This window comes from Vibrio sp. J502 (genome assembly GCF_025397955.1).
Taxonomy (GTDB): domain Bacteria; phylum Pseudomonadota; class Gammaproteobacteria; order Enterobacterales; family Vibrionaceae; genus Vibrio; species Vibrio anguillarum.
In genome coordinates, this window is record NZ_CP104555.1 from 1,095,761 (window position 1) to 1,153,431 (window position 57,671).

46 protein-coding genes and 1 pseudogene (2 of these 47 running past the window's edge) are annotated in these 57,671 nt (G+C 44.8%); 22 read left to right on the forward strand and 25 right to left on the reverse strand.

All coding sequences use genetic code 11. The annotated features are described in order from the left end of the window. From N5E84_RS20845 to N5E84_RS20875, 7 genes are all read right to left on the reverse strand, one after another. A protein-coding gene (locus N5E84_RS20845; protein ID WP_017042182.1) for a sensor histidine kinase crosses the window boundary here: on the reverse strand, positions 1 to 366 show its 5' portion. 687 nt of this gene lie to the left of the window's left edge; only the first 366 of its 1,053 coding nucleotides appear in the window; the start codon lies at positions 364 to 366; the stop codon falls past the left edge of the window. Beyond that, positions 366 to 1,667, reverse strand: a complete 1,302-nt coding sequence (locus N5E84_RS20850) for a hypothetical protein (protein WP_019282638.1) — start codon at positions 1,665 to 1,667, stop codon at positions 366 to 368. Before N5E84_RS20850 ends, N5E84_RS20845 begins: the two co-directional genes overlap by 1 nt. A gap of 1 nt (position 1,668) precedes the next feature. Further along, positions 1,669 to 2,430 carry an outer membrane lipoprotein-sorting protein gene (locus tag N5E84_RS20855; protein WP_019282639.1) on the reverse strand — a complete coding sequence of 254 codons (762 nt, stop codon included), beginning with the start codon at positions 2,428 to 2,430 and terminating at the stop codon, positions 1,669 to 1,671. After that, positions 2,423 to 3,682: an ABC transporter permease gene (locus tag N5E84_RS20860; protein WP_019282640.1), complete on the reverse strand. Its 1,260-nt coding sequence runs from the start codon at positions 3,680 to 3,682 to the stop codon at positions 2,423 to 2,425. Before N5E84_RS20860 ends, N5E84_RS20855 begins: the two co-directional genes overlap by 8 nt. Beyond that, entirely contained in the window at positions 3,670 to 4,353 is a 684-nt protein-coding gene (locus tag N5E84_RS20865; protein WP_020477135.1) for an ABC transporter ATP-binding protein, read from the reverse strand. The genes N5E84_RS20860 and N5E84_RS20865 overlap by 13 nt, the downstream gene beginning before the upstream one ends. A gap of 14 nt (positions 4,354 to 4,367) precedes the next feature. Beyond that, on the reverse strand, positions 4,368 to 5,186 hold the full coding sequence (locus N5E84_RS20870) for a hypothetical protein (RefSeq protein ID WP_019282641.1): 819 nt from the start codon (positions 5,184 to 5,186) through the stop codon (positions 4,368 to 4,370). 220 nt (positions 5,187 to 5,406) lie between these two features. Next, entirely contained in the window at positions 5,407 to 6,315 is a 909-nt protein-coding gene (locus N5E84_RS20875) for an aldo/keto reductase family oxidoreductase (protein WP_013868390.1), read from the reverse strand. A gap of 321 nt (positions 6,316 to 6,636) precedes the next feature. On the opposite strand from N5E84_RS20875, the gene N5E84_RS20880 reads away from it, so the two are divergent. The 3 genes from N5E84_RS20880 (at position 6,637) to N5E84_RS20890 (ending at position 12,617) form a co-directional block, all read left to right on the forward strand. Next, on the forward strand, positions 6,637 to 8,685 hold the full coding sequence (locus N5E84_RS20880) for an alpha-amylase (protein ID WP_019282642.1): 2,049 nt from the start codon (positions 6,637 to 6,639) through the stop codon (positions 8,683 to 8,685). Between the two features lie 344 nt (positions 8,686 to 9,029). Next, positions 9,030 to 10,265 carry an outer membrane protein transport protein gene (locus tag N5E84_RS20885; RefSeq protein ID WP_019282643.1) on the forward strand — a complete coding sequence of 412 codons (1,236 nt, stop codon included), beginning with the start codon at positions 9,030 to 9,032 and terminating at the stop codon, positions 10,263 to 10,265. A gap of 15 nt (positions 10,266 to 10,280) precedes the next feature. Continuing rightward, a complete protein-coding gene (locus tag N5E84_RS20890) occupies positions 10,281 to 12,617 on the forward strand; it encodes a VolA/Pla-1 family phospholipase (RefSeq protein ID WP_081245183.1) in 2,337 nt (778 codons plus the stop codon). A 191-nt stretch (positions 12,618 to 12,808) separates the two neighbouring features. Here N5E84_RS20890 and N5E84_RS20895 read toward each other — a convergent pair whose 3' ends face one another. The 7 genes from N5E84_RS20895 to N5E84_RS20925 form a co-directional block, all read right to left on the reverse strand. After that, entirely contained in the window at positions 12,809 to 13,366 is a 558-nt protein-coding gene (locus N5E84_RS20895) for a DUF1566 domain-containing protein (protein ID WP_019282645.1), read from the reverse strand. After that, entirely contained in the window at positions 13,366 to 14,823 is a 1,458-nt protein-coding gene (locus N5E84_RS20900) for a DUF1566 domain-containing protein (RefSeq protein WP_019282646.1), read from the reverse strand. Before N5E84_RS20900 ends, N5E84_RS20895 begins: the two co-directional genes overlap by 1 nt. Positions 14,824 to 14,825: 2 nt before the next feature. Continuing rightward, positions 14,826 to 16,811 (reverse strand): proprotein convertase P-domain-containing protein, encoded by a 1,986-nt coding sequence (locus N5E84_RS20905; protein ID WP_232513698.1) that lies wholly within the window; start codon positions 16,809 to 16,811, stop codon positions 14,826 to 14,828. Beyond that, the gene (locus tag N5E84_RS20910) at positions 16,772 to 17,101 is read right to left on the reverse strand and encodes a hypothetical protein (RefSeq protein WP_231494669.1); all 330 of its coding nucleotides are present in this window, start codon (positions 17,099 to 17,101) and stop codon (positions 16,772 to 16,774) included. The genes N5E84_RS20905 and N5E84_RS20910 overlap by 40 nt, the downstream gene beginning before the upstream one ends. Before the next feature lie 9 nt (positions 17,102 to 17,110). Then, positions 17,111 to 19,129 (reverse strand): TonB-dependent hemoglobin/transferrin/lactoferrin family receptor, encoded by a 2,019-nt coding sequence (locus tag N5E84_RS20915; RefSeq protein ID WP_231494679.1) that lies wholly within the window; start codon positions 19,127 to 19,129, stop codon positions 17,111 to 17,113. A gap of 123 nt (positions 19,130 to 19,252) precedes the next feature. Then, positions 19,253 to 21,265: a prolyl oligopeptidase family serine peptidase gene (locus tag N5E84_RS20920; protein ID WP_019282647.1), complete on the reverse strand. Its 2,013-nt coding sequence runs from the start codon at positions 21,263 to 21,265 to the stop codon at positions 19,253 to 19,255. A gap of 256 nt (positions 21,266 to 21,521) precedes the next feature. Continuing rightward, positions 21,522 to 22,868, reverse strand: a complete 1,347-nt coding sequence (locus tag N5E84_RS20925) for a DEAD/DEAH box helicase (RefSeq protein WP_026027154.1) — start codon at positions 22,866 to 22,868, stop codon at positions 21,522 to 21,524. A 395-nt stretch (positions 22,869 to 23,263) separates the two neighbouring features. Between N5E84_RS20925 and N5E84_RS20930 the strand changes: the two genes are divergently transcribed. Then, positions 23,264 to 23,533, forward strand: coding sequence for an Lpp/OprI family alanine-zipper lipoprotein (locus tag N5E84_RS20930; protein WP_026027153.1), 270 nt, complete (start codon positions 23,264 to 23,266; stop codon positions 23,531 to 23,533). 108 nt (positions 23,534 to 23,641) lie between these two features. Here the strand turns inward: N5E84_RS20930 and N5E84_RS20935 are convergent, their stop codons facing one another. From N5E84_RS20935 to N5E84_RS20950, 4 genes are read right to left on the reverse strand one after another with little or no spacing between them, the layout of a single operon-like run. Beyond that, positions 23,642 to 24,565: a L,D-transpeptidase family protein gene (locus N5E84_RS20935; protein ID WP_013868372.1), complete on the reverse strand. Its 924-nt coding sequence runs from the start codon at positions 24,563 to 24,565 to the stop codon at positions 23,642 to 23,644. A gap of 5 nt (positions 24,566 to 24,570) precedes the next feature. Continuing rightward, positions 24,571 to 25,983 (reverse strand): deoxyribodipyrimidine photo-lyase, encoded by a 1,413-nt coding sequence (gene phrB / locus N5E84_RS20940; protein ID WP_069212010.1) that lies wholly within the window; start codon positions 25,981 to 25,983, stop codon positions 24,571 to 24,573. Between the two features lie 16 nt (positions 25,984 to 25,999). After that, positions 26,000 to 26,833 (reverse strand): MerR family transcriptional regulator, encoded by an 834-nt coding sequence (locus N5E84_RS20945; RefSeq protein WP_019282545.1) that lies wholly within the window; start codon positions 26,831 to 26,833, stop codon positions 26,000 to 26,002. Then, positions 26,823 to 27,776 carry a YbgA family protein gene (locus tag N5E84_RS20950; RefSeq protein WP_026027151.1) on the reverse strand — a complete coding sequence of 318 codons (954 nt, stop codon included), beginning with the start codon at positions 27,774 to 27,776 and terminating at the stop codon, positions 26,823 to 26,825. The genes N5E84_RS20945 and N5E84_RS20950 overlap by 11 nt, the downstream gene beginning before the upstream one ends. A gap of 311 nt (positions 27,777 to 28,087) precedes the next feature. Between N5E84_RS20950 and deoD the strand changes: the two genes are divergently transcribed. The 6 genes and pseudogenes from deoD (at position 28,088) to N5E84_RS20980 (ending at position 35,129) form a co-directional block, all read left to right on the forward strand. Beyond that, the gene (deoD, locus tag N5E84_RS20955; protein WP_013868368.1) at positions 28,088 to 28,798 is read left to right on the forward strand and encodes a purine-nucleoside phosphorylase; all 711 of its coding nucleotides are present in this window, start codon (positions 28,088 to 28,090) and stop codon (positions 28,796 to 28,798) included. A gap of 60 nt (positions 28,799 to 28,858) precedes the next feature. Then, positions 28,859 to 30,328: a hypothetical protein gene (locus N5E84_RS20960; RefSeq protein WP_010317563.1), complete on the forward strand. Its 1,470-nt coding sequence runs from the start codon at positions 28,859 to 28,861 to the stop codon at positions 30,326 to 30,328. 163 nt (positions 30,329 to 30,491) lie between these two features. Next, positions 30,492 to 31,979 (forward strand): annotated as a pseudogene (locus tag N5E84_RS20965) (hypothetical protein); the annotation flags it as partial. Further along, positions 31,958 to 33,550, forward strand: a complete 1,593-nt coding sequence (locus tag N5E84_RS20970; RefSeq protein ID WP_116285040.1) for a GGDEF domain-containing protein — start codon at positions 31,958 to 31,960, stop codon at positions 33,548 to 33,550. The pseudogene N5E84_RS20965 and the gene N5E84_RS20970, both read left to right, overlap by 22 nt. A 62-nt stretch (positions 33,551 to 33,612) precedes the next feature. Further along, positions 33,613 to 33,999 carry a DUF3302 domain-containing protein gene (locus N5E84_RS20975; RefSeq protein ID WP_013868364.1) on the forward strand — a complete coding sequence of 129 codons (387 nt, stop codon included), beginning with the start codon at positions 33,613 to 33,615 and terminating at the stop codon, positions 33,997 to 33,999. Continuing rightward, positions 33,999 to 35,129, forward strand: a complete 1,131-nt coding sequence (locus N5E84_RS20980) for an HlyD family secretion protein (RefSeq protein WP_019282978.1) — start codon at positions 33,999 to 34,001, stop codon at positions 35,127 to 35,129. Before N5E84_RS20975 ends, N5E84_RS20980 begins: the two co-directional genes overlap by 1 nt. 101 nt (positions 35,130 to 35,230) lie before the next feature. On the opposite strand, the gene N5E84_RS20985 is transcribed toward N5E84_RS20980, so the two are convergent. Further along, entirely contained in the window at positions 35,231 to 36,421 is a 1,191-nt protein-coding gene (locus N5E84_RS20985) for an MFS transporter (RefSeq protein ID WP_019282979.1), read from the reverse strand. Between N5E84_RS20985 and N5E84_RS20990 the strand changes: the two genes are divergently transcribed. After that, a complete protein-coding gene (locus N5E84_RS20990) occupies positions 36,420 to 37,547 on the forward strand; it encodes an endonuclease/exonuclease/phosphatase family protein (protein ID WP_069212012.1) in 1,128 nt (375 codons plus the stop codon). The two genes, N5E84_RS20985 and N5E84_RS20990, sit on opposite strands and share 2 nt — an antisense overlap. 136 nt (positions 37,548 to 37,683) lie before the next feature. Continuing rightward, positions 37,684 to 38,834 (forward strand): IS3 family transposase gene (locus N5E84_RS20995; RefSeq protein WP_095661212.1). Its coding sequence is split into 2 segments (ribosomal slippage): positions 37,684 to 37,927 and positions 37,927 to 38,834, totalling 1,152 coding nucleotides; the frame shifts between segments, so codons are not numbered across the junction. On the opposite strand, the gene N5E84_RS21000 is transcribed toward N5E84_RS20995, so the two are convergent. Continuing rightward, on the reverse strand, positions 38,806 to 39,093 hold the full coding sequence (locus N5E84_RS21000) for a GNAT family N-acetyltransferase (RefSeq protein WP_095661354.1): 288 nt from the start codon (positions 39,091 to 39,093) through the stop codon (positions 38,806 to 38,808). The genes N5E84_RS20995 and N5E84_RS21000 overlap by 29 nt on opposite strands. A 136-nt stretch (positions 39,094 to 39,229) precedes the next feature. On the opposite strand from N5E84_RS21000, the gene N5E84_RS21005 reads away from it, so the two are divergent. After that, a complete protein-coding gene (locus N5E84_RS21005; RefSeq protein ID WP_017042158.1) occupies positions 39,230 to 39,973 on the forward strand; it encodes a flagellar brake protein in 744 nt (247 codons plus the stop codon). 44 nt (positions 39,974 to 40,017) lie between these two features. Here the strand turns inward: N5E84_RS21005 and gltS are convergent, their stop codons facing one another. Then, positions 40,018 to 41,244, reverse strand: coding sequence for a sodium/glutamate symporter (gene gltS / locus N5E84_RS21010; RefSeq protein ID WP_029388284.1), 1,227 nt, complete (start codon positions 41,242 to 41,244; stop codon positions 40,018 to 40,020). 653 nt (positions 41,245 to 41,897) lie between these two features. On the opposite strand from gltS, the gene N5E84_RS21015 reads away from it, so the two are divergent. From N5E84_RS21015 to sstT, 5 genes are all read left to right on the forward strand, one after another. Further along, positions 41,898 to 42,818, forward strand: coding sequence for a DUF368 domain-containing protein (locus N5E84_RS21015; RefSeq protein ID WP_017042156.1), 921 nt, complete (start codon positions 41,898 to 41,900; stop codon positions 42,816 to 42,818). A gap of 143 nt (positions 42,819 to 42,961) precedes the next feature. Next, positions 42,962 to 43,390 carry a hypothetical protein gene (locus N5E84_RS21020; RefSeq protein WP_019282478.1) on the forward strand — a complete coding sequence of 143 codons (429 nt, stop codon included), beginning with the start codon at positions 42,962 to 42,964 and terminating at the stop codon, positions 43,388 to 43,390. Next, the gene (locus tag N5E84_RS21025) at positions 43,387 to 43,995 is read left to right on the forward strand and encodes an SCO family protein (RefSeq protein ID WP_019282477.1); all 609 of its coding nucleotides are present in this window, start codon (positions 43,387 to 43,389) and stop codon (positions 43,993 to 43,995) included. Before N5E84_RS21020 ends, N5E84_RS21025 begins: the two co-directional genes overlap by 4 nt. A gap of 1 nt (position 43,996) precedes the next feature. Then, positions 43,997 to 44,440: a copper chaperone PCu(A)C gene (locus N5E84_RS21030; RefSeq protein ID WP_019282476.1), complete on the forward strand. Its 444-nt coding sequence runs from the start codon at positions 43,997 to 43,999 to the stop codon at positions 44,438 to 44,440. Positions 44,441 to 44,794: 354 nt separating this feature from the next. After that, entirely contained in the window at positions 44,795 to 46,012 is a 1,218-nt protein-coding gene (gene sstT / locus N5E84_RS21035) for a serine/threonine transporter SstT (protein WP_026028166.1), read from the forward strand. Between the two features lie 111 nt (positions 46,013 to 46,123). Here sstT and N5E84_RS21040 read toward each other — a convergent pair whose 3' ends face one another. After that, positions 46,124 to 47,269, reverse strand: coding sequence for a tetratricopeptide repeat protein (locus tag N5E84_RS21040; protein WP_019282475.1), 1,146 nt, complete (start codon positions 47,267 to 47,269; stop codon positions 46,124 to 46,126). A gap of 329 nt (positions 47,270 to 47,598) precedes the next feature. Next, positions 47,599 to 49,236, reverse strand: a complete 1,638-nt coding sequence (locus N5E84_RS21045) for a glycoside hydrolase family 13 protein (RefSeq protein WP_019282474.1) — start codon at positions 49,234 to 49,236, stop codon at positions 47,599 to 47,601. 218 nt (positions 49,237 to 49,454) lie between these two features. Between N5E84_RS21045 and N5E84_RS21050 the strand changes: the two genes are divergently transcribed. The 4 genes from N5E84_RS21050 (at position 49,455) to N5E84_RS21065 (ending at position 55,515) form a co-directional block, all read left to right on the forward strand. Continuing rightward, positions 49,455 to 50,372 carry a LysR family transcriptional regulator gene (locus tag N5E84_RS21050; protein ID WP_069212215.1) on the forward strand — a complete coding sequence of 306 codons (918 nt, stop codon included), beginning with the start codon at positions 49,455 to 49,457 and terminating at the stop codon, positions 50,370 to 50,372. A gap of 323 nt (positions 50,373 to 50,695) precedes the next feature. Further along, a complete protein-coding gene (malE, locus tag N5E84_RS21055) occupies positions 50,696 to 51,874 on the forward strand; it encodes a maltose/maltodextrin ABC transporter substrate-binding protein MalE (protein WP_026028892.1) in 1,179 nt (392 codons plus the stop codon). Between the two features lie 124 nt (positions 51,875 to 51,998). After that, positions 51,999 to 53,030 (forward strand): IS630-like element ISVa15 family transposase, encoded by a 1,032-nt coding sequence (locus tag N5E84_RS21060; protein WP_026027704.1) that lies wholly within the window; start codon positions 51,999 to 52,001, stop codon positions 53,028 to 53,030. A 19-nt stretch (positions 53,031 to 53,049) separates the two neighbouring features. Then, positions 53,050 to 55,515 carry an amylo-alpha-1,6-glucosidase gene (locus N5E84_RS21065; protein WP_013868348.1) on the forward strand — a complete coding sequence of 822 codons (2,466 nt, stop codon included), beginning with the start codon at positions 53,050 to 53,052 and terminating at the stop codon, positions 55,513 to 55,515. 148 nt (positions 55,516 to 55,663) lie between these two features. Here N5E84_RS21065 and N5E84_RS21070 read toward each other — a convergent pair whose 3' ends face one another. Then, entirely contained in the window at positions 55,664 to 56,515 is an 852-nt protein-coding gene (locus N5E84_RS21070; protein ID WP_019282355.1) for a MalM family protein, read from the reverse strand. A gap of 65 nt (positions 56,516 to 56,580) precedes the next feature. Then, on the reverse strand, positions 56,581 to 57,671 hold the 3' portion of the coding sequence (locus N5E84_RS21075) for a carbohydrate porin (protein ID WP_026028891.1). 184 nt of this gene lie beyond the right edge of the window; 1,091 of the gene's 1,275 nt are visible here — the last part of the coding sequence; the start codon falls outside the window, past its right edge; its stop codon occupies positions 56,581 to 56,583.

A 57,671-nucleotide genomic window follows, 5' to 3' on the forward strand; every position in this document is an offset into this window, starting at 1 on the left:
ATGCGCGTAGAAGTAGAAAAAGCAAACGCCAGTAAAAACGAAACCGAGAAAAATCACCGGTTTCATTGCTGAAAAATGACTAAAGTGCGCGTATTTACTAAGCCATAAATAAGCGTGTAACGTACCGAAAATCATCGACCCCGTGAGCGAAAAAACGTTCACTAAGCGTGCGGACAACTGCGGTGCGAAGCGACTCAGTAAGTGAGCAATGGCCACTGCGCTGTAACCGTAGCCAAAGCTTATTGCTAAGTGCAACGTGATATCACTGGGCCAAATAGCCTGAGTGGTAAAGGCGATCACCACACAAAACAGCGAAGTAAATAGCAAGCTTTTGGCAAGATTTCGAATCTCAACTTTCTCGCACATTAGAATTTCCCTTTCATATTTAATAGAATCATATGCTTATCTGGTAAGTTTGCATATGTAGAGTCAGCAGGCCCAGTCATAAAACGTGCGGCCAGTTCGATTTCGATAGAGGCTGTACCCGAATCGTACACTGAGTAATTGAGCCATTGGGTAGCGATCACGCCGCCATCTTGCGGTGCAATCAGCACATCAAGTGTCGGCACTAAGCCTTGCAACCATTCAATACTCTGGCTCCACTGCCAATGACGCCAAGCTTGGCTATCTAACGAAGCATGCAACATCACATTATGCTGCACGAGATTCACGTGGTTATAGCCTTGTGCGTAAGACCAACCTAACGCTTGATTATGCTGATAACGAACCGAATCCGCGTTGGTCTGCGCTTGTTGCCACTGCTCTTTTCCCCAACTGCGACTGTCGAACCAATATTCTGCAATGACGCTTTGCCCATCACTTCCCGACCAGTTTAACCCCACCAGCGCCTGATAGCCTTGCGTTCGCGATTCAAGAGCCATTCGCGATTCAATCTCTTGTTGTTGAGAGTAAACTGCTTGAGCCAATGCGCTAGGCCGTTGGTACGCCAAATAATGACGCTGATAGAGCGCTGATGCATGCACTTCCCATGCGTCAGTGAGCACAGTAACAAACGAGCTACCCAGCACGCCGCGTCGAACGTCATCATAATAAGCAATCGCCTGCCATTCGGCATTGCCCATCAACTGATAACGCCTTACGCCCGCCCCTTGTTGTTCGGTCATTTGTTGTAACTCGCGGCCTTGCTGCTCTGTCCAAGAGGAATCTGTATAAAAAAGCGTCCATTCACCTTGCAGATCATAATAAGAAGCAGAGAGCGTTCCTGCCCCCTCTTCTACCTGAATCCCGACCGGATTGCGGCGATAAGGCTGAAAGAGATCAAGCGGACGATAACCGTAGCCCACTCCCCAATCCAAGCGCACTTTTCCTAGTGTCAGCTCAAACGGCACATCAGCCAGCACTAGGCTGCCTTGCCAAAACAGTTCTTGTAGAATGAACTCGCTGTCGGCGTGCTGCTGTGCATCGCTACTCCACAAGGCGTTTTGTTTGATAGCCACTAGACCCAACCAGCCATGCCACCTCATTTCTACATCCAATAACGCCTCAATCTGCTGCGTATCGCGCGCTTGATTACTAGGAAAAAAAAGGCTGTCGCGATGCGCCGTGGTGGATACGCTCATTACCCAATCCCAATCAAAACTGGGGGCTTCTGCCCGCGCAGCTAAGCTCAATACACTGGTTAAAAAAGCGAACGCAACACGCTTCATCTCATAACTCCGATAGACTGTTACGAGTCAGATAGGCGGGGTTGTAATATTTTTCATCTAGCTCCATGGGCTCGATGTGTTGATACTCAACCACCGTTTTTTTGGTCGGTTGAATTTGATCAAGCAGCGTCATACTGGTTACGCGCATTCGTCCCTCTTTTTCACCAGCGCGAAACCAAGCCTGCTTGGCCAGTTTTCCAGAGCGTAAATACAAAGAAGCTTTGATTGGGAAATCGTTCTCTTTATCCAACCATAAGATAATTTGCTGGTAGTTCGCCCCTTCTGTGACAGCCAGTAATGACAACTTATGCGTCAGGTAAGGTTGACCACTGGGTGTTTCTATCTGCTCTTCACCCATCAATTGACTTTGGTAATCCTCGCTCCACGTCAGTGTTGAAATATCGCCCACCGAAGCCTCACCAAGCAGTTTTTGCATTGGCGTAATACGAATAGGGCGGCGGCTTTTTGGCATCAACAACCAGTAGTTTTCATCGAGCATCAGCATTTTTTGCCCCGCTTCAACGGAGGATTTGAACACCACTAACGAGTCGCGATTGGCTTTGGTATACACGTGATATTGACGCGTTTTATCGAGCTCACCACGTTCATAAAGCGACACCAAAGAGACGACTTTAGCCGCGCTGTAACCAAGGCGATATTGGTCGGCGTTTTTGGTCATTTGCCCTGCATCCAGCGCCGCCCAGCCAGCGGCCGAGTAGCCACCGCTAAGCGTGATCAGTAATAACATCATCCATTTATACATAAGCCAGTGCCTCCGTGATTGGCTTGTTGACTCCTTTGCGTGCCGACAACCAAGCCGCTGCAATACAAATGCTCAGTACGCCAAACGCACTCAGCAGAACCAATTCCCATGAAAAATAAATATGCAAAGGATACCCTTCCGTGCGTCCCGGTGGCGGTGGCATTTGCACATCGACTACCATCAATAACACGCTTGTTAGTGCATTGAGCGCCGCACCCACCAGCGTACCTAAAATGGCTAGCAGTACGGCTTCACGTATGAAGCTGGCGACGATTTCATTTGGGTAAGTGCCAAGCGCCGACAGCGTTCCGATTTCCCGGGTTCTCTCCGTGACCGACATGGTTAAGGTGTTAAATAGCGCGACGAAAACCACCAACCCCATCACCAAGCCCATGATGCCGAAGATGCGATCGTAAAGATCTTTTACTTTTTGATAAAAAAACGCGCGCTGCTGCCAAGGCGTCACTTGAATCGCTTGGCGAAGGCTCATTAATGACAGTTTGTTTTCAACCCAATGCCGCATGCTTTCTGTCTGTTCGGTGCTAAACAAAAACAGCGATAAGGTGCTCACTTTATTCGAAGCTAACAGCTCAGAGGCCGATTGAATGTGCAGATACAATTGGCGTTTATCCAATTCAGGCACTCCCGTGGAATAGATGCCGTGCACTTTGAAATCAACCGCGTTGAGCGCGCCATCAGCGGTACTGGTCAGTAAAGTAACCCAGTCACCAATCGACACGTTTAAGTTTTTGGCGAGATCCACCGACAGCATCACTTCCGGCTCACTCGCATCAAATCGAGGGGAGTCAATATTGGACAAGGTTTTGCCTTGGCGAACGTCCAAAAATGGCCCTTTCATATCAAACTCTTTATGGTTAACGCCGGAACCGACAAAAATGGTCGATTTGCTACCGTTAGAGACCAACCCGCTAAACTCAATGCGTGGCTGAATGCCTCGTATCCGCTTATCGTCGATTAATCGCTCAACAATCAACGCACTGTCGGCAATCCCATTAGCCAGTGGCGACTCTTCATCTTGCTCAAAAAAGCCCGGTTGGCTGAGCGTTAAATGCCCAGTGTCGCGCGCAGTGGATTCGCGCAGTGCTTGGTAAGTGTAAAGGCCAAATCCTCCGGCGCTAGTCAATGCGAAAACCGCAATGGCAATGATCAATACCGAAAGTAGGCTGCGGCGGCGATTGCGCAGTAAATTCAGCGCCGCCATACGCCATTCCATAGAAATCAGCTTGCCCATTTCATCGCCTCCTGAATCACTTTGCCATCTACAAGCTGCAAGGTTCGGTCGCAGCGGTTGGCCATGCGCGCGTCGTGCGTAGCCACAATAAAAGTGGTGCCCATTTCGTGTCCAAGGCTTTTCATGATGTCGATCACCACATTGGCGGTATGGCTGTCTAAACTGGCGGTAGGTTCGTCGGCAATCACCATTTCTGGGTTATGGATCAGTGCGCGCGCAATGGCTACGCGCTGTTGCTGACCGCCTGAAAGGTGATCCGGCCGGTGGTGAGCCAGCGTTTCTAACCCCACTTTGGCCAGCATAGTGCGCGTTAAAGTACGCTGATCGCGCAGGCTGTAGCCGTTTAGCATCAATGGGTAAGCAATATTTTCCGCCGCTGTCATCACCGGAACTAAGTTGAATTTTTGGAAAACGAAGCCTAATTTTTTGCGGCGCAGCGCCGCCGCCTCTCTTGGATCGGTTGGGTAAGGGTAACCCGCCAGTTCAATGTCACCTTGGTAATCTTGATCAAGCAGCCCTAAGATATTGAGCAAAGTGCTTTTTCCCGAACCTGACGGGCCGCACAGCGCTAGCATTTCACCTTGTTTGACTTCGCCATTCACCGCGCTCAACGCCAGCAGCGGCTGCATACCTAATTGGTAGGTTTTACTGATCTGTTCAAATCGTAGCATTTTGTTGCCCTCCCTCATTCGCTTTTCAATTCATGCGTTTTTTCAGTCAATCCGTTTTCAATCAACGCATTTGTAATCAAAGCCTTGGCTTGGATGATTTGCGGATGCTCTGCTGGCTGGTTGTCAACTTGCTTGCCTTGCTTCTGGTGGTTTTGCATCTGGGCAAGCCATTGCTCTGCTTGAGGAGTGTCGTTGGCACGAAGGGCGGCTTGAATGGCGTATCGATAAACCCAAGCAGTGGCGGCAAAAGGTTGTGCAGTCAATTCGGGTTCAACAAGAAGGTCGAGATACAAATCATAACCACGCTCAAAATGGTTGAACATATCGGGCAGTGAGGTGTAAGTCGCGGCCGAAACCGCGCGCGTTAAATAGCTATCCGGCAGCCCCATGACGCGCTCTTGTTCAGCAAGCGGCTGCGGGTGATTGCTGAGTAAAGTCAGGCCTTTGTCTATGGTGGCCAAGCCTTCTTCGACGTATCTCATCTTATTCCAAGGCATGAATGCATCACGCTCTTGCAGGGTTTGTGCACTGCCCAGATAAGCTAAGCTGAGCGGTTTGGCCCCTTGCTGTTTAATCAACTGCTCTAGTTGGTGAAGCACAAGCTCCACTTTGTCACTGTCGCCTTCGGCCGCTTGGTTGTACTGCATAATTAAAGCGTCGCTTGGATTAGCTTGAACAGCCGTGATGCTTAGCAGCAACCCGACACTGAGTAGCAGGTTGCGAAGTGAGCGTGAATAAGAAAATGTCGTCATCATGATGGTCCCTTTCATTCGTTGGTGATGAAATTTGCTTGATGACGACAGATTACGCAGCAAATAGGCCAGATGCGCCACTTTGCGATAAAGGGGGATTATGCAGCGTTAATGGCTGGCTGGATGACGTGAATGGGAAGTAGACAAAAAAACCAGCCACTGAGGGCTGGTTGGGAGAGTGAGATTAAAACCTAATCGTAATACTGAAATAATAGCAATACGAAAAGCGTATCGCGGGGCAAAAACATCTGTTTTCAAAAGCATCTGTTCTAAAAAGCACCTGTTCCAAAAAACATCCGCTCTATGGCACGCCATGCCCTTTGGCGGCGACCCAAACCCGATACCACTGCTCGCGGGTCAGTTCTAAATCAAGCGCAGCAATTGCCGCTTTGACGCGGTTAATCTTACCAGAGCCAATAATCGGCAGCGGCTTAGAAGGCAGACGCAGTACCCAAGCGTAAATAACCTGATCAATACTGTCTGCGCCGATCTCTTGGGCGATCGCTTCTAGCTCACTGCGCACACGTTGGGCTTGTTCAGTCTGACCGTTAAAAATCTCGCCGCCAGCTAAACAAGACCAAGCCATTGGGCGAATGCGCTGCGTTTGCAAATGATCCAAAGTGCCATCGTGCACCACATCGAAATTGAGCGGGTTCATCTCCACTTGGTTGGTCACTAACGGTTTACCTAGGCGAGATTGCAGCAGTTCAAACTGGCGCGGGCTAAAGTTCGACACACCAAAGTGCTTCACTTTGCCCACTTTGCGCAGTTCAGAAAACGCTTCGGCGACTTCATCGGCATCCATCAAGGCATCTGGGCGGTGGATCAACAGCAGATCGATTTCGCTCACACCAAGTCGTTCCAGCGAATTATTGACCGACTGATAGATATGCGCAGAACTGGTATCGTAGTGGTTTATCTTACGCTGCGGCGTTTTTGCGCCACACAAATTGATATCACACTTAGTGACGATTTGGATCTGCTCGCGCAGCGCGGGCTCCAGCGCTAAGGCTTCACCAAACAGTTTCTCGCACTGGTAGTTACCATAAATATCCGCATGGTCAACCGTGCTAATGCCCAATTCAATGTGCTGTTTTAAAAACGTTAAACGCTGTTGTGGCGTCATGCCCCAATCTGCCAAACGCCAATAACCTTGTACTAGCTCTGAAAAATCTGGCCCTTGCGGCGCGATTGTTACTTTAGCAACCATTGGTTGTCTCCTTTGACTTAATTGCCGTCATCCTAAGCAGGTTTCGATGACGGCTCAATGAATCTACCGAATAAGTTAAGATTACGCGCCGAAGTTGTGAGATTCACTACACGTTGACAATTTATATCGCTGGAAAATTCATCGCTTCTACGCCCCCAAGCCATGCTTTGTGATCAACGCCAAATTCTTAAGGCTTAGGCACAAGAATGATGTCAACTTCTCTCTCTGCTTTTATTGTTAGCGATGAAGCACCTCGCCCTACAGCGACTGACGATAATGCAAAAACGAATCACCCTAACCCATGAAGGCCAAGGATAGAGCATGAAATTCTCCACGTTAACACTCGCACTTTGCGCTGCCGCGCCTGTTGTGTTTGCCGCGCCCAATCTGACCATTTCGACCACCACGACTAGCCGCGACTTTCCGCTGGATGCGAAAACGCCTTTAGTCATTCCCTTGACCAAAGAAAGCTACACAATAAAAGTGTCAGGGATTGAGGGCCAGTGCAGTGCGCCAGCTCAGCAGAGCATCAAATTCAACGCGCCCATCGCCCTCAATTGTGGACAAGAAACCGAACTGCCGCTGACGATACGTTTCACTGGCGATTACGCCTTCGCTTATGACGGCGAGCAGCAGACCTTAACCTTTGTCCGCCAAGCCAAAAAATCCACTACTAGCAAATTTAAACGGCCGATACCGAGTGTTTCGTGCGAGCAGTACCAAGGCGGTGAAGTGACCTTACAACTGGGCAATACGTTCCCCGATGGCACACGACTAAAAGAGACATTTACCGGCCAAATCCTCAGCGTGAAAAATAGCCAAGTCACCTTAATGCCGTCACCAACCAGTGGTGGATTGGTGCTGCTTGCCCCCGCAACGGATGCCGCCAGCGAACCCTTTGCCTACCGCAATGCCACGATTTACTTTGTGATGGTGGACAGATTCAACAATGGTGACCCAAGTAACGACAATAGCTATGGCCGTAAAAAAGATGGCAAAGAAGAAGTGGGCACTTTCCACGGTGGCGACCTAAAAGGTGTGATTGCCAAACTCGATTACATCAAAAGCTTAGGCACCGACGCGATTTGGCTTTCGCCGATTGTGGAGCAGGTGCACGGTTTTGTCGGCGGTGGTGACAGTGGCTCGTTCCCTTTTTATGCCTATCACGGTTACTGGACGCGTGATTTTACCAAGATCGATCAAAATTTTGGTGATGAGGAGGATCTCAAAACGCTGGTCACTGAAGCGCATAAACGAGGCATAAAAATCTTGCTCGATGCGGTGCTCAACCATTCCGGCTACGCCACCTTGGCTGACCTGCAATTTGATCAGATTGAGGTGGTTAATCCCCAAAATTTACCGCAAAAATGGGTTGATTGGATGCCGAAAGCTGAAGAAAACTGGCACAGCTACAATCAATCCATTGATTATCAAAGCGCCAACTGGTCGCAGTGGTGGGGCAAGGATTGGGTTCGCGCTGGGTTGCCCGGCTACCAGAAACCCGGATCTAGCGATATCACGATGACGCTGGCCGGCTTACCGGATTTTCGCACTGAATCAACACAAGCGGTGACGCCGCCGCAGTGGCTACTTAATAACCCCGGCACTCGCGTGGTAGCGCGCGAACAGTATAGCGTTGCCGATTACTTAATTGAGTGGCAAACCGATTGGGTAAAACGCTTTGGTATTGATGGTTACCGCGTCGACACCGTAAAACATGTGGAAGGCGAGGTATGGCGACGCTTAAAAAGCGAGGCATCACGCAGTTTAGATGCTTGGCGTGAGCAAAACGGGCAGCAAGGGCAACCCTTTTGGATGATGGGCGAAGTATGGGGCCATTCAGCTTACCGCAGCCCCTATTTTGATGATGGCTTTGATGCACTGATCAACTTTGATATGCAAAAAAGAGTCGATAAAGGCGCAGCCTGCTTAAGCCAAATGGCGATGGTGTACCGCGACTACGCGCAAACGCTAGCAAAATACCCAGATTTTACCCCCGTGAGCTACCTCTCTTCTCACGATACCGAGCTGTTTTTTAGCCGTTTTAACTCCTTTGAAATGCAGCGTAATGCCGCCAATGCATTGCTTCTCGCACCGGGTGCGGTGCAAATTTACTACGGTGATGAAGTCGCACGTCAAGTTGGCCCTTACGCCGATGATTTTCACCAAGGCACGCGTTCTGACATGGTGTGGTCACTGGATGAAGAGCGACAAGCGCTGCTGAAGCATTGGCAAACGCTAGGCCAATTTCGTCAATCGCACCCTGCCATTGGCGCAGGTATTCATCATGAGATTGAACAGCAAAATGCCTATCTGTTCTCTAGAACGTTAAATAATGACCGTGTCGTTATTGCTTTTGTTGGCCGTTAAACCCACCACAGAGGTAGTTGCAAACACCATAGTGACTGCCTCTGTTTCTTCACCATTTTTTGGTCAAATAATTTAAACTCACCCACCAAAACATCAATATTATGAACGTGTTGAAGCATAAAAATTAACTTTAGCACAAGCTAAACCAATTACCCTGCCAAATAAGCACAACTCTACTAGTCATACCAAAACTGTCAACTTTTCATTTGATTTACAAATACTTACACACTATCATTCGCCGCTAATTGAAATAAAGACATCATTTTCTTTGACACATCAACAACACAAAATTAACATCTCGCATTGCAATGCCATTACCATAACAAGGCCTTAGGAGGTCGAGAATGATCATCAAACCCCGCACGCTACTCGCGCTATCAATATTGACAGCGTTTAATGTTCACTCTGCAGGCTTCCAAGTGGCAGAGCATTCAGCCTCAGGGCTAGGACGTGCTTTCTCTGGTGAAGGAGCGGTGGCCGATAACGCGAGTGTGATTGCACACAACCCCGCAGCCATGACACGGTTTGATACGACGCAGTTTTCTGGTGCACTGTCCATCGTTGACCCAGAGGTTGATGTATATGATGTGAAAAACCAACAGAAAATGAACGATGTTGCGCCACTGCAAGTAGTTCCCGCGGCTTACTACGTCAGTCCAATCAATGAAAAATGGGCTTGGGGGATGGGAATATTCACTACTTACGGCGTAGCTACAGACTACCCTAATGATATTTATGCAGGCGATCTTGCAGGCGATACTTCTCTTCTTTCTGTCAATTTAAACCCGAATATTGCCTACCGTGTTAACGAACAGCTTAGTCTCGCTGCGGGTATTAACCTCGTCTATGCCGAAGCAAAACTGACACGACATAAAGGTGCTTTAGCCGTATTTACTGGCGGCTCTGCCTCTGACAACCTAGTCGGAATGACTGGCGAAACCATAGCTTTGGGCTGGAACATAGGTAGCTTATATGAGTTCAACCAAAACCACCGTGTCGGTTTTGCTTACCGCTCTGCTGTTGATCTGGATTTTGATGATGGTGAGTTTTCAAGCTATAGCTCAGGTGTTGCAACAAACGCTGTTGTTGAAGGACGTTTAAAAATCACGCTACCTGCGATGTGGGAAGTTTCCGCATTTCACCAACTCACTGATAGCGTGGCGTTGCATTACGGGTACCAACGTACCGACTGGAGTTCATTCAAAGAGTTAAAGGCAACATCATCACAATGTACCAACGGAGAGTGTTTTTATAAGTCTGAAAAGTATGAAGACAGTGGCCGTTGGTCATTGGGTTCAACTTATCAATTAAACTCGACTTGGACATTACGCGCCGGTTTTGCTTTTGATGAACAAGCTGGCGAAGCCACATTGAGTATTCCAGATAGCGACCGTTATTGGTATTCAGCGGGCGTGAGCTACGTGATCAGCGACTCGCTATCCATTGATGCGGGTTTTGCACTGGTGAAAAGTAAAAGCGGCACGTTTACCGAAACCAACAAACTCAATGAAACATTGACGTTTGAATCACAAGGGACTGCTTACCTTAGCGCTATTCAACTTAACTACACATTCAACTAAACTCAGGGATAAGTCATGCTTAAAACAACATTCAAAATATCGCTGCTCTGCTCTGCGTTATGGTTAGTCGGTTGTGGTGATGAAACGAACAGTTCGGGAGCAAGCACAACACCCACTTACGAAGCCTACATTCAAGACGCGTTAAAACGCGACACCAGCATAAAATTCACGCTCAGCGGCGCAAACGCAAACGTACCACTACCCTCTTTTGCACTCATGAATGCCAAAGACGGCACGTTAGAAATTCCAACCAAGGGTGATGACGCCTTAACCAATCCAGTCGCCGCTATGGGTACCATGGATGGTTGGTCAACATCAATGCCACTGTTTCTAGACTTTGAAGGCGTAGGATTGGCTGACGGTCTTATCTCTAACGGTATTTATTTAATTGAGCTGACCGACAGTATGATTGGCAGCCCAACGGTTAAAAATGTGCTGACATTGAACACCGACTTTACTGCCATCGCCAGTGCCAGCAGCGATAAAATTGCAATCGTACCAAACAAAGCGCTCAACCCTGCCAGTGAATATATTTTAGCCGTGACAGATGAGATTACCGATGTAAATGGCAATATTGCAGGCACATCCAGCAGCTACGCCGCGTTGAAGTCCAAAGTGAAAATCTATACCGATGATAAGCTAGGGGCATTACAAAAAGTGACCCAAGGCGTGGAAAGCATTTTCGCTTTGGCAGGGGTGGATCAAACCAAGATTATTTATTCAACGTGGTTTAGTACTCAATCTGTTGGTCAGACACTTTACAGTGTGAAAGGCGCCACCGCCGCAGGCCTTGCAACGACAGATATTGGCAACATTTGGAAGCAAGGTGCGAACCCAAACAACCTTAATTTGAGCGCCGCTTACACCATGAGCTTTGGTGCTACAACCGATTTTGTAACCGCACTTAATAACGATGCAAATTTTCAAACTTACATTGGCGCAGAAAAAACAACCGCTAAAGCGTTTATTGAAAATGAATACACAACCAGCAGTTATCACGTTAATGTCACGACTGGAACGGTTAAGCTCCCTTATTATTTAGAGAAAGGAAGCAACTGGAACTCACAGCCGTTTGAATCAGCAATGCCAAGTTTGGCCTTGATTAAAAATGCTTTGGCAGATGACAATGAAAAAGCCACCATCGCCAATCAGCTCATTGCTAACAATATCGACGTGACTCAACTAGCAACCAGCCCAAGTGAACAGCTTAAACTGGTGGGTTTGACCCTCACAAAGTCTGATGGCAGCGCACTCGATCCTCAGCGCATCATTACACGCTATAGCCCTGTACCTAAGGTGAAATCGTTAGAAGACGTTGATTTTTTACTGTTTACTCCTAACGCGGGAGCAAACTGGCCGATCGTGATTTACCAACACGGTATAACTTCTGTTAAAGAAGATGCGTACTTCACAGCAGCACATTTAGCCAATGCTGGTATCGCCGTGATTGCCATTGATCAACCACTGCATGGTGCTCGCAGTTTAGATGCGCAGCGCTCAGCTAATGCCGATATTCTAGCGTACCTCAATTTGAACAACTTGGCCGTCGCTCGTGACAACACGCGTCAGAGTATCTTAGATATCATGGGGCTGCGTGCGGCCATTACTTACTCACAAAGTGCAGGGTTGTTTGTTGGTTCTCAATTAGCAAACGCAGACAATACCGCGACGACACCACCAAAATTCCTTGGCCACTCATTGGGAGGAATCGTCGGCTTAAGCGCTGTCGCGAACGCGAACCGCACTATCGGTGATGCTAGTGGTGATACGCTGTATAAATTCTCTGGAATGGCCATTGCAAACTCAGGTGGTCAAATCGGTAACTTGTTAATGGGTTCAGCAAACTATGGCCCACTCATTAAACATAATCTCGCCTTAAGTGCGAGCCCCAAATACAAAGCATTCGCCGACCAATACTGTCCAGGGTTAACAGAGAAAGTTTGCTACACCACGTTTGAAAACACAGCCTCTGCCTCAGACAAAGCGGCACTGCAAAGTCAGTTGGATCAATTTACCTACGCGACTCAAACCTTGCTCGATACTATGGATCCATACACAAACGCAAGTTACCTAATCAGTGGTGGAACCACGACAATCCCTACTTATTTATTGCAAGTGGCGGGAGACGAGAGTGTGCCTAACAATGTCACAAATACACGTGCAGGCACCGAACCCCTAGCAACACTATTGGGATTAGCCAACGCAGCACCCTCTGATGTAATCACTAATACGTCTAAAGTCTTCGTAAAAATGGACAGTGGTACACACACAACCTTTCTCGCACCACAAGATACGGCCGATGGTGTGCTTCGCGCTGGAGCGCTATCACAACTGGCTATTTTCTTGAACTAACCGAGTAAACAGCCTGTTTACTTATTCAAACAGCTTCCTTGTTTTGAAGCTGTTTGAATTCTCCATCTGCCATATCTCAACAACTATCAAATCTTAGGTGCTGCTGAAGTGAAACAAAACACCGATCGTCATGTCAACATGACATGACTGATCGTTTCCCTGACAGCGTAAGTGGCGTCATTTCATAACACTTATTCTTCAGCCACCAGCAAAACTCCAAATTCAAAATTCGGTGCGTAGTGGTAAATTTCGCCATTGACGGAATCAAAAGACCACACCTGACCACTCGCTAGATGGGGTGATTGGCTCCATAAATACGACAAGATATTGCCTGCCTCATACTTAAAGCCTTGGGCAAATGCTCTGCTATTCATCGCTGGGCCAAAACACGCCATTTCAGTCAATGACACTAACTCTTTAATATTCGGCAATCGCCATTCGGCTTGGCTGGCAAATTGGTGCAATGCGTGTCGGCTTTGAGGATGGTTGATAGCCGCCACTTCTTGCAAAGCACTTTGCCAACGAAACCCGGTCGCTTCGCCATCACACTGCTCCGTAGCGGCGTTCCATGTTTTACCAACTTGGCAACGCATCCACGTTAAGCCAGTGAGCTTATCTTTGATCGTCCCCTGCTCACTGTAGAGATAGCGCGTGTTGGGTGCGCTTTTCGTCATATCAGGAGAACACTCTTGGGCGACGCCGACAGCAGAAAAGATCAAGCAAGAAGCCGCGATTAAATGAGATTTCATTAGTTGTTCTCCTTGGTTGCAACAACTCGAATCGGCAAGACATAAGACGGGTCATTGTCCGCCGCTGTGCTGCTGGAGTAGAGCTCAATTGGGCTACGCTCCCCTTTGGTTGCACCAGACAGCGCCGTGTAAAGATATTGCATCGAACCATCGCTTTGAAATTGAGAGGTATTGAGATAAGCAATGCCAGAAGTCCACGTATGCCCATCAAAAAATTCGGTGTTCTGCGGCTGATGCGGGAAATAGTCTTTGTTGAAACCAACTGCATCGTCACCCAATTCACCGAAATCAAGCATCATGTATTGCTCGCTGTTGGTCGGTAAACGCCACGTTTGTAACCCACACAATTTATCTTGATTGATACGATTGACGTAATCTTGCGTAGTGCAAATAGTATCACCTGCCGCCTGACAGGAAGCGGCCGTCACATCTTTTGCAAAAGGGATAAACTTGTCGGCAATTTCTAATGCAAACAACCGTTCTTTATAGTTCAAAGACGCGGCATCTTCTGACTTCACTTCCCAAATAAGTCCACTGTAAACATCTTTAACGCATGACCAATCGCTCGCTTCTGCCTCAAGTTCATTGCCAGCCGCATCTAATTTGATGAACGCAAAGCTCTTACCCGTCACGCCATTTTTGGCGGTAATATCTAGGCCATATTCAGCATCTTGACCGGGATAATCAGCATCAGCCCGCGCTTGTGCACCTTGATCGGAATAGAACTGAATAATGCCCGTGTCTTGCAGAGGTCGCTCTTCCGATACTTGCGCCATCAATGTATTAGCATATTCGGTCATCTTTTCGCCAGAAACGATCTCAGAGGCAATCAGTGGTGTATTTTTTGCCATGGTTTGCCCAAGCGTTGCCAGCAAATCAATTCGTTCACTTGCTTTCGCTTTTTGGAGCAACACGACAGCATTGGCATCCAATATTGCCAATGCTGTGTGGCTAAAGTTTTGTGAAATGTCACCATTCACTTCAACGCCTAATTGCAAAAGCTGCTCGGCAAGCAAGCGATTCGCTTCTTTCTCCGTATTTCCATCCAGCATAATGCCGGCAAAAATAGAACTCACACCGTTGAGGATATTGCCACTGCTTTTGCCCAGCGCCGGCGCAATCAGGATCGATGATTGGCTGGTTTGGCTACTTCTCGTCATAACGCTAATGCCAGTAGAAACGTTAGCCACTATAGGAAAACGGTAGATTTGAGTACTGTCACTCGTGAGAGTGTAGCGCCCTTGGCTATCGGCTTGTGTGCTGATTTCGCCCACATCACAGGCAAAGTTTTGGTTAGAATCAATGCAGACAGTGGCATCAAGTGCGACGTTTTGCGCTTGAATTTGGCCGCTGATTTTATGGCTAGGTAAAGATGCATTGGCTACATCTCCACTTCCACCGCCACCACAACCAGCCAGTAAAAGTGCCAGCGAAAGTGTTGAAAGTCTTAAGTGCATAGTTATGTGTTCTTCAGTTTAAGTGAAAAAATAGCCAACAAATTACGTCGTCTTATGGCGAATGCCGCGAGAGGAAGTAATAAGAGCAGTGAAGTCGAACCGCCACCTGTTTCAGGTGAAAGTGCGTTGGTCACAGGTTGAGGGCATTGATAGCCCGCTAGGCGGCCTACCCCCCATTCAATCAAGGTGCCGAAATTTCCCGGGTTGTAGTCAACCACTTCCAAACGCCAGTAGCCGCTTAGGGCTTCGCCTTGTAAAGAGCCCAATATGGCATCATGTGCCAGCACCCAATAGTCATCAAAACCATTGATGGCCGATGGTGCTTGGTTGAGTAATTCGACGCGTGTCCCTGCGGGTGAAATTAAGGTAACGCGCAGCTCTTGTAGCTCTGGGTGCGATAACTGCAAGCGAACCACAAAATCTTCATCAATCAATGCGTTGCCAACATCGATCGTCAAGCCATAGCTCTTCAATCCGGACGTAACCGTGTCTGCACCGTCAATACTGGCGTCTTTCAATACTGAATTTATGGCCACTGGCGGCGTTGCAAGCTGTGGCTTACCCACGATAAACGATAAAGTTTGCTTGTCAGATTGCATCGCAAGGTACGGTTGATATTGATAACTCGATTCAAGTTGTAGAGTCTGCTTGACGCCGCAGGTGTAGGTGGTTGGCAGCGCGATGCTCCATTGCTGCTGCTGGAATTTTTCGCTAGCGAAAGTAACGGTTTCACCTTGCAAAGTGGCTATCGTTTGTAAACTTGCTTGGCGATCCGTGGCCTGAATGTGCACGTTCAGCGGATCCGTTGGCATCACAAATCGACGTTCCAACAGGAATTTGAAGGGTTCTTGGACTAAGTTATGTTGCTTAAATTGCTGTAATAGCATCGCATCATAAGCGCGATGCGGGTACAGCTGTTTGGCGGTATACGGCATGCTTTCACTCAAATCATGCATTTTTAGACCACGACCTAAGCCGTACATTGATTCAAGAACAATACGGTCAAATTCAGAAAACGCTTCTTGACCGTACTCATTCACGGCCTGTTTCAACGCTTGAAATAAAGGGGTAGACCACAATTCGTCACCCAACTCACCTGCTACACTTTCATGCGCTCGATACTCTGCGGATGCAAAATATTTTGCCCGCTGATTCCACAAACTGCGTGTCGAAATACGAGAACCAAAATAGCCATCCCAATTAAACACGGTGTCAATTTCGAACGCTTTTCCTTGTGCATACTGGCGGCGAAAACTGTGCGAACCCGCCCAATAGTCACCAAAGCCTTCCCCAATCGCGCCCGAATGTCCATAAGCCCAATCGGGAACGATTTGATAATGAATTCCATGCCCAAGCTCATGGGTAACCACGTCGGCATCTAATGCATCGGGCGAGCCCCCAACACCAAACAACACCGCTTTCGGGCCAACATAATAAGAAGAGTTGTTGCTAGATAAACCTCTCGCATCAAACCTCACGGGCTCACTAAACAGGGAAAAACCGAGCTGTTTGGTATAATCAATCGATTGATCAAGATGGTAAAAAGCCATCAGCTGTACAAAGCGATCATCAAGCATCTCCATGGAGAGAATTTCAGTATCTGAGTTCCATTGCGCCACGTCTTCAGCGCTAAGTAAGCCAACACCGCTATCAACCCACTGCTTGGCATCATCTTGTTGCTGTATGGCGGTAGCATCAACTTGTCGTACTCGTTCATTGGCTAAGTAATATTTACCTGCACTTTGCAACATCTCGACATTCGCACTTTGGTAGTGCGGCTGGTTTGGGTAATCAGCAAGGTCATTCCACGCCGAATCTGGCGCAGGCAGTTGATCCATGGTTCTTAAATCGGGATCAAAAAGTTGCACATTGATGCTCTGCACATCTCCCGATGAGAGCGCAGGCGGTTCATTCGCCACCAATCGGCGGGGCGATTCGAGCTCTGCCGCTACCAATGCAACGCCATCTCGCTCGACTGTGTTGTGCAAACTTTGAACACGCGCGTCACTACGTCGGACTGATCGGTCGAGAGCACTAACGCTTTTTGCGGTTGGTATTGGCCGTTCTGCCATACATCAAAGTTGTAATGATTTCCCAGTAAACTCTCGGTTTGATAACGAAACTTCAGTGTCCCAACATCAGGATAAAGCGAGCTCAAATACAGCTCAGCCGACTCTTTCGTTGCAATGGTCGTTTTCGCCAGTGGATAGTCCCACTCCCCCGCAAAGGCGGAATGGCTCAAGCATAGCAAGGTGCTCAGAACGATAATTTTTTTCATCTCTAGCTCCTAAAACACGTATTTAGCCGTAGCGGTAAAGTAACGCCCGGGCTCAGTGGAATAGAGAGTTTGACTTTGACTTACACCCGCGACGTCTTGATAACGAACGTATTCACGGTCGAATAGGTTCATGATGTTGAGACTCACATCAAGGTCACGCATCACTTGATAACTCACGCCAAGATCGACCGTAGACCATGCCGACGTTTGCGCGCATTGCGCTTTACGGCCTATATCATCAGAGCATGCTGGTGCTCGGTCCATCGAACTCGCCCAGTTCCAACGTGCGTAGGCATCCCAATCTTGCTGCTGGTAATTTAGTTGTCCATTTCCTTCCCACGGCGTGATGGTACGAACGTATTCATCTTGATCATCTTTGCCATCCACATAACCCGCTTTGAACGTGGTTGACCAATGTTGATTCAGTTGATGGGCGAAGGTGAACTCCACACCATACGTTTCGACGCCATTAATATTTTGGTACTGCTTGATCCAAGCGCCTCTATCGCTATCAAATCCCACGTCTTTAGTGTCCATGAAATTGTCAAAGAGAGAGTAAAAAACCGCGACATAAGCTTGAGATTGGCCATTATCGTATTTTGAACCCAACTCAAAACTATCACTGGTTTCAGCCTGTAAATTCATGTTCGGCGCGATAAAAAACGGCGTCAGTGGAACAAAGCTGTGGTCTGCCGCACCGTAGGCTTTGTCATAGGTCGGAGCGCGGTAGCCGTGGTTGTAACTGAGGTAACTGTTGAATGATGGCGTCCACTGGTAAGCTACGGATGCGCTCGGTGACCATTCACTGGTTTGAATTTCACTAACAGCAAAACCAGCAATAGGTTGCTCTGACTGAGGAGTAAGGTTATTCAAATCAAAACGTAAACCAGCGCTAAATGTCCACTGGTTGAGGCTGAATCTATCTTGCAAATAGACGCCAAAACCATAGGCCTTCGCCGGTGCAAACGGAATAATATTTTCGTAGGTTTCCCCATTGGAATCCTTGGTATCCACGTGACGAGGGCGTTCATAACGATTGGTATTAAGCACTGCACCGTAAATAAATTGGTGCTCGATGTTGTGGACTCGTGCTGCTTTTTCTAAATCAACCGATAGCCCTATCAACTGATCAGAAAAACTTTCATCGCGTCGCTCACGACGAAATTCAAGGGTGTCGAAAAAGGCATGTTCTTTGGTCAATAAGCGATTGGTTTGAGTATCACTTTGACTATCACGCCAGTAAAGCTTGGCGTCCACATGGTCTGCCCAGAAAGAAAGGGTATCTAATTGCACCCCCAATGATGCCGATAAGGTTTGGTGCTGTTCCTGTTCAAAAAATTCTTTGCTTTCCCATTTGTCATCGCGCTGAATGGAAGCAATGCCTTCTTTGCGGATGTTTTCATCTTTATAGGCGTTAAATTTTGCACTGAGTAACAGCGAATCATTGACCATGTGATCGTGGGCTAACGATGCACTGAATCCTTCAATATCTCGGTTATAGAGATCTTGGTTAAAGTTGCGAGTCTCTTCGCCTTGCCAATATGAAATGGTCACCAAGCTTTCACCATTTCCATTGCGCACCGCTAACGTGCTACTGCTCTTATATTGATTGCTGATCCCTGTGTAGGAGCCAGAGGCATCAATATAGAAATCACGTCCTTGCAAATAATCCGCCGGCGATTTTGTGGTGACAACCACAACGCCGCCGATCGCGCCCGAACCATGAATGGTAGACCCTGCCCCTTTCACAACCTCAATGCTTTTTATGTTGTCTAAGGCGAAAGTATTGCGGCCTACCTTATCGTTAATGTCATTGGCACCATAGCCGTCCGATGCGGCGACGCCATCTTGAATGATCGCAATGCGGTTGCCCGTCATCCCTCGAATCGTGATGTTTTGTGGCCGACCAGCGCCACCCGTAACACTGATTCCGGGTTCATGACTCAATACATCATACAGTTCTGTCGCGCCTTGTTTTTCAATGCTTTCACCGTCGATCGCTGATATTGATCCGGCGACTTTTGACAGCGGCTATTCTACTTTATTGGCACTCACCACCACTTCTTCAAGCTTGGTTAGGCTGAATTCGGCATGCACTGACCCTACCGCAAGCACGCTAAGCACCGCTGCGGTGATTGGAGAAAGCTTCATTTACTGCTCCGCTTTTTTGTTTTTATCTATGGTAAGAAGAAAGGCGTATTCCACGGCCTGTTGCTGTAGTGCCTTACGTGAATCGCTACTGTGCCCGCTATTGAAGTCCGTCCATAACAAGTAAGGCCCGCTACCCGTACTCATCATCGACATTTTTTCTATGTATTTCGCGCCTTCCCAATAAGGGACACGGTTATCAAACCACCCGACACGGACGAGGGTTGGCGGATAAGGTTTGGCTTGAATATTGAGTAGTGGGTCATAAGCTTCAATTGCTGAGCGTTGCAATGGCTGACTAGGATCTCCCCACTCTTCTCGCTGCTGCACCGAGAGTGAAGAGGAGTCTTCTGCGGACATGCTTCTAAGCACATCCACAAAAGGCACTTGCAGCACCACTCCAGCAAAAAGTGCTGGGTTTTGATTAACCGCGGCCGCAACTAAGGTTCCACCAGCGCTGCCGCCAATCGCATAAATAGCGCGTTGGCCGTTATTAAAATGCTGCAATGAAGAGGCGACGTTCAGGAAATCTGAGATGCCTATTTTTTTCAGAATGCCAGACCCAGCGCGGTGCCATAATTCACCGTGATAGCCACCACCGCGCACATGAGCAATCGCATAAATTACGCCTTGATCCAATAAACTGATCACTTGTGGCATAAAGTACGGACGCATCGTGACGCCATACGCGCCGTAGCCATAAAGAAAGACGCTGGACTGTGCGCTCAAGGTGTCTTTTCGGTACGCCAAAGTGACAGGAATAGCCACGCCATCAACATCCACCACAATCTGTTGTGACTCATACTGTTCCGGTAAATAAGCCGGATAGTGGTCTTGACCCAGTCGCTTCCATTGTAAGCTTGCCACATCAAACTCACGCCAAACTCCTGCAGAAACCATCGACATTGAACGCACGCGTAGTTTATTGCTTTGCCAATCACCGTTACGAGAGACCCAAGCGACCTCACTTTCTGTTGCCAAAGGCTGTGATGCTCTCAACTTTCCATGCTGATCCATAATGGCCAGTTGAGAATGCTGTGCTTGGTTGGTTTTAACCACAACGCCAGCTTGATATAAATAAAAATTATCCAGCGTGGAATGATCATCTGGCGCATAAAAAAGCTGCCAAGGGTTTTCATTCATGCTCAGTAATCGACGGTAGAGTGCAAACTTGCCGTTGAAGTTACTATTGATGTAGAGCCAGCCATTAGCAACGTCTGCGTAGTATTCAATACCCGGCTGTGCGGCACGAAGCGGAAGGCTTAAGTGAGAGCTGTTGGTCTTTAAAATACGTTGTTCACTGCTGTTTTCATTGTTGACTTGCACGAGGGCAAAATGCGGATCCGCCGCCAAATAGAGAGACACAATCCACTGCGGATCAGCCCATTCCCATAGGGTTTTTGTCTGCTTGCTCAGCACATCATAGCGCTGTAATAAGCTAGAAGAACGGCTTTCTTCTGCCGCCCAAAAATAGAGGTATTGGCCATTTTCAGACCAAATAGCTTGAGTCGTTGCAGATTGGCTAAGCACGATTTCCTGCTTCGATACACGATCCACCAGCGTCAGCGTGTAGTGCTCTTCCCCAGTCAAATCTTCGCTTAATGCAATAAAGCGGTCCCCTTTTGCCACCGCCCAATTGGCTAACTGGTAATAATCTGATTGCTGCTGTCTTACACTGATATTGACCAAGCACTCAATTGGGCTGTCTTCTGCGGTCTTTTTAACAACAAAACGTTCCCCCTTAATTACTTGATCATGATAGTAATTTTGGTACTGGATGAGCCAAGGTGTCGGTGCTTTTACGCTCTGACTCTCTGACCATGTTTTGACTAGTGCATTAGAAAGTGGCGTGGCTTGATTGAGCCACTGTTGTGTTTTTTTATTGTGATCTTCAAGGTGTGCTCGAACCTTAGGCTGGCTACGCGAGCCATCTTCTAGCCACAGCAGTGACTCACCATAAGATGAATGAAAACAAGATAAACCAACAATAAAAGAAATGATATTGAGTAATTTCATTATGATCAGTGAAAACATAGCCAATTATTATAATGAGGCGCAGCTTGCTGCTAAACGATAATGAGATCAATTATCATTTTTATATAAAATAGAGAAATTATGAAATTTATAAGGGTGAACGTTTGCGTGTATATAAAAACACCGCCAATTTGGCGGTGTTTTTATAATTAGGGTGAGGTTGTCTCAGCAAATACTGGCATTGAGTCCGTCAGCAGATTCGATTGACCGAAAGGCCACGCTGACAAGACGCTCGCTGTTACTCATCGTCAACTTTAGGTGCAACTCTCTTTTTCGGCACAAATACCGCATCACCCACTGCCACATTCTGATAAAAGGTTTTATCGCGTTTAACGGGCTTCTTATTAGCGGTGTGCGCCTTGGGCTTAGTACTTTTAGTCTTAGCGGCTGCGTTTTTCTTAAAGGCTGGAACTCGTGGTTTTAGTCCGGTAAATTTACCTTTCAGATCATCAAATTGAGAGAACTCAATATCTTGCTGCAAAAAGGCTTCCACGCGCTTGAAGCTGTCCCAATCTTTTGGGCCAACCAGCGAGATTGCATCACCTTTATTACCCGCACGGCCTGTACGACCAACACGGTGCACATACTCTTCCGTATGTTTGGGCATATCAAAGTTAATCACGTGCGTCACGTTCGCGATATCAAGGCCACGTGAAGCCACATCCGTCGTGACCAAAATTTTAAATACAGCGCGCTCAAACTGGCTCATGATGGTGTTGCGCTGGTTTTGATTTAAATTACCACTCAACGCAACGGCTTTCAGTTTCTGCTCGTTGAGTTTAAGCGTTAAACGCTCAGTATCAGAACGGGTCGCGGTAAAAATGATCACTTGTCGATATTCGGCTTCTTGCAGCACGCGTTCGAGTAAGGCTTCTTTGTGATCGAGATGATCGCAGAGGTAGAATTTTTGGGTGATGTCTTTATGCTCTTCGTTGACAACACCAATCGAAATGCGTTTTGGATCTTTAAGCAACTCGGTACCAAAGTCATTCACTTGGCCGTGATCAAGCGTTGCGGAAAACATCAGTGTTTGGCGACGACGGTGGTTCGCTGCATGATGAATACGGCGTAGTTCCGGAGCAAAACCTAGGTCCAGCATGCGGTCAGCTTCATCAAGGATCAGCGTATCTAAACCATCAAGACGCAACGAGCGATGCTCTAAGTGATCCGCTAAACGACCAGGAGTCGCCACAATAAAACGGGGGAAACGGCGCAGTGCTTTTACTTGGTCGTTAAAGTTTTCACCGCCCACAATCAGCGTTGCTTCGTAGCTCAACCCACTGAGCATAGTACGTAGCTCACCGTACACTTGTTTGGCCAACTCACGTGTCGGAGCGAGAATCAGAGCTCTAGGGTCTTTTGCTGATAACGCTTTAGTTTTGAGAGACTTATGCAGCATTGGCAAAACAAACGCTAATGTTTTACCCGAACCAGTCTTAGAGGATGCCAACAAATCTTTACCTGCAATCGCCACGGGAACCGCTTGTTGTTGGATCTCTGTCGCTTGTTTGAAGTCATAGTGTTTGAGGGTCTTCAATAAGCGATTGTCTAAGCCTAAATCTTTAAACTGCAAAGGATTCTCCAAAAATTTGTAAAGTTGCCACAATAAATAGGGCAAGAGGTCAAAATGAAAACGCAATATGATAGCCCGAAAGGCGCTTAGATAGATAGAGATCACATAAAAATAATCAGCACGCACACTTTTTCAAGGCATAAGAAGATAGAAAATACGTCTCTTAACGATGAGACATAGCGGAGTAAATGGGCATAAATTGAAATTCTTGGATTATTTTGACGTTCGGCTACTGGGTGAACGCTAGAATAGTGTCTACAATTGAGTTCGTCACTATATGATGATTTCCAAACAAGTGTATACCCAAACGACTTGACGTTGCAGGTAAACAGCACCGCTGTAGCTTCAAGTAGGAAAAGTATAATAGGGCATCATTGATAATAATCTTACAAACAAGGAGTTCAATAATGAATAAGATGTTAATTGCAGCTGCAGCCTCTTCTGTACTTCTACTTGCTGGTTGTGCATCAGGCCCTGATGACGCAGCAATGACGAAAATGGATCAGCTAAGCAACCAAGTTAGCCAACTCAGTGATCAAATTTCTGCACTTAAGAGCGAGCAATCGACACTTTCGTCTAAAGTAAGCCAAGCGGCTGATGCCGCTGCCGCTGCGCAAGAAGAAGCGGCTCGTGCAAACGAGCGTATCGATAATATTGCTCAGTCATACACGAAATAATTTCGTTATATTCCATAGCTGAAATTGCTTAAAAGGCTTGTTAATTCAAGCCTTTTTTATTGCTGCTATTACATGGTTCACCATTAATGAACTCATCAACTTCTTTAATTACTCCAATGAGGTTGAAAAATCTGCAGCCACAACTTCGACAGGCACACCATTTTGCGCCAAGATCACCGCTCTCGCTTTCGCATCTGATTTGTTAAATTCATCCAACCACCAGCGAAGTTCTTGCGGTACCTGCAACTCTTTTTTACTGCCGTTACTGCGCGTCAAAGGTTCATGAGCTTCAAGAAATACGCTTCGATCTGGCTCTAAGGCTAATTTTATCGGCTCATCAATCACTTTCACTTTCTCGCCACGCTGAACCTGCTTAAACAGCCATTCAATATCCTTGGGATCCATACGAATACAACCAGAGCTGACTCTCATACCAATACCAAAATCTTTGTTGGTACCGTGGATCAAATAATCACCCGCACCATAAGCGAGACGAAGCGCGTATTCACCAAGCGGGTTATCTGGCCCAGCAGGCACAACCGCAGGCAGTTCAATACCTTTCGCTTTATATTCAGTGCGGATAGATTGAGGAGGTGTCCAAGTTGGGTTCGGCCGTTTTTGGCTGATAGTGGTTTCCATTTCGGGCGTGTCACGACCAATACGGCCAATGCCGACGGGGAAAATATGCACTTTGCGTTTTTCAGGCTCAAAGTAATAGAGCCGCAGTTCCGCTAAGTTGATGACGATGCCTTCGTAAGCCACGCGCGGTAAAATAATTTGTGACGGAATGGTTAGCACAAACTCTTGCTGCGGCAAAAATGGGTCAATTCCTTTGTTAGCCGCCATCAAAGATAAAAACCCAACATCGTACTGTTTTGCAATTTGCGCTAAGGTTTCGCCCTGCTCAATCACGTGATATTGAGTTCGGCCAACCATGCTACTGCCTTCGGCAGGAAAATCATAAGTCGCGGCAAACGCGTTCACACTGAGCGCACCCCAGCAACAACACAAAGAGAGTAGCTTGCGTAGCATGGTGATCAGGTATCCTTGGCGTCTTTATAGAGCTGTAAGGTTATCTCTCTTTCTACTTTATGATCAACCATTGGCGCGGGATATGACAAGGAATTGACGGCAGGGAATTTCCAAGGCGTGTGGATGTACTTATCTGGCAACGAAGCCAATTCAGGTACCCACTGACGAATAAAATCCCCTTTCGGATCAAAACGTTCCCCTTGGCTGGTAGGGTTAAAAATTCGAAAATAAGGTTGCCCATCACACCCTGTTGAAGCGCACCACTGCCAACCGCCATTGTTGGATGCATAATCGCCATCCACTAATGTTTGCATAAAATATTGTTCACCAAGCCGCCAATCGATATGCAGATCTTTGGTTAGAAAACTGGCCACAACCATCCTTAATCGGTTATGCATCCACCCCGTTTTGTTCAGTTGGCGCATCGCCGCATCGACAATAGGGAACCCGGTTTGCCCCTGCTGCCAACGTTCAAAGGCCGTTGAGTTCTCCCACCAAGATACATGTTTCCCCCAAGGTGCAAAATCTTTTCCTTTACAGAGATCAGGACGAAACCCGATCAGATGCTGATAGAATTCACGCCAAATGATTTCGCTCAGCCAAGTTTGCGCCCCTTCAGACAACCCAATATGTTGCGATTCAGCGTATAGACGCGCCATACATTGACGCGCAGAAAGCGCCCCTATTGCGAGATAAGGTGATAGTGCGCTGGTCGAATCCAACGCGGGGAAATCACGTTGCTGGTGGTAATTCTGTACCTTATCACGGCAAAACTGGCGTAATTTAGCGCGAATTGCATCGAACTCGACCACCCAATGATCACTGCTGATGCGTGGGTAGCTGAACGAGCGGTGTTCGCTCCACAGCAACGGCTCAAGATCCTTTATGCGTTTATAATGTGCCGAAATAGACGTTGGTAAAATTTGAGGAATAGCCGCTTGTGACAACCACGCCCGTTTAAAAGGCGTAAAGACTTTGAAATAATCACCTTGCTTGTTTTTGACCAAACCGGGGGCAATAATGCACTTATCGTCGTATGCTCGCCACTCGATCTGGCGCTCTAGGCAAAACTGGCTCGCCATCTCATCACGCTGCAACTCATTGATTTCATACTCGCGATTAACCAACACAGCGCTGGCATTAAGCTGCTTAGCAATAGTGGCAATCTGCTGCGCAGCATCAGCGTAATCATCAACTTCCTCATACAGCAGAGCAATATTGAGTGCTTGCAGTTCACGTTGCAGCTCAAATAAACGCCGATAAATAAGATCCGCCTGCATCGGAGCAAGATGGTGTTTTTGCCACTGTGCTGGCGTTGCAATGAATACGGCAACAACAGGTTCTTCGCCATCAATGGCGGCATGTAATGCCGTATTATCAACGGATCGTAAATCTCGGCGCAGCCAGAGTAATTTCACTGTACATCCTTACTGATTAATCTAACGAATGGTGCAGACGAGCAACCACATCTGACAACGAAAGCTTATCTCCCAGTGAGATACGCAATTTCCGTAACGCTTGAACTTGCTGCTCGGTTAACGCTCGATTGGCAAACAGCGCAACCTGTTGGTAGTTTGCTAAAGCATCATGATCAACAAGAGCGGTAAGATCTTCGACACCATCTAAGATAGTGAGGTTATACCCAGCTTCCACCTTTCCCACGAACCATAACCAAGCCAGTATGCTCGATGTTGGATCAAGATTAACGCAAAGACATTTTCCTTTAGTTGCCGCTTTGTTTTCCGCTTCAATGATCGAGCTCAACTTGCTTATCATCAGTGCCTGAAAAAGCCCTTTTTGCAAACTGCGCAGCGGTCCTTTAACCCGCTCTAACGTGTCGATGACAGGAAAGACAAACTGCTGCTCAACAATCTCTAACGGATACTCTTTCAATACTGTAGCAATGGTTGATTCCGCTTTGCCTTTATTGAGATCCACTAAAGCTTGCAGCAATTGTTCTTGCTCTAAAAGCTCTGAACCATGATTTGCCAAAGTATCGATGATGCTTTCACTGCCACTAAGCAATGCACTCACTTTGCCAATCGAAACCCCTTTCGCCAGCCAGCCTTGAATAATACGAATCGTCGCAATATCCTCTTGTGAATAAAGGCGATGCCCTTTTTCCGTGCGCTGTGGCTGAACAAGGTGATAGCGGCGCTGCCATGCACGCAAGGTAACGGGCTTTACTCCAGTCATCTCGGCAACGTCTCGAATAGCGTATAATTTTTCAGTCATCATGTTTTTAGTCAGTGGGTTCTCATAGTCCATAACGTAACCTTAGCGTTTGTGGATAAGGCGATAAATAGTGCTGTTGCTGCAGATAAGCATCGGGATACATTTTTATGTAATGTTTGAGCAACGTAATAGGCGCAAGTAAAGGAAGCTCGCCAGTTCGATAGTCATCAATCAATTGCGCTAACTCTACTTTCTGCTCTTTGTTTAAGGCTCGTTTGAAATAACCCTGAATGTGCATCAAAACATTGGTGTTATTTTTACGGCTCGCTCTGTGTTTAAGCGCATCCATTAGCCCTTGGCGATAATGCTCAATAAAATACTGTGGCGGATGCTGCTTGACTTCAGCCACCAAACGGCCGAGTTCTCGATACGCTTGCGGGTGATGCGCCATTAACGTCAATTTGTAGCGTGAATGAAAAGCCACCACTTTGCCCGGTGTCGGGTTGTCACCTATCGATTGATAAAAATCATGTAAACAGTAGACACGCGTAATGAAGTTTTCGCGAAGCACAGGATCATGCAAACGGCCATCTTCCTCTACAGGCAACCACGGCATTTTACGCATCAAAGTGGCGGTATAAAGCCCAACACCCTCTTTGTCTGCTCGCTGATGCTTATAGACTTTGACTCTTTCCATGCCACATGTCGGGGATTTCGCACAAACGATATAACCACACAATTTCATCAATTCGAGCTCATCAACTTTTCGTTCTGAGAAATCGAACATGGCTTGCGTGTAATCTTTGGTTTCATCTTTAGTTTCAACCAGCGCTAAACGCTCTTCGTGAGAGATCAGGCGAATGGTAGGCCTTGGCACGGTTAAGCCAATCGCAACCTCTGGGCAAACGGGTATGAAAGAGAAATAATTCGTTAACTCTTTGGTCACAAAGTCACTCGCTTTGTGGCCAGAATCAAAACGGACTTGCTCTCCCAGCACACATGCACTGATCCCGATACGAATTTCTGGATTACTCATCGCCGCCTCATATACAAAAATATTTGTTGTATAATGTATAGCACACTCCAACCACCTTATACAAAATATATTTATGTACACATAAAAGGTAAACGTTTACCCAAATCGATTGCCTTACCACTTTCAATACTTTTAGTTATCAATGAGCCACAAAAAGGGTATTAACCTCCATTCTGTGACAAATCTCTCAAGGAACAGTGTCAGGTCTAGCTAGTATTGCCTCAACAAAACACATCAGATTCAACAGAATTAGTAATTTAATCCACTTATTGCGGATAAATCGCTGACTCGAAAACTTTGGAGTAACAACGATGGCAACCCCACACATTAATGCGCAAGTTGGTGATTTCGCTGAAACCGTTCTAATGCCAGGCGATCCATTACGTGCAAAATACATTGCTGAAACTTTTTTAGATGATGCTAAACAGGTTTGTGATGTTCGCAGTATGTTCGGTTATACCGGTACTTATAAAGGTAAAAAAGTATCCGTTATGGGCCACGGTATGGGCATTCCATCATGCTCGATTTATGTTCACGAGTTGATTTCAGAATACGGTGTAAAAAATATCATCCGTATTGGTAGCTGTGGCGCAGTTCGTGACGATGTCAATCTAATGGATATCGTTATTGGTATGGGTGCTTCAACCGATTCCAAAGTTAACCGCATCCGTTTTAACAACCACGATTTTGCCGCGATTGCGGATTACGGATTGCTTGAAACGGCCGTCAATCAAGCACGCGCACAAAACGTGCCCGTGAAGGTAGGCAACGTGTTTTCCGCTGATCTGTTCTACACACCTGAAGGTGATTTATTCGAAAAAATGAATAAGCTTGGCATCTTAGGTGTGGATATGGAAGCGGCCGGTATTTATGGCGTTGCAGCGGATCTAGGCGCAAAAGCATTGACGATTCTTACGGTGTCAGACCACATCATTCGCGGTGAGAAATTAAGCTCTGAAGATCGCCAAACCTCTTTTAACGACATGATGAAAGTCGCGCTTGAAACAGCGATTAGTATCTAATTTTTAAACCTCAGCTGCCCACCCAAATTGGCAGCCTTAAATTACCCCGAGGGGGCGATTGTGTCCAACGACCAACTACCCAAGGACGCAGATGGTTTACAACTCAACTTTTGTAAAACATTGGCGTGTGACAACTTTGGACTGAGTGAAGCCGAACGGTACGTTCTGCAGCGCGTAAACCCGAAGCGTCCAACGATGGTTTGTCGTGAATGTGGAGCTTTCCCCCCCTTACTTAACAACCGAGAAGTGTTAAACGAATTACACCGTTTAAGACAGCTTCACAGCGACGGGTTGCCCGCTTGTCGCAGTGATGATTGCCAAAATTTCGGTTTATCTGTTCATACACACAAACACCTCTATCACGCTTTTGGCTACAGCGGCGATCGCCAGCGGTACCGTTGCAAAGCTTGCCAGAGTACCTTTGTTGATAAGTGGTCAGGAGCCAACAAAAAACTCGCTTTTCAAGAAACCTTACTCGGCCTACTCTTCATGAGTTATTCGGTGCGAGAGATTTGCCGTAAATTATCCATCAACCCAAAAACGTTTTATGATCATGTCGAGCACATTGCCAGTCGCTGTCGGCGAAAACTGGCCATGATTGATGCGCGTTGGGTGAATCATGCAAACCAATATGAACTGGCTTGCAATTACATCCCGCTCCAACCCCATAGCGACAACGGCGTATTGTGGTTTGCAACAGGTGAAGCCAAAACAGGTTACATACTCTGTCAGCACGTAAACTATTCCGCCAATGAAGAGCCTGCAGGCGAGCTTGATCACAACCCCTATCACTCGCCCGCGCGTTTTGTTTCTCGTGAACATTCATCCGAAGCGAATCTACCCACTCCTGACGCATCTCCGCTATTGCGTGAGCGTATTGATCAGAAATACCAAACAATTTTAGCCCGCGGTAATGTTGAAGACCCCATGGGTAACCTCACCACTTTTCATTACCCTTCTAAAGGCGCCTTGATTCGCCCTCCTTACACCTCTTATGCTCACTTCCTCCACGTGCTGGATTTGTGCCTTGAAGATAAGCGAGTTTCTATCTATCTGCCTCAAGATCCGGTTTTACGTTCTGCCGCATTGAGCGTCTGTTTGCCGCGAATCAAGCGTAAGAATGTTGACTTGATGTACGTTGAGGAAGATCCGCAATGGCAAAATGGACATTCCGTGAATAAAACGGACATTGTTCACATGGGATGGTGGCGAGATCGCTGGGCTATTGCCAATCAGGCACAGGCTGCCAAAGGTGTTTGCTATTTGGCAGGAGACAATCCAACACCCGAAGCTTGGCTCGATAAAGCATCGATTAAGCAAACAGAGTTCTATCAAAAACGCTTCCAACTGTTGTTCGAAAGCTTTATCAACGAACCGAGGCGCAAACTTCGCCCTGGCGGCCTACAACCAATGCTGGATATTTTTCGTGCTTGGCACAATTTGTGCTACCAAGATAAACATGGATTCACCGCCGCCCAAAATTTGGAATTAACCAAACATCCACTGACGTTGAAAGAACTACTCTCTTAGATTTTTAGGTTATATTTAAATTATGGATTGTGAAGTAGCGCAAATTATTGTGGTAATGAATAACCAATGCACCCACTTTTGGGAAAGTAAATAGTGCGCTTTAACGTTGGCTTCATATAATGAATCGGTGACTTAGGCTTCTTACTTTTGAGGAACAGCCCGTTTGGATAAAAGCCAATACCTTCTTGAAATTGAAATAGAAATAGAACAGCTTAGAGCCCGTATTGAAACTGAGCCGGAGAAGGTGTCGATCGTCGCGGAGCAGTGTTTATTGAGAGCACAGCAGATCTTTTTCCCAGAAGGGGCGATTCAATGTTTGATCATTTTATCTCGCTGCGCTTGGTGTCTAATGGACTACCGCGTGGGTTTAAAATACATTAAAGAAGCCTTATCCACTCAGAACACCCTCGATACTGATGACTACCTCCCCGAAATTCTGCATATTCATGCGCTGCAACTTTGGGGTCAGGCCAAATATTATACCGCCCAACAATATTGGATAAATGCCCTAGAACAATCGGCTCTGGTTGATGAAGTTGAGATCCAAATAGAAAGCCTGATTGGTTTGGGAAACGTTTGGCGTATCACCAACGAATATCAGCTATCATGCTCAACTCATGAGTTAGCGGTTAAAGTTGCGAACAATAGCCGTATCCACTGGTTAGAAGGAAAAGCCCGTATTCTCTGGGCATGGGATCTCTACTTACTCAACCAATACATCGATATGCTGACCGTACTCGATGGTGCAGAAGAAGCACTACAGGATCATCCCGATAAAACTTGGCAAGCCGAGGTTTGGGATTTTCGCGGCTTGGCACTGCTCGGGCTTGAACGAATCGAAGATGCGGAAGCGGCAACCACCAAAGCACTCGAACTTGCCGTAGAGCATAACCTTGTGTGGATGAAGGCCCACTCATTCATTAGTCGAGCTCGTTTGGAACTGCTGAGAAAAGACTCCAAGAAAGCAACTGAGCTGTTGCTTCTTGCTGAAGCCTCTGCTGCTTCATTTGATAAAGGTGAGCTACTTTCACAAATTTGCTACCAACAATCCCTAGTCGCAGAGCAGCGTGGTGATTTTAAAGCTTCTTTAGCCTCATTTAAGAAATATCGCCAATTTACGGTTGAGATGCTTCGAGAACAAACGGCGCGCATTGGCCTTGATAAAGCAAGAGCCTCTAAGCGACAACTTGAGCAACGAGCACGTAAACTCATTAACCGTATTCGTGGTCAACACGAATACGACCCAGAGAAACATCTCTCCAATGTAGTTTCAGAGACTTATTGGTGGGAACAACTCATGCTGTTCAAGACCGAGTTGAAGCATTCTAATCACGCCGTCATTGTCATCCAACATAACGACTCAAAGTACCTCGATGTATGTACCGAGATTGCCCACTCGCTCTGTAACCAAAAAGATCTCGTTTCTCGTTTAAGTAGCGAACGCTTAGCGCTGCTTCTTGCCGATAAAGGCGACGCAGCGCTGCACGTCTTCCATGTATTGGCTAAGATGATTGAAATATACCCCTGGGAAAGAAAAGGATTAACGGGGTCGCTACCTCAAGTGATGTTCCAAGACATTTTGAGTTTCCCATTCACATTAGAACAACTGGAAGACAGTCAACCTCAGGAATGGTCGCATGGAAGTACTGCTTACTGCTCAGTAAGATTAAAGATACGGGTTTGGATGCCACCTCCGTTTCCGGAGAGGAGGCCATCATTTTCTGGAATCACGTCCGACAACATATAGCCTCAACATCAAAAGAAAAAGCACTTAGCTACATCATCAGTGCAGAGTATCGTTCAGAACTGCATCAGTCGTCCGCTAGCATAGAGGAGCTTCGTCACGCCTTAGCATTACTTGAATTGCCTAAGGACGCCGAAATTATTTTGTCTGTGAAAAACAGTTTGAGCGATCGCCTAATGGAAAGCGGTGAATTTGCCGCGGCGCTCAACGAATATGTGTCCGCTTCTAATATTGCCGTCGACACAGGTTACATTGACGAATATGTACTAGCCGTCATTGGCATGGGTAACCTGTGTGATGCTTATGGCGAGCACAGCCGAGCCCTTCGTTACTATCAAAAAATTGATAGTATTGATCACGCAATCACCAGCCGCTCATTACGCCTGCGTTATAAACTTTACATGCTATCGTGTTACATTCAACTGCACCGAATCTCCGCCGCCACCGACCTAATTAAAGAGTGTGAAGAGCTGAGTATTTTGGTCAGCGATAAAATTCTTACCGGGCAAATTTCACTCTATCAAGCTCAACTTTATCTTCATCAGGATCAAGTCGATAAAGCGCTCATTACGCTCTCTAGTGTTCAGTACAGTGCTGGGAATATGAATTCCACCTGGCTATCGAATATGATTCGAATTGAAACGGCCAACTGCCTGGCTAAAATAGGCAAAAGTCATATTGCCAATATGATGCTGGCCAGTACAGACAAACGTCTGCAACGATACACGTCACCCACGATGGCCAAGCTGTATCGAGCATTCAGTGCCGTGTGCGAGCGCCAAGGCCTTTATCAAGCCGCCCTGATTTATGAAAAAAAAGGCTTTCGAATTGAAACTGATCTGATGAAAAACATCCCGATTAGTGAGCTGGGGGCCAATCAACTGCGTCGCTTATCGCGCTTTGAATTGCAATTGAAATTGATCTTATCTGAGATTGAAAATCGCGAGCTCAAAGAAACCACAGAACATCAAAAGAATGCCGTAGCCCAACTTCAACAGGATGTATTCACTGACCCACTCACCACTTTACACAACCGCCGCTGGTTAGATGTAAAGCTGAAAGACCTACTGCTTCATGAGAAGCTATTTGCATTTCTAGTCATTGATATTGACCATTTTAAATCGATTAATGATGAACTTAGTCACTTGGTTGGTGACAAAGCGATAGTCAATGTTTCACGTGAGTTGAAAAACTACTTTAAATTCCGAGGCTTCTCCTGTGTCCGTTTTGGTGGAGAAGAGTTTCTGGTGATTTTAGAAGATTGCTCGCTCGACCAAGCTGAAATGCATGCCGAAAACTATCGAGAACGCATATTCCAATTTGGTTGGCACGATATTCTAGGTGAGCGCGGCTTAACCGTCAGTATCGGTATAACCTTGCATCGAGATGGTGAAAATACACAACGCACATTCTACCGCGCCGACAAAGCCTTATATCGCGCGAAAGCGAATGGCCGCAACCAAGTGTGCACTGAGTAACTTTCCATCACGTTAAGCTATTGGCTGCCGTTTACACTCGTCATTGAAATACAGGAGCAACTATGTTTTTAGATTACTTTGCCCTTGGTCTACTGATTTTCGTAGCCTTGGTCATTTTTTATGGAATCATCGTCATTCATGATATCCCTTATGAAATAGCCAAAGAGCGCGACCATCCACATCAAGATGCCATTCATGTTTCTGGCTGGGTCAGTCTATTTACCTTACATGCAATCTGGCCATTTTTGTGGATTTGGGCAACCTTGTGGCGAAAAGATCGCGGGTGGGGGTTCACTAAACTTCAAGAAGAGCAGCACGATATTCATCATCGTGTCGATGAACTTATCGATCAAGTCGCAACACTCACTCGAGAATTACATGAGTTAAAAGCGCAGCCACCCGTTGCTCAAGCGAACATCGACCATGCCAGTAATCAGGAGACAAAATAATGGATTTACTTCTGATCATGACTTATGCCGCTTTATGTATTGCGATATTCAAAGTCTTTAAAATTCCATTAAATAAGTGGACCGTCCCTACAGCTGTATTAGGTGGCGTTATTTTGATCGGCACCCTGATCTTACTGATGAACTATAATCATCCTTTTACTCAATTGGGTAGCCAAGTTTTTTCCACAACACCTGTCGTATCAGGGGTACGAGGAAGAGTGATTGAGGTTCCGGTACAAGCAAACCAGCCCTTAAAACAAGGTGATGTGCTTTTTAGAATTGACCCTGTGCCTTTTGAAGCGGAATTGGCAAAAATTGAAGCTCAGATCAAAGAGGCGAGCCAAGGTGCACTTGGCCTAGAATCGAATGTTTCTGAAGCTGCGGCAGCGAAAGTACAGGCCATCGCTGACCGGGATAAAGCACAACGTGAGTATACTCGTTATCAACGTGGGTATGATAAGGGTGCATTCACCGAACAAGATCTTGATACCCGTCGCCAAGCTTATAAAGCAGCAGAGGCAGCAGTAGAAGTCGCCCAAGCACGTCTAAATCAAGCCAATATCTCCTTAAACTCAGAAATCAATGGTGAGAATACTACCGTTGCTCGCCTGCTTGCCGATTTTAGACAAGCCCAATTCAACCTTGAACAAACCATTGTCAGAGCGCCTACTGATGGCTATGTGACGCAATTAGCTCTCAGACCAGGTGCGATGTCCGTACCATTACCCTTAGCGCCAATGATGACGTTTGTACACACAGAAGATAAAATCTACACAGCTGCATTTAGGCAAAATTCTCTTCAACGCCTAAAACCGGGCTTTGAAGCCGAGTTTTTGTTCAGAGCACTGCCCGGAAAAGTCTTCAAAGGAGAAGTGGTTGAGATATTGCCTGTGATTGGTGAAAGCCAGATCCAAGCACGAGGCACCTTGCTAGGAACTGAGGCATTACGTACCAATGGACGCGTACTCGTCACCCTTAAAGTTACCGATGATTTAAGCGATTATCACCTACCGCTCGGAACCGCTTTTGAAGCCGCTATCTATTCAGACAGTTTCTCTCATGTCTCGATTATGCGTAAGGTACTCATCCGGATGAAAAGTTGGCAAAACTATCTCTACATAGATCATTAGATACCATCCGTCACGACATACGTTGAAAAACAGCCAACCCAGATGTTGCTTGTCTAGTGACTATTGGCATCATGTTAAAAGGGTCGTAAACGACCCTTTTGCTACCTGTCGCTCCAACGCAGAATTCTAACTTCATTACCCGCTTCGGGTTTAATTGGAATATTGAGTGATAAAAGCAGCGAAACAAGTGCCATTACCGCTCCAATGTAAAAGACGCTCGCCGGAGAGATAAGCCAAATTAAACCAAACGTGGCGGGGATGAACACGGCCGCAATATGGTTAATGGTAAAAGAAACTCCCGCTGTAGACGCCATGTCCGCAGGATCTGCAATTTTCTGAAAATAAGTTTTAATCGCCAAGGCCAAGGCAAAAAAGAGGTGGTCAACCACATAAAGTGCCGCCGCCCAATGTGCGTTTTGTACAAGACCGTACCCAACAAAAACAACAATTAACCCCGTGTATTCAAACAGTAACGCTTTACGCTCGCCGACTACACCAATGAACTTACCAATACGTTTAGCAAACAAAAAGTTGAACAAATAGTTGATCAAAAACAGTAAGGTAATATCGGCCGCTGAATAGCCAAATTTCTCCACCATAAGGAAACCAGCGAAAACAGTGAAAATTTGCCTACGCGCACCACTCATGAAGGTCAAGGCGTAATACAGCCAATAACGTTTGCGTAGCAGGAGCTTTTTATTTTGTGGCACTTCCGCTTTAAATTCAGGAAAGGCAAAGGCAATGATCAACACCAGCACAAAACCAGCACCGCCAGAAATGGCATAGACCCATTTAAAATCGAGCTGAAACACTTCTAACATTATCCACAAAGCACCGTAGGTGATCAGTGATGCAAGTGCTCCAACCGAAATGAGTTTGCCAAGCATTTCTGGCGCTTCATCTTTATTTAACCACTGCAAAGACAAGGATTGTTTAAGCGTTTCAAAGTAGTGGAACCCAGTCGACATCAATAATGTCGTGAGCAGTAACCCGGTTAAAGAAGGGAAAAAACCCGTCATCGCGGTTCCTAACGTCAACATACCCAATGAGATCAGGATAAATCGCTGCTCTCGAATGAACAGTAAAACGAATACGGCGGTGAAGGCTAAAAATCCGGGGATTTCTCGTACACTTTGTAATAAGCCAATGTCTGAACCATCGAAATTCGCTTTTTCAATCACGAAATTATTCAACAGTGCCATCCAACTAGAAAATGCAATCGGCACAATAATGGAGATAATCAATAGGAAATTTTGTGGCGTGCGCCAACCTTGAGAGGCTTTAGGGTACATGAGAGATCCTTATCTATGTTTCAGCGCATCATATACTCAAGTCGCCTTAAAAGGCGAGAGCTCATCACAACAGAAAACAAGGTTAGGGATTAGCACTGCTAAATTACACCGTTCGGGTATAAGATCGACCGAGACACAAATATTGGGATTTAACATGACGATTACGTTCGCAACGATTAATTTATTCAATTATTTAGCTCCGCCGAACGCATATTATCAGTTCGACAATATTTACACGCAAGCAGAGTGGCAGAAAAAAAAGCAATGGTTTAACCAGAAGATCAAACAGCTGGATGCCGATATCATTGGCTTTCAAGAAGTTTTCAGTTTTGATGAGCTGCGCAACCAGATGATGGATTTAGGCTACCCGTATGTGGCCTGTGTAGATGAACCTATCGTCAAAGATGGATACATCTATAGCCATCCGGTTGTAGTAATTGCCTCTCGCTATTCTCTGCGCCAAGTGAGCGCCGTACATGGCACGCTACCAAACCAAGCTGCCCCTTTTTGCTTTAATCGTACACCGTTACACGCTACGGTTTGCCTGCCAATGCTCGGGGATATCGATGTCTATATTGTGCATTTTAAATCTCAACGTCCGGCAGAATCCCCTGCGGCACCTCATCATCTGATCGATGAATGGCAACAAGAAACGCTAGGACGCTGGCTCTCTACTGTTCAGCGAGGCTTTGAAGCAAACCTGACTCACCAATATATCGTCAATACTCAAAAACAAACTGGGCGGCCTTGTGTGCTAATGGGTGATTTTAATAAACCGTTACATCACGAAGAGTTTCAAGGACTACTATCGCAGGCCTTATACCGTAGACCAGAAACACAACAACCGCTGGCTGACTATGCGCTTTACGATGCTTGGGATCTGCATACCGAGAGTGTTGAGCAGCCTCGCAAAGCCACTCATTACGCCGGAGCCACGGGATCTGTACTCGACTATATTCTCCTTTCCGCAGACTTCGCGCCTTTTATCCAGCCAATGAAAAGCTATATCAGCCACTATACTGTGCTTGATCAACATCTGATCAACCCGAGCTATGAACTCGATAACTTTAGTACTGACCATGCACTGGTCGCAGTCACATTAAAAGTAAACACAGTACCAAGCTAATAGGTTTGTATGCTACGACTCTCGATGCAATAAATGCTGCCATTCACTGTGTCGATTTAAATAATGCACAACATTGATCCGCACCACCAGTTTTGGACACCTAATTAAGTGAGTACAATCACTAATGAGGTGAACCATGACAAACAAGAAAAAACGTATTCTCCATTCTGCTGAATTTAAAGCAGAAGCACTGAAGCTAGCAGAAAAGCTGGGAGTAGCTACGGCAGCGCAGCATCTCTCGTTACACGAATCCCAGATCTACGGTTGGCGTAAAGCAGCCAAGAAAGATACTAGCACCAGTCAGCGGGAAAAAGATCTAGCCGCTGAAGTCGCAAAGCTCAAAAGGCAATTGGCCGAGCAAGCTGAAGAGCTAGATATCGTAAAAAAGGCCGCCACCTACTTCGCGAAAAATCTAAAGTAGATAGCTACGAATTTATGCTCGAACACCTGCTGTGCTTCAGTGCTGTCCGCATGGCTAAGGTGTTCGGGGTTTCACGAAGTGGGTTTTATTACTGGATTAAGCATCGCCACAAGGCCACTCAGCGCGAGGTAACTCGCCAAGAGCTTGATACGAAGGTCAAAAAGGCTTTTGACAACAGCAAAGGCCGTGATGGTTCAAGGCGTATCCAGAAAGAGCTGGCAGAGAACGGTGATAGCCGTAATGTTAAAACCATTGCCGCTAGTATGAAGCGTCAGGATTTAACGCCGAAAGCGGCACGTAAGTTTAGGTGCACTACGGATAGCAAACATAAAATGCCAGTTGCTCCGAACCTGCTAGCTCAGGATTTTAACGCGGAGGCTCCGAATCAAAAGTGGGCGGGAGACATCACCTATGTTGCGACAAGTGAAGGCTGGCTGTATTTGGCGGTAATTATTGACCTTTATTCAAGGCAAGTAGTCGGCTGGTCTATGGATACCAGAATGACCGCAACACTGGTCTGCGATGCATTATCAATGGCCTTGTTCCGTCGTGGGTTCCCTGAGCAGGTGATCGTTCATAGTGACCGAGGTAGTCAGTACTGCTCAAAAGATTATCGAGACATCATAACCGCTTATAATCTAAAGCAAAGTATGAGTAGGAAAGGAAACTGCTGGGATAATGCTTGTGTTGAGAGCTTCTTCCATTCAATGAAGGTTGAAGCGATCCAATATGAGCCGATCATGACGCGAGACGAGATGCGTCAAACGCTCTTTGAATACATCGAGGTTGATTATAATCGGACAAGAAGGCACAGTGCTCTTGGGTATCTAAGTCCAGTTAACTTTGAAAATAAAAATGTCGCTTAATGAAGTGTCCAGTCTGGCTGGAGCAGATCACATAACTACAGACAGGTTTGATGGTGTAACCTTGCGCTTCAATTTGCGGTAATACACTCTCCATCATTATTTTTCCGTATCCTTTACCCTGAAGTTCATCCGGTACGCGAGTCGAAGTAATAAACAACACTTCATCCTGTTGTTGGTATGTCACAGTTGCGAATAGATTTCCCTCAAGATGTACTTTATATTGACAATTTTGTATGTCATGTTGCACTTCATGAATCATGATAACGTCCTAATTGATATATAAATCAAATAAATTGATATTCTCAGAATTGAATCTTCCAACATCTACCCCTAGAATTTAAACTATTACAAAAATTAGAATAAAATGCAGCTACTGCATCACGGAGAAAATTAAGATGGAATCGCAGTCGGCAGTGCTGAAAGATGAACAGAACCCAAACCGTTCAACCGAACGTAATAAAACCCTATCGACACTTAATAGTACTGATGCGTTATCTATGGTTGAACACAGTAGCGAACTAACCTTAAGTATAACCACTCCCGTTGGTACGAAATTCCAGTGTAAAACGTCATTTATCGGTACCTACTCTCATTCCCATCTCCTTGTAGAAATTCCTAAAATTTCCGCAGATGATCTCTCTTTTTTCTTCCAAGAAGGTTTTTGGATGAATATCAGAGCTATTTCACCACGTGGCGAAGGGGCTTTAATCCATTTTCGTAGCCAGTTGTTACATGTATTGCAAGAGCCTATACCGCTCGCCATGTTATCCATTCCCAACAGCATGCAAGTGACCCAACTGCGCAAAGAAGCTCGTTACGATGTGAATCTAGCAGGAAAAGCAACGGTAGGAACGCATAAGTCGGATTGTGAGGTAAGAGATCTCTCCAAAAGTGGCTGTCGTTTTGTCACACCTCCTCTTGGGCGCACTTTCCAAGTGGGTGATAAGATTAGTCTCGAATTATTTACGGATCCTCGCGGCAGCCAATTCTTTGCGCCTTTGATGGGTAAAGTTTGTAACTTGCAACGCTCACTGCACTATGCTCGTTACGGAGTGCAGTTTGATGAAGAAGGTGTCAAAAATGCAAAGAGTTTATTAAGCCAATTGAAGTTTGATGGCACAAAACTAACGCTGAAGTAAGCAATACACCCTAACCAATAAGTTAGGGTGTATTGCTATTATTTTTAACCGAGAAACGAAATATACCCTTGTAAGATCACCAAATTCACAATATCTACAAAGAATGCCCCAACGATTGGCACGACCATAAACGCTTGTGGTGATGGGCCATATCGTGTCACTAGCGATCCCATATTCATCACAGCGGTTGGCGTTGCTCCAAGACCAAAGCCGCAGTGCCCACCAGCGATCACAGCGGCGTCATAGTTTGATCCCATCACTTTAAAAGTCACAAAATAAGCAAAAATACCCAACACGACCGATTGCACCGCTAAAATCACCAGAAATGGAACTGCCAAGTCAAAAATATTCCATAACTTTAAACTCATGAGCGCCATAGCAAGAAATAGTGATAGAGAAACGGTACCTAAGATATCAACGGTTTCAGCATCAATTTTATGAACTTTCGTCAATTCAAGTATATTGGTAATGAACACGCCGATGAAAAGCGCATAGACAAAATCAGGGATCATCAACCATTTGATTTCAAATGCACTTACCCACTGCTCTAAATATTTAGCACCAGTGACACAAATAAGAAGGATGAACAAACCCTCAATCACTTTCTTTGCGGTGACTTTATCTTCTTCATATTCATTGTACGTAACCAGCTCTGGGAACTTATCGTGCGTTTTGGTCCCTCGTCCATACTCAGATTCAAACCCGTTTTTATTAATGAGTTTTTGAGCTACTGGGCTACCGATAATCCCACCAATGATCAAACCAAAGGTCGCTGAGGCCATGGCAATTTCTAGCGTATTGCTAAGCCCATAATTGTCGTTGAATATTTGAGCCCACGCCGCTCCCGTACCGTGTCCACCCGAGAGGGTAATAGAACCGGCGATCAACCCCATCAGTGGGTCAAGACCAAGAGCCGTCGCTAACGATACACCGACGCCATTTTGGATGATGATATAAAACGAGGCAACGGCGAGGAAAAGAAAGACTTTTACTCCACCCTTAACCAGTTGAGTGTAATTGGCCGCAAGGCCTACGGTGCTGAAAAACATCAGCATAAAAATATTCTGCAACGGCAATGAGAACTCTAAATCTAAGCCGTAAAAATGTAGAAGAGTGATCGCGAAAGCGACAATTAAGCCACCGACGATGGGCTCAGGAATGTTGAATTTTTCCAAGATAGGCAGTTTTGCGTTAATAAAGTGACCTAAAAAAAGCACGCTAATAGCGATTAAGAAAGACTCAAGGGGCCCAATTGAAATTAAATGGTGCATATAACCTCTTATTACTGCTTCACTCATCTTCCTTAATGAGTTTGGAGATCATCAAAGAAAAGCTTGATAAACTCGAAAAAAAATACGATTGATCGATACGGATCATCCTTATGGATATTGTTTATTTACAATGACATACGATGTTTATTTGATGGGTTTTACGAACATATGGCCTAACTGGTTTTGCTCGAAAAACATCTTCGCTCACGGCTTTTGATTGTCATTTGCAAACTCTCATTAGACGAGCGAGGAGGCGTATCATACCTAACAGACAAAAAAAGAGCCAACCGCAATGATGCGATTGGCTTATATATAGTGTGAACAAATTCATTCACTAACAACGTCAGTTGGCTAGGTGACCCTCGGCTTTAAGAAGGGTCGAATAGCATTATGCATGAAGTATGCCAACTAAAAAAGGTCTGTTTTTTAGCTGTGCATCGCATTAATTCATCAAAATGTAGTACTTTTTCGCATTACGCAAATTGCATTATGCGAAACGAATGCAAAACAATACTCACTCAGTTGCTATAAAACAAACTAACTTTCTGCGCTTTTTCACCTTAAGCCAGCACCACTCACTCATCTTTTGTACAAGCATTTCTTAGTTATTTCATTATATACTTCCGGCACATACACTTAATCATGCAGATTCAATGAACTATTTCAGTACGTTTTTAAAAGGGATGGCCATGGGCGCCGCCGATGTTGTGCCGGGTGTTTCGGGTGGAACCATTGCATTCATCACTGGTATCTATGACACTTTGCTTGAAAGTATTCGTAGGATTAACCCGAGTTTATTGCGCATAGTCAAACGAGATGGGTTAGCCGCCGCATTTCAACATATTAATGGCTTCTTCTTGCTCGCACTGTTTGGGGGAATATTCACCAGTATCCTCTCTTTGGCTAAACTCATTTCTTGGCTGTTAGCCACGCATCCTATTCCCATTTGGTCATTCTTCTTCGGTTTAATTCTGGTTTCGGTGTTCCATATTGTGAAACAAATTGAGCAGTTCAAACTTTCTCGGTTGCTCTTCGCTTTGCTGGGAATTGCGTTTGCTTACAGTATTACGGTGCTTAACCCAATGCAGATGGAACCAACAGCGCTGAACACAGTTCTAGCCGGTGCTATTGCCATCTGCGCCATGATTCTACCGGGAATTTCAGGCAGTTTTATCCTGTTGCTGATTGGTATGTACGCACCGGTACTGGGCGCGGTGAAAGAGATGCAAGCCGATATTTTGGCACTCTTTTTACTCGGATGTGTCGGTGGTTTACTGAGTTTTTCTCACGTATTATCTTGGTTACTCAAACAATTTAGAGACTTGACCTTAATTTTTCTTACTGGATTAATGATCGGCACCTTACCCAAAATCTGGCCTTGGAAAGAAACGCTCACTTGGCGAACCAATTCTCACGGCGAGCTCGTTCCTTTGCTACAGCGAAACCTTTCTCCATTCGAATTTGAGTCCATCACTTCACAGCCTTCGCAACTGCTGGTAGCCATTTTATTGATGCTTTGCGCTGTTGCCCTCGTGCTTGGCTTGGAGCAATATGCAAAACATCACGATGTGTAAATCACACCGCATAGCATGAATGAGAAAAGGTGGGGAGACTCACCTTTTCTATATTGATTTATTGCACATTTTATCCATTCGTCACCACTGCAAAAAGATAGCTGTGATAACATTCGCGTTTTATAACCGCTTGGATTGTCCCCATGCACAACGCAATCAAAATCGGCGTCTTTGTTCTAGCCCTGCTAGCGGGTTACTTTAGCAGCGATATTTTCAATTGGCTCTCTTCAGCAAACTCTTCTCCAGACATTAATCGATATTGCCAGTTGTCGAGTACCCCTTGCCGACAAGGAGATGTTGTCATGACATTGGCACACGATAAATCTCAACCTTTGGTGGCTAACACTCTGACCGTTGAATGGCCGCAAGCCAATGCAAGTAAACTCACACTCACACTCAATGGGCTAGAGATGGAGATGGGCACCGCGAAATATGTACTGACGCCGCAGGAAGACGGGCTCTACACAGCACAGATTGTACTCCCAGTTTGCACGACTGAAAAAATGACATGGATTGGCGAGCTCTCTGATGGTCGTACCCAAGTATTCCCGGCAATAAGGATGGAAAGATGAGTAAAAATTGGTCTCTGGCATTGGTGATTGCGTTTGTATTAGGCTTTGGCATAAAAACCTATTTTGATACGCAGCAAAGTATGGATTTAGAGGGCGGTAATAGCTCATCTTCTGAAGTAATTTTATTTGGCAAAGCAAATCAACCCATCTCTATTTTTGATACTAAAGATGAACGCATACGTGTTGTTTACTTCGGCTTTACACGCTGCCCAGATGTCTGCCCAACATCTCTGGCTATGTTAGCAGGTGCACTCAATCAACTGGATGATGTAACCAAAGCAAAGCTGCGCCCTTTATTTATCTCTCTCGATCCAGAGCGTGACGCTGCTGATGCTTCTCATCAATACGCCCAATATTTCCACCCTATGATCGAGGGACTTTCTGCTCCTTTAGACATTACAACACCACTGGCGCATCAGTATGGCGTCATTTTCCGTAAAACCGAATTAAAGGGATCTGAACTGAAATACACATTAGATCACAGCTCCTACTTCTACTTTTTACAACCAGATGGAACATTAATCACTAAAGTTCCACACACGCTTTCACCGGCTCCCATTGTTGAAGCCATCAAAACAATAATGACGTCATCACAAGGAAAATAACATGAAGCTCAATGCTCTTTTTTTAGCAAGCCTTGCCTTTAGCCCACTTGCTTTTGCGAACACAGATATTATGGTACATCACCCTTACGCACGTGCTACCGCACCAACCGCCACCACCAGCGCAGTATTTTCTCAAATCATGAATAAAGGTGAAACGGACCGTTTCATTGTATCGGCCAACACCGATGTGGCAGGGAAAGTTGAGTTGCATGATGTAATCACCGAAGGAGATGTGATGAAAATGCGTCAACTCACTGAATTTAAAATTCCGGCCAAAGGGCACGTCGAACTCAAACCGGGCGGCTTGCACATCATGCTTTTTGATTTGAAGAAACCACTGGTTGAAGGTGAAAAGATTGACGTACAACTGACCTTTGCCAATGGTGAGCAGCAAACCATTACTGCACCAGTAAAAAAAGTGATGAGTGGTATGGCACACCATTAAAAAGAAGAGGGTGAGCGATGTTGGCTTACCCTCTTTTATCATCGCACTAAACGCTCATTGACCAGTCTAATGGCGAGAGCGAGACATCCCGACGAGAGGCTTATCATTCCACCACCACAAATGCTACATTTTATTTACATTTCACTCGAAATCGATTGCATTTCCACACATTGATTAATTATTTGTGCTGATTATCAATTAATTCTAGACACAATATCCCGCGTAGATATCATTACCCCCTTCAGTGGAGCTCACTGATGTCACTATAACTCTATTTTTCTACCATAACCGATGCTATGACTTCGTAGTATTTAGGTCATGCAGGATGTAATTCGATTTATTGCAGGGATAACTATGCAAAGCAACAATATTTTCGCCCGTTTTGCGCGTGGCAATTTGGTTCTGCAAATACTCGCCGGTATCGTTCTCGGTGGGATATTAGCAACCCTTTCACCCGATGATGCGAAAAGCGTCGGCCTACTTGGCGACCTTTTCGTTGGCGCACTTAAAGCCGTAGCGCCGATCCTCGTGTTTATTTTGGTCGCCGCGTCCATCGCAAACCAAAAGAAAAACCAACACACTTATATGCGCCCAATCGTGGTGCTTTACCTTTTTGGGACCTTCACCGCCGCTCTTACTGCCGTTGTATTGAGCTTTATCTTCCCTACAACCTTAACATTGGTTGCGGGGGCAGAAGGTGCAACGCCTCCTCAAGGCATCGCTGAAGTGCTTAATACCCTGCTGTTTAAGCTGGTTGATAACCCAGTCAATGCTCTAATGAGTGCAAACTATATTGGCATTCTGGCATGGGCTGTTGGGTTGGGCTTAGCTTTACACCATGCCTCAGCAACAACTAAAGCCGTATTTGAAGATTTAAGCCACGGCGTTTCACAAATTGTGCGTTTTATTATTCGCCTAGCACCGTTTGGTATTTTCGGCTTGGTTGCATCCACGTTTGCCACGACTGGCTTTGAATCTTTGGCTGGTTATGCCAACCTTTTATTCGTATTGCTCAGTGCTATGTTGATCATCGCATTAGTTGTCAACCCAATCATTGTGTACGCGAAAACTCGCCAAAACCCGTATCCATTGGTGTTCCAGTGCTTGCGTGAAAGTGGTGTCACCGCATTTTTTACACGTTCAAGCGCCGCCAACATCCCAGTAAACATGGCATTGTGTGAGAAACTAAAACTGGATGAAGATACTTATTCAGTCTCGATTCCACTCGGTGCGACCATTAATATGGCTGGTGCCGCCATTACTATCACGGTTCTCACCCTAGCTGCAGTAAACACAGTAGGTATTGAAATTGACCTGATGACAGCCTTGCTACTGAGCATCGTTGCTGCTGTTTCTGCATGTGGCGCATCCGGTGTGGCAGGTGGTTCACTGCTGCTGATCCCGCTCGCATGTGGGCTATTTGGCATTTCAAATGACGTAGCAATGCAGGTTGTTGCCGTTGGCTTTATCATAGGCGTGATTCAAGATTCAGCTGAAACAGCGCTCAACAGCTCCACAGATGTTGTCTTCACCGCTGCGGTTTGCCAAGCTGAGCACAATAAATCAGCATAATCATTCGATACACTAAAACCGATACCAACAAAAATCCCCAGTCGATTCGCTGGGGATTTTCATTTCAGAGATTTTTTATTTACAGTGCTTAGCCACTTTATCGATCCAACATTACCTGTCCATTGAAGTATTGGAGAAATCTAATCGCGTTAGAACCTCATGATCATCAGATGGCTTGGATGACAAAAGCTCTTCGGAGGCATCCGCCACTACGCTCAATGAGAGATCGTCTTCATCAGGTAACTCCCCTTTCTCTGGGATAGGGATCCCACGTTTGTAGAGCTTGTTCAGCGCCTTAATAATTGAGTGTTTACTTACAGTACCCGCGCCGATTTTCTTCATGAGTGGTTTGGCCAACGATTGCAACCCCACAACAGAATCGACACCGATACGTGAGCCCACTTGATCTCTTAGCACCTTTGCCGGTTCAAAACCAAAATGAGCCGATAAAAATAACCAAATATAAGCAATAGCATTGCCATTTGAACCTTTATCTATCCAAGCTTCTCCTGCGTGATACATCGCCTCTACATGACCTTTTTCAGAAGCTCGCTCTAACCAATAACAAGCTTTACTGTGGTCCATTGCGACACCAACACCCTTAAGGTAATTCAAGCCTAGTTTCATCTGTCCTATCGGGCTATTTAGCTTCGCGGCTTTGGAATACCAAAATGTTGAATCCGCTGGTGATGGCGCAATATTGTCATGTGAAACACACCAATCCCCCATAAAAATCACAGCGTCGAGCAAATTCGCTTCCGCAGCCTCTTGTACTAACGAGACTCCTTTCGCAGTATTCGCTTCCACGCCACGGCCATGAATATAGGCCATGCCAGTTTCATACTTTGCGGTTAAGTTACCTTCAATGCCTGCAATACAAGTCTGCCAAAACTTCTCTTTTTCCCGCAAAATCAGATCATCTCGAAACTTTTGGCAAATCCGAACAACACCATACATTCCCGTAACATTGTCATAATTTGCCGCTTTGTCATACCAGTACATCGCCTCTTTGAGGTTGGTTCGTTCGGCTTCTTTCGCTAAATACAAAATCGTCGGCACATGGCCTGTTTCGGCCTTAAACAAGCGATCTTGTCTTTCTTGTTCACGTGATTTTTCTATCGCTTTGCGATAAGCGATTTCTCTCTCTTTTCTCTCTTCCTCTAAGCGTTTTTTGCGCAAAGAGAGCGAAAACATCCACACGAAGATGAGGATAAGTGATAACCCGGTTGCGCCTATGGCAATCCCAATAGTGCTCATTGATTCAAATCTTATTTAGCTGATTAACTTCATTATCGACCATTTTTCTCAATCTTTGAAAAAGTCTGACCACATTCATTCTGTCTCGAACCATTTAAAGCATACGAAACAGTCAAATTCGTTCATCCAAAACAGAGAGGCCACTCTATATCTAATGCTCGTGGATTAATTAAGCCACATAGCCTTAGCACTAAGATAGTACCGTACTCTTTTCAAGAGTGTTACGCACAATCACACTAATTGAGGAATAGATTCCGATTTGGGTCAATGAATGAAAAAACGCAGCCAAATCGCTGCGTTCATTCCAGATCAAAAATGAGCCACTCACTTTACTCTCTCATCAAAACCGCGATGGATTGATAAGGCTCGAGTACTAGGTTTTCTTCTAATTTTTCAATCTCTTGATAATTAGAGCTCAAACACTCCACCGCTCTCAATTGAAACTTTTCGGGTATTGTTAAACAAACCGTGGCCGATGAAAAATTACTGACCACGACAATTTGCTCACCTTGGTACTCACGCACATAGCCAAACACTTGGTCATGTTCTTCAAATAAAGGCGTGAACGATCCATAGACGATGGACAGGTGTTTTTTACGCAGTGCAATTAACTTTTTATAGTGATGGTAAATCGATTGTTTATCAGCGAGCGCTTGTTCAACATTGACTTTTAGGTAGTTAGGATTCGCCTCTATCCACGGAGAACCTTGAGTAAATCCGCCGTGTTTATCCGCTGACCATTGCATTGGCGTTCGAGCATTATCGCGGCTGTTTTGATGAATAGCATCCAGCATATGCTGATGAGAAACGCCCGATTCTGTCTTCACACGATAAAAATTTAACGTCTCGATGTCTCGGTATTGATCGAGCGAATCGAAGGCCACATTCGTCATACCAATCTCTTCGCCTTGATAAATATAAGGCGTGCCTTTCAGAAAATGTAAGCTCGTTGCCAACATTTTCGCAGATTCAACTCGGTAGCGTTTATCATCACCATACTTAGATACAGCGCGTGGTAGGTCATGATTATTCCAAAATAATGAATTCCAACCCTGATCGGCAAGCTCAATCTGCCACTTGGTTAATACCTGTTTAAACTGCTTAAGATCTAACGGAATAGGATTCCATTTGTCACCATGCTCCCACGTCAAAGTGATGTGTTCAAATTGGAAAACCATCGATAACTCACGACGACTCGGCGCACTGTACAGTTTTGCAATGTCTGGTGTGGCTCCCCAAGTTTCTCCCACGGTCAGCAGATCTTGATTACCAAAGGTGGCGGCATTCATTTGCTGTAATAACGGATGCAAGCTCGGGCCATTACCAGTAATGCCCTTATCAATTTCTTTGCCAATTAAATCAATAACATCTAATCGAAAACCACCAATACCCTGTTCAATCCACCAGTTCATCATGCTGTGCACTTCTTGCTGCACTTTAGGGTTTTCCCAATTCAGATCTGGCTGACGTTTAGAAAAAAGGTGGAAGTAATATTGCTGCGTTTGCTCATCCCAGTGCCAAGCACTGCCACCAAAAATTGACCCTGTATCATCCGGTACACTGCCATCCGGTTTTGCATCCCGCCAAATGTAGTAATCTCGATACGGATTGTCTCGCGATTGCTTCGCTTGTAAAAACCATTGGTGTTCATCCGATGTGTGATTAACGACAAGATCCATCACTATCTTAATATTGCGTTTTTGTGCTTCGCTCAGTAAACGCTGCATATCTTCCATGGAACCAAACTCTTGAGCTATTGCTTGGTAGTCAGAAATATCATAGCCGTTATCATCCATTGGAGATTGATAAACAGGAGATAGCCAAATAACGTTAATGCCTAACTCTGCAAGGTAATCAAGCTTACTAATAATGCCATTTAAATCGCCGATACCATCGTGATTAGAATCGTAAAAACTGCGCGGGTATATTTGGTATACCACAGCGCTATGCCACCATTTGGGTTCCATGATATTGCCTTTTTGTAAATTAATTTATTGCTCATCATAATGAGAGCTGACGCAAAGTAACAATAGAACATTCCCCATATGATATAGCCAATACCTATATCATAAGAAAAATCACTATAGTTAGGCCTCTCTGCATGCAAAGAGATTAAAAAAACATCACCTAAAATGTGATTTATGCCAAACATGATAGCAATAAGCAGAAGACAAGATAAAACAGCATGGATAAATCCCTTCGATATTTTTTGATGGTTGCGATTGAAAATAATATTAAGCAAGCCGCAGAGAAACTGCATATCAGTCAACCATCTCTCACCACAGCAATTAAAAAGCTTGAACATGAACTTGGAGTTGAGCTATTTATTCGCCGCTCAAAAGGTGTAGAGCTCAGCGCTTATGGCAAACTATTTAGGGAGTATGTGCAGGAGCAACAAGAAAAGCAGCAACAACTGTTACATCAGTTCACCGATATGCAAGAGAGACATCAAGGAAAATTAAAACTTGGCACTGGGGAAGCGTGGTGGGAATTATTTGTTCGCGATACGGTATGCCTATATCAAAAAAACACCCCTAATTGTTCAATACATTTGGAATTTGGCAATAACCTTTCTTTGATCCATCATTTGGTGCAGGGAGATATTGACCTCTTTATTGGCCATGAAATTCAAGATCTACACGAAAGGTGTAAAGTCCATTTCCAACCTTTGTTCCGAGACCAAGAAGCATTTTTTGTATGTTCAAGCCATCCGATATTGAATACAAAAAAAAGTGATGATGAACTTCTGATTGAACAAGCCCAATACCCTCTCATCCGCGTCACGCCGGATCATTCTCGACATCGTACAATGTTGGCTGAACATGCATCACTGGCTAAACAATATACGGAACAAAGAGAGAGTAAAAGAGCCATCTATGATGTCGATTCTTTATTTGCTAGCATAGATATATTAGAGATGGCTAACGCTGTAATGCCATATAGCGATAAAATGTGCCATTGGATGGCCAGAAGAAATATTGCAACATTAACCATCAACAAAAAGAAAAAAGGTAATGTAGGAATTTATATTAAACAAGGCATAGCTGACCCAAAAATTACCAGTTTTATTGAAATACTAACGAAGTATACCTCTTCCTTATGAAGGCTAACACCCTACTAAACAAATTATTGAAGATCAGTGTGGACTAAAGCCTTGATAACATAGGCTTCCGGCACACAAAGCGGGCATTACAACAATAGTTTTTGTTTTGGTTCACACTTTTGAAAGTAGAAAAACTCACCGTGTTATCTACCGTAGTTACATTCTATCAATATTAGAGCAATGATATTGATAGAATCTATATCAAACTCACTTTCATCTATTTCTTATTGCAAGCAAAAGCCGTTATATTTTCAACAGGACTTACACTCAAGGACTCATGCGTACCATATTCGCTTCGGGCCTAGGTAAAACAGGAAATAGTGATGAAAAATTCAATTAAGAATCTGTCTATCTGTACACTGGCCACTTTAATGGCGGCACCACTGATGGCGATGCAAGAAGGTGAAATCACCATTTGGATTAACGGTGATAAAAGTTATGATGGCTTAGCGCAAATAGGCCAACAATTTGAACAAGATACTGGAATTAAAATCATTGTTCAGCATCCAGAATCGCTTGAAGCGAAATTCCAACAGCACGCTGCAACTGGCAGTGGTCCTGATATTATTTTTTGGGCACACGATAGATTCGGTGGCTATGCAGAAGCAGGCTTGCTTCACGAAATCAAACCAAGTAAGCAATTTAAAGAAAAGTTGGTCGATTTCAGTTGGGATGCCGTTACCGTTAATGGAAAATTGGTTGGCTATCCTCTTGCTATTGAGGCCCCTTCTCTTATTTACAATAAAGATCTGTTACCAACACCGCCTAAAACTTGGGAAGAACTAGTCAGTATTCATAATACAATGGAGAAACAGGGTAAAAAAGCCATCATGTGGGATATTAAAAATGCTTACTTTACTTGGCCTGTTATTTCCTCTGGCGGTGCCTATGCTTTTGAAAAAATTGTAGGGGGTTACAATGCCAAAAGTACCGGAGTTAATAATGAAGCAGGAATCAACGGTCTGCAGTTTTTAGTTAATATGGTTAATCAAGGTGTATTGAACCCAAACATGGATTATGCCGTCTCTGATGCTGCATTCAGCAAAGGAGAGGTGGCCATGACGATAAACGGCCCATGGTCTTGGGGTAATTTAGATAAATTAGGCATAAATTATGGCGTTGCAGAGCTGCCAACGCTAAACGGTGGCAAAGGTAATCCTTTTGTTGGCATTCTAAGTGCTGGGATTAATTCGGCCAGCCCGAATACTGATCTTGCCGTTGAGTTTTTAGAAAATTATGTCTTTCAAGATGATGCACTAAAAATCATGAATGACGATAAGCCACTTGGCGCAGTAACGTTAAAATCGTTTCAAAAAATCTTAGAACAAGATCAGCGAATCAAAGCCACTATGATTAACGCCGAAAATGGTGAAATTATGCCTAATATCCCACAGATGACAGCATACTGGTTTGCCGAAGGGGCAGCGATTGATAATGCGATGCAAGGAAAACAAGGTGTCAAAGAAGCATTAGATATGGCAGCGAAACAAATCACGAAATAATTCATCCCCAACAAGCACAATTTTCATGTTCACCTTTGGGTACAGTCTACTGTACCCCTTTTTATATACCCGTGATCATTGAAGATGCTTGATTTTCAATAGAATCAGGATCATGCTACAAACCATGAAAATCACACTGACTCCTCAACAGAAACTGCAACTCGAACAGATGCACGACATTGAGCGTGATAGTCGAGTTTGCGACCGTATTAAGGCTGTTTTGCTGGCTTCTGAAGGCTGGAGTCAGACTATGATTTCACAAGCTCTTCGTATTCATGAATCGACCGTTGCACGTCACCTCAGTGACTACGTACTTTCTGAAAAACTTAAGCCTGAGAATGGAGGAAGCCAAAGCAAGCTTTCTGCTATTCAAACCATGCACCTAATCGAGCATTTGACTGAGAAAACCTATTCTCATACTCATCAAATTGTCGCCTATGTTAAAGAGACGTTTGGGCTTGATTATACTGTTTCTGGTATGAACAAATGGCTTCACCATAATGGTTTTAGCTACAAGCAACCGAAAGGCATACCACACAAGTTTGATGAAGCAAAACAGCAAGCATTCATAGAGGCGTATGAAGCGCTAAAGGCAAGCTGTGGCGAGGATGAATCGATAGTCTTTATCGATGCAGTTCACCCAACACTATCAACAAAGATATCGCATGGCTGGATACGTACTGGTCAGGATAAAGTGATTGAAACAACGGGTAATCGTAGCCGATTGAACATTATTGGCGCACTGAACCTGTCGGATATTGGTGCAACCATTGTTCACGACTATGAGAGCATTAACAGTGAATCGATTGTTCGTTTTTTCTGTAAGTTAAGAGAGAGTTATTCGTTAGCCCATAAGCTTCATATCATATTAGATGGTGCGGGATATCACCGCAGTGACTTAGTCAAAGATGCGGCGTTTGTCCTGAATATTAAACTGCATTATCTTCCACCTTACAGTCCAAACCTCAACCCAATAGAGCGGCTATGGAAAGTAATGAATGAGAAGTCGAGGAACAACGTTTACTTCAAAAGAAAACGGGACTTCAAGGCGGCAATAGACCAATTTTTTTCTGTGACTCTTCCAGAGATCGCAGGCTCTTTGACATCTCGAATTAATGATCATTTTCAGGTTCTCAAGCCTGCATCTTCAAGTTGATTCGGTATAGGTATCGGTCATGACTTCAAAATATAGACATTCTCAAATTACCTCAATAAACCAAACACAAACACGCCTTCTCATTTGTAAGGAGTTCACGCCGATATGTGGTGTAGAACCGAGTACACCAAGAATTGATGGCACTTTAGAGCTAGAAAATTTATTTTCAAATCTAGCAATAGAAAGTACCTCAAAATTTTCTTATGTATTCAGCGATGGCGTGGATGGATATTATCAAGGACATACCTATGGCTTCAGCTCAAGCGGTAATTACCGTCATTCTCAAGGTTGGTATTTAGGTCAATTTGCGTCATTTGTAAACGGTAACATCAATGATAAAACACAAGCCAGTAAAGCCCGCTTGATGCCTTTTGGCATTGAACATCACTATGTTGGTACATCTTCTGTAGAATGTTTGAGCTTATTACAAGGTCAACGACTTGCTTGTCTCACCATCACCTCTGAGTCCAAACAATCTCTTGCCATACTCCCTGAGCTTAATATATTAGTAAATGCAAGCAAACCTGAATGCATCGATGACGTCCTTATCTATGAAGTAAATGACGCAAATTCTGTTAGCGAAGAACCACGTTTTATTGCGATTAGCGCAAATCAATCCGTTATTGCCAAAGAAATGGCAACCGATGAATGTGCAACCACCTCTAAATTAATGGGTTTAAGTGATTCTAATGTAAAGCTGATGATTAGTTCCACTGAATCAACCCAAAAACTAGTCATTTACCTCTACTTTGAAAGCACCAAAACAGAGGCAATAAAAGGAGCTCAACTCGCAGCGCAAAACCATGCAAATATTATTTTTCAAAACAATCTGTATCGCTTTCTGACACGTAATTATCTATGGACCAACGATCTGGAGTATAACCGAGCCGTGATGTGGTCTAGATTGGCAAGTCGTACATTTGTGAACCAAGAGTTTGGTTCTGGTATATGGGCTGGTTTACCTTGGTTCAAAGACTGTTGGGGAAGGGATACGTTCATAGCCTTATCTGGGACAAGTCTCATTAATGGTCAATTTCCAGAGTCCAGAGCAATCATTGAAAATTTTGCTTCCATGCAAATGCAAGATCATACTTCAGTCAATTACGGTCGTATTCCCAATCGAGTAACGAGCAAAACGGACATAATATATAACACGACCGATGGTACGCCTTGGATGATTAGGGAGGTGATGGAATATATTAATTACAGTGGCGATATCGCTTTTGCAAAGGATATTTATCCGATTGTAAAACGATTTATTGATGGGATAGAAAGTAATTATCTTAGTGAAGATGGGTTACTAAAACATCGTCATCCCGATACCTGGATGGATGCAAAAATCAAAGGTCAAATTCCATGGTCTCCTCGCGGACCGAAAGCTAATGATATTCAAGCATTGCTATTTGAAAGCTTTCATGTTGCGGCACGTCTGGCAGAAATGAATAAAAATGATCTAGATCATCGATATTATTTAAAATTAGCTGAAAAATTAAAGATGAGTTTTATCAGAAAATTTTGGGATGAGGATAAAAAACAACTAGCTGATCATCTAAAAGAGTTCGATATACCAGATAATAGCGTACGTCCAAATCAATTAATGGTACTATCTATCCCACAGACAGAAGCCTTTCTCCCACTAGAAATTGGGCAATTTATTATTCGAAATAGCATTGATCATCTTTTATTTCCATGGGGTATTTGTTCCTTAGAGCAATATCACGAAGATTTTCACCCCTACCATGATAATCGCTCTGAGTACCATAAAGATGCGGCATACCATAACGGTACGATTTGGGGTTGGAACGCTGGTTTTACCGTCAGTGCATTAACAAGTTTTAGCAAGCAAGATTTGGCTTTTCAATTATCCAAAAACTTAGCCAAACAAATTTTGCAGCAAGGACATCGTGGCACAATGAGTGAAAACCTCGATGCTTATCAACATGATGAAGACAACTTGATAGAAACAGGTACCTATGCTCAAGCCTGGTCTGTTTCAGAATATGCACGAAATGCTCAACAAGATTACCTAGGCTTTAAACCAGAATTGTCGAAAAATAAGATTAATCTTTCACCGAAACTACCGTCATGCTGGACAAGCTTTAGTGCGACCCTCCCATATGGTCAAGATGAGAATTTATACTTCAACTGGCAATGCCGCGATGGTAAGGCTAGTTATATGATCAATCCACGATACCTGAGGGCTGATCTCATATTGAATCTCATATTGGAGTTGGGGAATTATCAAATAAATATTGAGTGCGACTTAACAAAAAACGTGGAAATAATACTAGATGTAAACACTGATGATATTAAATTCAACAGAAATGATATTATTGTAAAAAAAGTAGTGGCTCCATCTTATCCTGAACTCTCTAAATTAAAGTTCACTTATCCCAATTGGCATTTAACGCATAATTCTTTAAAGCAGAACGACTACCTTCAAACCAAGCGTCATAGTCAAAACTTACAAAAGGCAGTTGATTAGTATAACCACAGCTCCTTCATCATCAATGAAGGAGCTTATATATCAGAAACCACACCATTCAGTGCCCATCAGGGATATAGAAATCTAGGATAAGAATCATCCATAAAAACGATGACATACCAATATAACGCTTACCTTAAGTTTTTAATTATTTGGCATTAACGGCTTTAATAAATGCTTGCTGAGCACCATCAACATTCAACATTTTCGCTTCATCTAATAAGCTTAGAGCTTTTGCTACATCACCAGTATTGACGGCATTTTCAATAGCTGATATATAATATTTTTTCGTTTCTATCTGCACAACTACTGCTACTGCCGCTGCAGTTTGTTCTGATGCTGGCTTTTCAATTTTCCTCGTTGTTTGATGAGACTGTAAAGATAATGTCTTGATTTCTAGTTTAAATTGACCAAAGTGGGATGATATATATGTAGGGTCCGTGACCATTGGCATCGCTTCACCAAGATCTTTAGCTCTAACCTTCGCTGGATGATCGACCTTGATTATTTTCCCAAAATATTGCTCTGGAGAGTAAATGATAAAATAAGGTGTCTGCTTAGAGTCTACCTGAACGTTTACATAATATTGTGTTCTTGTAAAAGCATCCGAGGTTTTAATTTTAAATTGTGGTAAATCAATTTCAGAAACAATATTGAACGTCTGATCTAACATAATTAATTTTGGCAAAAATACCGCTTTATCAAACATGTAGCTACTAAGCTGTATTTGCACTTTTGCTGAACGTTGAGGGAGCTGAAAAGCATTAAAATAGCTATTGCCATCTGTAAAGTGGCCAATAGGGGCACTTTCATCAATATCAAACTCGATACTTTCATTGCTTTGTAGCTCAATCCAAGGAAAGTCAGCATAATTATTACAGCATACTTTTGCGTATGAGATAGCCTCAGTAGACGAAAGGTTTGAGGTAGATGGAACTGAACTACAGGCAGTCAAAGCTGCTCCGAGGATAAGGGTCATTAATGATTTTTTATTATTCATCGTTATTCTCTATCATTTACAAAGCAAAAAAGGCAGCCAATAGGCTGCCTTAAATCTTAGTTGAGTTAGAACCAGATTTCAGTGTGGACACCGATAACTGTTTCATTTTTGCCATCTTTGATGCCAATTTGTGATGCGCTTGCTTCATCATCAGCAGAAATATAGCTAATGTATGGTTTGATTTGTGGACGACCGAAGTAATCAGCATTGACTGTAAATGCCGCAGCTAATTCCACATTGAAAATATCGCTTTCTAGTGCCTCACCAGTACGACCCCAGTAACCTTCAGCTCCCTCTTCATGAGCATAAGAACCTGTCATTTCAAGACGTAGGTTATCATTCACTTTATACGATGGACGAACAGCAGCAATATAACGTTTCAAATCTTTAGCACCAAATAACTCATCCAGCGCACCAAAATAGGTAATTTCAGAGCCCATTTGCCAGTTTTCGGAAATATTCAGTACACCGTAAGAAGTCAAGAAAATAGACTCTTGCTTATCATCACCGCCTGACCAGCCACCAAAGTTAACACCACGGTTTTGCGCAACACCTTTACCATATGCAATAGCAGATTGAGCCCAACCATCCAAGCCGTAATAGCTAGAATTTAACGTGATTGATGCGCCAAAACCATCATCTGATTTACTGTCTTTGTTCGCTTGTTCCATGTATTTAAAATCAAAGTCTAAGCTACCAAAACCAACATCGACACCGTAGTAGTACAGATCGTAAGATGAAAGCGTTGTGCGTTCAGGGTTTGTCGTTGCTGCACCTGCATCAGGATCGGCAACCACCACCGCAAATCCTGCAGTATTGCCAGCAAGCTTAGTTTGAACACCAGCACCTACGCCAGAAGATTGTTTCCAAAATTCACCAGAAAGAATACCAGCAGCACGGTTTAGGAAACGTTGACCAGCCCATATAGATGTGTCTTCTCCTAAGTAGGATAAACCACCGATTTCAACAAAAGTTTCTTTCACTTCAAATTGTGCAGTGTCATTGGCTTTTTGACTACCAGATGAAGAATAAGCGTACGAGTTACCATTACCGTATTCAGAACGAACAGTGAAATTTGACCAAACACCATTTTCATGTTCTGTGTGTTTCTTAATTACAAACTCAACCTGATTGGTGCTTTTTCCATGAGTACCCG

What these genes read in the sequence shown, in the direction of transcription:
- N5E84_RS20945 (WP_019282545.1), bottom strand. Translation starts at nt 26,833, where the DNA reads ATGGACTATGAGAACCCACTGACTAAAAACATGATGACTGAAAAATTA.
- N5E84_RS20985 (WP_019282979.1), bottom strand. Translation starts at nt 36,421, where the DNA reads ATGTACCCTAAAGCCTCTCAAGGTTGGCGCACGCCACAAAATTTCCTA.
- N5E84_RS21050 (WP_069212215.1), top strand. Translation starts at nt 49,455, where the DNA reads ATGGATAAATCCCTTCGATATTTTTTGATGGTTGCGATTGAAAATAAT.
- N5E84_RS21020 (WP_019282478.1), top strand. Translation starts at nt 42,962, where the DNA reads ATGCACAACGCAATCAAAATCGGCGTCTTTGTTCTAGCCCTGCTAGCG.
- N5E84_RS20910 (WP_231494669.1), bottom strand. Translation starts at nt 17,101, where the DNA reads ATGAAAAAAATTATCGTTCTGAGCACCTTGCTATGCTTGAGCCATTCC.
- N5E84_RS21045 (WP_019282474.1), bottom strand. Translation starts at nt 49,236, where the DNA reads ATGGAACCCAAATGGTGGCATAGCGCTGTGGTATACCAAATATACCCG.
- N5E84_RS20980 (WP_019282978.1), top strand. Translation starts at nt 33,999, where the DNA reads ATGGATTTACTTCTGATCATGACTTATGCCGCTTTATGTATTGCGATA.
- N5E84_RS21000 (WP_095661354.1), bottom strand. Translation starts at nt 39,093, where the DNA reads ATGATTCATGAAGTGCAACATGACATACAAAATTGTCAATATAAAGTA.
- N5E84_RS20855 (WP_019282639.1), bottom strand. Translation starts at nt 2,430, where the DNA reads ATGTATAAATGGATGATGTTATTACTGATCACGCTTAGCGGTGGCTAC.
- N5E84_RS21065 (WP_013868348.1), top strand. Translation starts at nt 53,050, where the DNA reads ATGACTTCAAAATATAGACATTCTCAAATTACCTCAATAAACCAAACA.
- N5E84_RS21060 (WP_026027704.1), top strand. Translation starts at nt 51,999, where the DNA reads ATGAAAATCACACTGACTCCTCAACAGAAACTGCAACTCGAACAGATG.
- N5E84_RS20900 (WP_019282646.1), bottom strand. Translation starts at nt 14,823, where the DNA reads ATGCACTTAAGACTTTCAACACTTTCGCTGGCACTTTTACTGGCTGGT.
- N5E84_RS21025 (WP_019282477.1), top strand. Translation starts at nt 43,387, where the DNA reads ATGAGTAAAAATTGGTCTCTGGCATTGGTGATTGCGTTTGTATTAGGC.
- N5E84_RS20950 (WP_026027151.1), bottom strand. Translation starts at nt 27,776, where the DNA reads ATGAGTAATCCAGAAATTCGTATCGGGATCAGTGCATGTGTGCTGGGA.
- N5E84_RS20865 (WP_020477135.1), bottom strand. Translation starts at nt 4,353, where the DNA reads ATGCTACGATTTGAACAGATCAGTAAAACCTACCAATTAGGTATGCAG.
- sstT (WP_026028166.1), top strand. Translation starts at nt 44,795, where the DNA reads ATGCAAAGCAACAATATTTTCGCCCGTTTTGCGCGTGGCAATTTGGTT.
- N5E84_RS21040 (WP_019282475.1), bottom strand. Translation starts at nt 47,269, where the DNA reads ATGAGCACTATTGGGATTGCCATAGGCGCAACCGGGTTATCACTTATC.
- N5E84_RS20920 (WP_019282647.1), bottom strand. Translation starts at nt 21,265, where the DNA reads ATGAAATTACTCAATATCATTTCTTTTATTGTTGGTTTATCTTGTTTT.
- malE (WP_026028892.1), top strand. Translation starts at nt 50,696, where the DNA reads ATGAAAAATTCAATTAAGAATCTGTCTATCTGTACACTGGCCACTTTA.
- N5E84_RS21030 (WP_019282476.1), top strand. Translation starts at nt 43,997, where the DNA reads ATGAAGCTCAATGCTCTTTTTTTAGCAAGCCTTGCCTTTAGCCCACTT.
- N5E84_RS20885 (WP_019282643.1), top strand. Translation starts at nt 9,030, where the DNA reads ATGATCATCAAACCCCGCACGCTACTCGCGCTATCAATATTGACAGCG.
- N5E84_RS20890 (WP_081245183.1), top strand. Translation starts at nt 10,281, where the DNA reads ATGCTTAAAACAACATTCAAAATATCGCTGCTCTGCTCTGCGTTATGG.
- N5E84_RS20875 (WP_013868390.1), bottom strand. Translation starts at nt 6,315, where the DNA reads ATGGTTGCTAAAGTAACAATCGCGCCGCAAGGGCCAGATTTTTCAGAG.
- N5E84_RS21005 (WP_017042158.1), top strand. Translation starts at nt 39,230, where the DNA reads ATGGAATCGCAGTCGGCAGTGCTGAAAGATGAACAGAACCCAAACCGT.
- N5E84_RS20935 (WP_013868372.1), bottom strand. Translation starts at nt 24,565, where the DNA reads ATGCTACGCAAGCTACTCTCTTTGTGTTGTTGCTGGGGTGCGCTCAGT.
- N5E84_RS21015 (WP_017042156.1), top strand. Translation starts at nt 41,898, where the DNA reads ATGAACTATTTCAGTACGTTTTTAAAAGGGATGGCCATGGGCGCCGCC.
- deoD (WP_013868368.1), top strand. Translation starts at nt 28,088, where the DNA reads ATGGCAACCCCACACATTAATGCGCAAGTTGGTGATTTCGCTGAAACC.
- N5E84_RS20970 (WP_116285040.1), top strand. Translation starts at nt 31,958, where the DNA reads ATGGTCGCATGGAAGTACTGCTTACTGCTCAGTAAGATTAAAGATACG.
- N5E84_RS20990 (WP_069212012.1), top strand. Translation starts at nt 36,420, where the DNA reads ATGAGAGATCCTTATCTATGTTTCAGCGCATCATATACTCAAGTCGCC.
- N5E84_RS20860 (WP_019282640.1), bottom strand. Translation starts at nt 3,682, where the DNA reads ATGGGCAAGCTGATTTCTATGGAATGGCGTATGGCGGCGCTGAATTTA.
- N5E84_RS20880 (WP_019282642.1), top strand. Translation starts at nt 6,637, where the DNA reads ATGAAATTCTCCACGTTAACACTCGCACTTTGCGCTGCCGCGCCTGTT.
- N5E84_RS20850 (WP_019282638.1), bottom strand. Translation starts at nt 1,667, where the DNA reads ATGAAGCGTGTTGCGTTCGCTTTTTTAACCAGTGTATTGAGCTTAGCT.
- N5E84_RS20895 (WP_019282645.1), bottom strand. Translation starts at nt 13,366, where the DNA reads ATGAAATCTCATTTAATCGCGGCTTCTTGCTTGATCTTTTCTGCTGTC.
- N5E84_RS21070 (WP_019282355.1), bottom strand. Translation starts at nt 56,515, where the DNA reads ATGAATAATAAAAAATCATTAATGACCCTTATCCTCGGAGCAGCTTTG.
- N5E84_RS20975 (WP_013868364.1), top strand. Translation starts at nt 33,613, where the DNA reads ATGTTTTTAGATTACTTTGCCCTTGGTCTACTGATTTTCGTAGCCTTG.
- gltS (WP_029388284.1), bottom strand. Translation starts at nt 41,244, where the DNA reads ATGCACCATTTAATTTCAATTGGGCCCCTTGAGTCTTTCTTAATCGCT.
- N5E84_RS20930 (WP_026027153.1), top strand. Translation starts at nt 23,264, where the DNA reads ATGAATAAGATGTTAATTGCAGCTGCAGCCTCTTCTGTACTTCTACTT.